This is a genomic window from Methylobacter tundripaludum SV96, assembly GCF_000190755.2.
Classification (GTDB): domain Bacteria; phylum Pseudomonadota; class Gammaproteobacteria; order Methylococcales; family Methylomonadaceae; genus Methylobacter_A; species Methylobacter_A tundripaludum.
The window spans coordinates 743,872-801,542 of the sequence record NZ_JH109153.1 but is presented as its reverse complement, the minus strand read 5'-3'; the positions used below and the strand labels follow the sequence as shown (position 1 = coordinate 801,542).

Annotated in this window: 11 protein-coding genes (1 of these 11 running past the window's edge); all 11 read right to left on the bottom strand. The window is 59.0% G+C overall.

Annotated features, from left to right (window positions below; all coding sequences use genetic code 11):
* Positions 1 to 480: the beginning of a cyclic peptide export ABC transporter gene (locus tag METTU_RS16395; RefSeq protein WP_006892918.1), read on the bottom strand. The gene continues 1,158 nt to the left of window position 1, outside the view; the window shows 480 of its 1,638 coding nt (coding positions 1-480); the start codon lies at positions 478 to 480; its stop codon lies beyond the left edge, outside the window.
* 342 nt (positions 481 to 822) lie between these two features.
* Positions 823 to 1,329 carry a YcjF family protein gene (locus METTU_RS16390; RefSeq protein ID WP_006892916.1) on the bottom strand — a complete coding sequence of 169 codons (507 nt, stop codon included), beginning with the start codon at positions 1,327 to 1,329 and terminating at the stop codon, positions 823 to 825.
* A 186-nt stretch (positions 1,330 to 1,515) separates the two neighbouring features.
* Entirely contained in the window at positions 1,516 to 2,931 is a 1,416-nt protein-coding gene (locus tag METTU_RS16385; protein WP_006892915.1) for an efflux transporter outer membrane subunit, read from the bottom strand.
* Positions 2,932 to 2,933: 2 nt separating this feature from the next.
* Positions 2,934 to 6,071, bottom strand: a complete 3,138-nt coding sequence (locus METTU_RS16380; RefSeq protein ID WP_006892914.1) for an efflux RND transporter permease subunit — start codon at positions 6,069 to 6,071, stop codon at positions 2,934 to 2,936.
* The gene (locus METTU_RS16375) at positions 6,068 to 7,219 is read right to left on the bottom strand and encodes an efflux RND transporter periplasmic adaptor subunit (RefSeq protein ID WP_006892913.1); all 1,152 of its coding nucleotides are present in this window, start codon (positions 7,217 to 7,219) and stop codon (positions 6,068 to 6,070) included. The genes METTU_RS16380 and METTU_RS16375 overlap by 4 nt, the downstream gene beginning before the upstream one ends.
* 383 nt (positions 7,220 to 7,602) lie before the next feature.
* A complete protein-coding gene (locus tag METTU_RS16370; RefSeq protein ID WP_006892910.1) occupies positions 7,603 to 12,192 on the bottom strand; it encodes a type I polyketide synthase in 4,590 nt (1,529 codons plus the stop codon).
* A 12-nt stretch (positions 12,193 to 12,204) separates the two neighbouring features.
* On the bottom strand, positions 12,205 to 21,594 hold the full coding sequence (locus METTU_RS16365) for a hybrid non-ribosomal peptide synthetase/type I polyketide synthase (RefSeq protein ID WP_006892909.1): 9,390 nt from the start codon (positions 21,592 to 21,594) through the stop codon (positions 12,205 to 12,207).
* A 6-nt stretch (positions 21,595 to 21,600) separates the two neighbouring features.
* Positions 21,601 to 26,403 carry a type I polyketide synthase gene (locus tag METTU_RS16360; RefSeq protein ID WP_006892908.1) on the bottom strand — a complete coding sequence of 1,601 codons (4,803 nt, stop codon included), beginning with the start codon at positions 26,401 to 26,403 and terminating at the stop codon, positions 21,601 to 21,603.
* Complete coding sequence (locus METTU_RS16355; RefSeq protein WP_006892905.1) at positions 26,400 to 34,109, bottom strand: type I polyketide synthase; 7,710 nt, start codon at positions 34,107 to 34,109, stop codon at positions 26,400 to 26,402. The genes METTU_RS16360 and METTU_RS16355 overlap by 4 nt, the downstream gene beginning before the upstream one ends.
* A gap of 29 nt (positions 34,110 to 34,138) precedes the next feature.
* Entirely contained in the window at positions 34,139 to 34,375 is a 237-nt protein-coding gene (locus tag METTU_RS16350) for an MbtH family protein (RefSeq protein ID WP_006892904.1), read from the bottom strand.
* A gap of 105 nt (positions 34,376 to 34,480) precedes the next feature.
* On the bottom strand, positions 34,481 to 57,671 hold a 23,191-nt coding region (locus tag METTU_RS16345; RefSeq protein ID WP_006892902.1), incomplete at its 5' end, for a non-ribosomal peptide synthase/polyketide synthase.

Sequence of the window (57,671 nt, the reverse complement as noted above, 5' to 3'; positions counted from 1 at the left end):
TAAAGCGATAAAACTTAGGCTCAGGGCAAACGCTACCTTATTGATGAGAAACACATAGACCATAGACAGTGCGATCATGATGACCGATTGAACCGCTATCACCAGTATGTTAGAGGCTTGGGATATAGTTTGCGTATCTCGGATCATCCCCGCGAGAATTTCAGAGCGCCCGACTTGCTCTAAAGACAACAGCTCTGCATGGCTGATGTTTTCTACCAATGCCATGCGTAAGTTATGGATCATTGATTCTACTTCAGTGGCGGTGATGCGCATCAAGCCGCGTTGGCTGACAATATAGATACCGATGACTAATCCGAACATGGCGATAGTGCGCAAGTCCAGCGTAGCTTGCTCAACGCCGGCGGAAGTGTTGATGAGCGTCATCACCAAGACATTGCTCACACCGGAAAGCAGGGCGAGTATAATGAATACGTGCGCCGACGTTTTTACGTGTCGGCGAATCAGTTCGATCAGGGGCATGGAAAATACGTCGGTCGGCTAGACTAAGTCCGCGATGCGGTAAGTTTTGATTTTTTTACAGAGGGCCTGGTGATGTAAAGGATCAATAGCATTACAAAGGGTGTAATCACCAGGGATAGGACAAACGTAATAAGGAATCCAGGTCTCCGACCAATGGCGCAACAACTAACCAATAGCAAAATTATTAAATAATATACGGCAAGGAGCGGTAGCGTTGTCATAGTGAAGGATGTTTAGGCAATGTTGAACCTTTGAGCGGAGTTCTTTGAGGGAACTCCTTAATTACGTCTTCAAAAGTAAGATTAGCAGAAGCATTGTCGATTAGAGTTGCTTTGCGCCTGCTTAAGCTAGTGTTTTATTCACTTTTTTGGATTTCAATGCTGCTTCGAACTCGCGCTGATAATGGGCGCGTATTTTGTCTGCATCGAAAGTGAGCAGGGTGCCGCCGGTTTGGAAATGTTCGGAAAAGACTTTGCCGACTGCATAGGTTGAAGCGAAAGCCAACGCCGGGCCAACAAGATACCAAGCCGCCATGCCTATGAATGGAATCGTTCTAACCAGGCTGGCAACGCCTCCTGCTATGCCAAGTGGGGCAATGCCGCCAACCAGTGAGCCCACTAATGCTTTGGCGCGAGATTCTTCAAAGGGAACATCGAAGGCTTTGGCCAGGTCATACACCATCTTGACCTGAACACCGCTAATTAACACGGTATCTATGAGCGGTAGTGGAATGATGCCGATACCCGCCGCAATCAGGCTATAACGTTTAATGACCGGGCTTGCTGTGGCATCGGCGTCGATGCCATTTTCTGCTAAGAAAGTAACTTCTTCGTTTACGGTAGCATTCATGAGTCTCACTCCTTAAATATATAAAGCTGGTTTTGGGATGGTTTGAACGAATCTTACACTATGCAAGCCGACTACGCTATATAAAAAAACGGCATATCGATCAAGTATATTATGGGCCTACATGTGAGCATAGGGGACCTTTGACATCCGTTTAGTAAAATTTTGCAACGGTAACGCTTCAGACTATCAGCTAGGTGGAGTCTCTTGATTTTCTGACACTTTTTCCATCCAGCTGCCGCCAAACGCTTTGTATACATTGATCACTGCTTGCAATGAGTTACTTTGAGCCGTTGCGAGGGCGAGTTCTATGTTAAACAGATTGCGTTGCGCATCCAAAACTACCAGGTAATCGGTAAGGCCGTTATTGTAACGTAGCCATGCAAGCCTGCGATATTCGCGCAGGGCAATGACTTGACGGTTTAAAGCCTGTACTTGTTCTTGGATTTTACTGTTATCTATTAGCGCATTTTCGGTTTCTTGGAAGGCTTGCAGCAGCGTTTTTTGATAGCTGAATAGCGATTCTTGTTCACGTGCTTCGGACGCTTTTACTTGGCCGGCGATTTTGCCGGCGGTGAATAACGGCATGGCCAATCCTAAACCGTAGTTCCACGCGCCTGCCGGTCCCGACAGCAACTGGCTGAAATCGGCGCTGGCGCCGCCAAATGATCCAGTTACTGTGAATTTAGGGAAGTATGCGGCTTTGGCTACGCCGATATTAGCGTTGGCGGCGATTAAATCCTGCTCCGCTTTGCGTATATCGGGACGGCGGGTTAATAACTCCGAGGGCAGACCTGCCGGTATGCTGGGCAAGTGCAGCTCGGTCAGCGCTAATCCGCGTTGTACTGCGGCGGGGTTATGACCCAGAAGCACGCTCAATTCGTGTTCTTTTTGCGCGACCAGCGATTCCAGTTGCGGCACTGATGCCGCGGTATTATGCACCTCCGATTCTGCTTGCCGTACTTCAGCACTTGAGTTGAGTTCCCCTTCGAATCGCGCTCGGGCGATACGATACGCTTCACGCCGGTCCACCAACGTGCGTTTGGCAATTTCCAAGCGCTGGTCCAGTTCGCACAATTGCACGTAGGAGCGGGCCACGCTGGTGACAAGAGTCAGCACCACCGTGCGGCGGGTTTCTTCTTGTCCATACAGGTTGGCGCGGGCGGCTTCGGTGGCGCGCCTTAATCTGCCCCATACGTCGATTTCCCAGGAAAGGTTTAGTGCAGCCTGAATATTGTCGGAGGCGGGAGTTGGCAATGCTCCCGCGGTTACGCCGGAAATTTGTTGCCTTTGGTATGACGCACTGCCACTGATTTGTGGAAACAGGTCGGCACGGGTCACGCTGTATAGGCCCAAAAACTCTTCCACAGTGGCCGTGGCGATTTGCAGGTCTTTGTTATGCAGTAGCGCCTGTTCAATGAGTTGGGTCAGACGGGGATCGCCGAATTGTTCCCACCAACGGGTATCGCTGGCCGCAACGGTTTCGGCCGGGGCAAAACGCCAAGCATCAGGTATCGGTGCAGTCGGCTTCTGGTAATCCGGGCCGATCATAAAACAGCCGGTTAGAGCTAAGGGCAGCAATAGGGGAATAGAAATATGGCGCATGATTAGATTTCCTGTTTTGCAACAATGTCGTCGGTTCGCTTCGCTGCTCGGTTCACTCGAATGCCTTCCAGCAGCACGAAAAATAACGGCACGAAAAACACCGCCAACAAGGTGGCGCTAACCATGCCGCCCATAATGCCCACACCGATGGAATGGCGACTGTTTGCGCCCGCACCCGTGCTAAGAACCAAGGGCAATACGCCAAGAATGAAGGAAAAAGATGTCATCAGAATCGGACGAAAGCGGAGTCGGCAAGCTTCCAACGCGGCATCCACCACATTCATGCCTTGCTCGTGTTTAAGCGACGCGAATTCAATAATGAGTATGGCGTTCTTGGCGCTGAGTGCGATGAGTGTGACCAGGCCGATTTGGAAGTAAACATCGTCCTGCATGTGACTGGCCCAGACGACGAGAAAGGCGCCGAACAAGCCGAAAGGGACCGACAACATGACGGCGAAAGGCAGTACCAGCCTTTCGTATTGGGCTGCGAGAATCAGAAATACCATAATGATGCCGTAGATAAACGCAGAACCGGATGAGCTGCCGGATGCTTTTTCCTGAAATGACTGCCCGCCCCAAGCGAATGACATGCTGTCCGGTAGGACTTCTTGCGCTGCCTGTTCCATGGCTAACATGGCTTGGCCGGAGCTATAGCCCGCTGCCGCGCCGCCATTGATGCGGGCTGCCGGGAAACCGTTGAAACGGCTGATGGCGTTGGGGCCGTTAGCATAATGCACGCTAATCAAGCTGCTTAGGGGGATCATCGATCCGGATTTGCTGCGTACAAAAACTTTTTCAATATCCTCGGGACGGCTGCGGTATTGCGGGTCCGCTTGTAGCAATACCCGGTAGGTGCGGCCGAATTTGTTGAAATCGTTGACATAGGTGGTATTGAACATACCTTGCAAAGTGTCGAACACATCGCCGATAGCTACGCCCATGGCCCAGGCTTTGTCTCGGTCGAGCTTGATGGATAGCTGTTGCGAGTTGGAGTTAATGGAGGATGAGACGCCTTGCAATTCGTGGCGCTGGTTAGCTTTGGCGATAACTTTCTGGGTCATGGCTTCCAATGTCGCGGTATCGCCGACACCCTGATTGAGCAACCAGAATTCGAAGCCGCCAGCCATGCCGAGGCCGGGGATGGAGGGCGGATTCATGACCATTACCAGCGCTTCTTTGATGCTGGAGGCCTGTTGCATCAAGCTGCCCAGTACGTTTTCGGCTTGCAGTTCGGGTTTGACTCTATCCTTCCACTTTTTCATGGCGAGAAATAATACCCCGGCATTGGTCGCATTACCGCCATCCATCAGATTCATGCCGGTAATAGAGGCTATATCGCGTAATGCCGGATTATTTTTTACCAAGGCTTCCACTTGCTGTACCACGGTGCCGGTGCGATCCAGGCTGGCAGCATCGGGCAGCATCACGACGGTAAACAGGGTGCCCTGGTCTTCGGGAGGAACAAAACTGGTGGGTACGATTTTAAACAGGCCGACGATGGCGAGAATCATACAAAGGTACAGCGCTATGCCAACGGCGGTATGTCGTAACAGCCAGCGGATGCCGTTGAGGTAGCGTTGGGTGGCTTTTTCCAGCGTGGCGTCGAACCATTGAAACAGGCGCGGTTTTTGGTGCTCGGTCGGCTTGATAAGGATGGCTGCCAGCGCAGGGCTCAGGGTAAGGGCAACGATAGCCGATAGGGCCACCGATATGGCGATGGTGATGGCGAATTGTTTGTAGAGTTGCCCGGTCATGCCGCCGAGGAAGGATACCGGGAGAAATACGGCAATGAGCACCAAGGTCGTGGCGATCACGGGTCCTGCAACCTCAGACAGGGCGTGAGTTGCGGCTTCGCGGCCCTTAAGTCCCAGTTCGCGCATATTTCGCTCGACGTTTTCGATCACCACGATAGCATCGTCAACCACCAGTCCGATGGCCAGCACCATGCCGAACAGGGTCAGCGTGTTAACTGAAAAGCCCAGAATGTACATACCCGCCAAGGTGCCGATAATGGATACCGGTACGGCCAAGGTCGGAATAAGAGTGGCGCGCCAATTTTGCAGGAATAAGAACACTACCGCGATAACCAAAATAATGGCTTCAAAGAGGGTGTGGATGACTTCCTCAATGGATATTTCGACAAATTCCGTCGTGTCGTAAGGAATGCCATAGCTGATACCTGCCGGAAACGTGGCGGATAGGCGATCCATGGTTGCCCTGACTTGAGCGGCTACGTCCAGCGCATTGGCGCCGGGTTGTTGATATACCGCTATCAGGGTCGCGTTGTCTCCGTTAAGCCGGGTCAGCATGTCATAGCTCTGCGCCCCCAGTTCCACCTTTGCGACATCGCGCAAACGGATGGCGGCACCGTCACTGTTGGCGCGCAGGATAATGTCTTCAAACTCTTTCGGATCGGTGAGGCGCCCTTCCGCCGCTATAGGCAAGGTGAGCGAGACGGGCTGGGACGTCGGTTTTTGCCCAATCTGGCCGACGGCGAACTGGGTGTTCTGCTGGGATATTGCGTTACGGATGTCCGATGTGGTGATACCGAGGTGCGCCATATTGTCAGGTTTTAACCAAATGCGCATGGCGTAATCGGAGGAACCCATTGGGGCAACTTGGTTGGCCCCAGGAATCTGCTTGAGTTTGTCCAGTACATGCAGACTGGCGTAGTTACTGACGTAAGTGGGGTCGTAACGGCCATCCGATTTGATCGCCACCATCAACAAAATGCTGGAAGTAGACTTTGTTACCGATACGCCGCCACGGCGTACTTCGTCCGGCAGTTGCGCTTCGGCCATTTTAACGCGATTTTGCACGTCGATCTGAGCCTTGTCGATATCGGTGCCGATGTCGAATACGATGCTCAGCCCCAGAGAACCATTGGATGAACTGGTCGAGGTCATGTAAAGCATGTTTTCGGCCCCGTTGACTTGCTGCTCAATCGGTGCGGCGATGGTTTGTGCCACGGTTTCGGCGCTGGCGCCGGGGTACATGGCGGATACTTGGATTTGCGGCGGGGAAATATCGGGAAACTGCGCTATCGGCAGCTGACGCAAGGCTAATAGACCGGCCATCACGATAACTATCGAGATGATCGCGGCGAAAATAGGCCGCGTGATAAAAAATCCAATGTTCATGGCTGACTCCCACGGGTATTGTCGGCAGGCGGCAGCGGTTTTACCGGCATATTAGGAATCACGTGGCTCATACCGTCCACGACAACCAGCTCTCCGCTGGTTAAACCGCTTTCGATAATCCAGTCATCGCCGTACCAATCGCCCATTTCGACCGGGCGTATTTCCGCTTTATTAGCAGTGCCGACCACATAAAGGTACTTACCTTGTTGGCCTTGCATGACTGCGCGTTGAGGTACCAATATGGCGTTGGGTCTAATGGCCCCTTTCAATGTAACCCGCACAAACTGACCGGGAACCAGTTTCATGTCGGGATTCGCAAATGCGGCGCGAAATTCTCTGGTGCCGGTTTCGGTAGAAAACTGTTTTTCGGAGAAATTCATTTTGCCGCTAAGGGGGTAGACCGAACCGTCCGCCATATGAAGATCCACTACAAAGTTAGCATTTTCAGGCATGATTAACTGTTTTTTCATCATGGCTTCGTTGACTTCCAGCAGACGGGTTTCCGAAGTGCTGAATTTGACCCACATCGGATCGGTCTGGGTTACGGTGGTTAGTAAGCCGTCCTGACCTGGGCTGATAAAACTGCCGTCGGCTTTCTTTGTCTTGCCGCTTAAGCCGGTTAATGGCGATTTGATAGTGGCGTAGCTTAGATTTAATTCGGCTGAAGTGACATTTGCGCGTGCCGTCAGCAAGACCGCATCGGCTTCTGCCAATTGGGACACCGCATCGTCTACGTCTTTTTGGCTGACCGCATTTTGCGCGATGAGGTTTTTAAGTCTTGCCACATTGCGTTTTGCGTTTTGCTGCTTGGCTTCCTGTTGTGCCAGTGTGCCTTTTTGCCCTTGCAAGGCGGCGGCAAACGGGCGGTCGTCCATTTGAAACAGCACTTGTCCTTTCTGCACCAGCGTGCCTTCTTCGTAGAGGCGCTTATCAAGAACGCCTTCAACGCGAGTGCGGATTTCCACAAGGCGGGAGCTTTCCGTTTGACCGACGAATTCCCATTCTATCGGGATCGTGTGAGCTTCAACACGCTGGATGGCGACTTCCGGAGCCGGAAATTCCGGTGCTGCATGTTGCTCTTGGCATGCAGTCAGGATTAGGGGCAGCAGGCAAAGAAAGGGAATGGGTAGGCGCGGATTTGGTTTCACGATGTGCCTCGAATTTATCCGGTTACAAGATTAGAGTGAACAATAAAAACAATGACCGGAGGTTACACAGCAAAAAGTATCCGTATGGAATTTTTTTGTGGCGTATGACTGGAGCGATTTGCTTTTAGATTTAGTTAAAAAAATCAATTGCTTATATTTTAATGATTTTTTGAGGTCTATTATAGGTTATTTTTATGTTAATTCGATTATACATAGTGTATTACATCATTATCGCTCTTTCATGAGACGGTTAGCGTAAGCTCAGAAACCACATTAAAAACACACGAAAAGCCGCAATCCCCTGCGGCTAAGGTTGTTGAAAGACGTGTTGTTTTTCGTATGTTTTCTGAAGTTAATTCCACGGACTGGCGGAAGGGACATGGCTAATGCCCCAGTGCATTGAGCAATTCCGCAGGCAGACTGCCGCTTTCCAGTAGGGCTTGCGCCTCATCCTCGGACATTTGTTCGAGCTTGTCGAGCCACTGGGCCAATTGGTCTTCGTCGCTTAGTTCGAGCTGTTTTTGCAGCAACGCTTCGCTTAACTCGGCAATCGTTGGCGCAGTGAAAAAGAGCACCAATTCCACGCCTACTTTGAAGGACTGCTGAAGCCGCGTTACCAATTGCGTGGCGAGTAGGGAATGACCGCCCAAGTCGAAGAAATTATCGTGAATACCGATGGGGTCGATTCCCAGAAACTCCTGCCACAATTCCGCCATAGCGGCTTCATCCTCGTTGCGGGGCGGTTCGTAGGGATTGCTCAGGTCAGGACGTTCATGACGTCTGCCGGCAGCGGGTGTTTGGGCGCCGGGTTGATCTTCCTGTAACCGGCTGAACGCCTTCCGGCGGAAACGCGGATCGCTGGTGGCAATGATGATGCATGTCGATTCGCCCAAAGCCATCAGGCGCTGGAAAGCGTTGCCGCCTTCTTCCGGAGTCATGGCGATTTCGGCCAAAGCCGAGTTGATGTCGGTTCGGTCGCCTTCTTCTTGCCATACATCCCAATGTACGACGATCCAGGGATATGCGCCGGTCTGATTGTGTTGTCGGGCAAACGCCTCCGTATAGACGCAGGCCGCGGCATGAGCCGCTTGTCCTATGCCGCCGACTTCGGCGGCCAATGAGGACATCAACAGGCAGAATTCGATATTCCGGTGTTCCAGAGACTGTTTTAGCGCGTTAAGAGTCAGTTGCTGTGCTTGCCAGTAGGCATCCTGCTCGGTCTTGTGAATATCCTGCATCAGTGCAAACGGACGGGGACTGCTCATGTCTGCGGCATGGATTATGCCGTCAATGCGCCCGAAGCGGTGTTCCGCCTGGTTCAATACCGCATTGAGGCTTGGCGTATCGTAGTCGACCAGCTGGATCGGCAGCACTTCGGAGCCCAGAGCCTCCAGCTCTTGAAGCTGTTGAGCGTTTGCGGCGGATTCCAACGAACCTGCGGTTGTCAGCACCAGCTTGGCTTGAACCATTGCCGCTACTTGGCGGGCAAACAAGAATCCGATGCCGTCGAGGCCGCCGGTAATCACGTACACCCCGCCGTTACGGAGTAAGCAGTCGGCCGTTTCTCGCGGACTGTCCGGACGGACTGCTTCCAAGCTGGGAAGCCAGCGGTAGCCGGTGCGCAGGATAACCAGCGGGTCTTGCGCCGGTATGCTCAACTCTCGTGCCAAGCGGGAGGCGAGGCTGTGCAGTTGCCGTTCCGTCGCAGGTAACGGGATGTCGATCGCGCGGCAGGATAGATTAGGGTACTCCCAGGGCAACGTGCGCAGTAGACCGAGTAACGCCGCTTTGGCCGGATCGATAGGATGGTCTGCGCCGATAGCCTGCATGTTATTGCCAACCACGGTGAGCTCGATCGGCAGGCGTACTGTCAGTCGGCCCAGCGCTTGAATCAGGGCTAGCAGGCTGTCGCAGTGTCGGTTCAAGTCTGTTGCGGCAGGGTTGCTTTGACTGAACCCCCATAAATAGACGATCTGTTGCGGCAGCGCATTTTGCTGCTGTAAAGCCTCCAGCAGCGCATCGAAGTCGGCGGGTTGAACCGGGTTTACGGTATAGGCGCGTTCATGCGGCTGCGCAAAGCCGGAGCCGGGATTTACTTTGAACACTTGGCGTCCGTTTTGCGTTTGTTCCGCGGCTAACGCGTCAGCCAGACCGAGTTCATCGGCAAACACCAGCCATTCCGGGGCGGATGTAGCCGATTGCGGCGTTGGCGCAAGGCTGGTTTTCCACGAGGGCAGGTAAAACCAGTCGGCCGGATTGGCTTGTCTGGCGCCTGCCGTCGTTTTCGCCGCTTCACCGGCGGCCGGTTTGCCCGGTTCGATCCAGTAGCGGCGACGCTGAAAAGGATAGGTGGGCAGCGGCACGCGCAAGCGTCGTTCATGCCGGTAGAAACCGTTCCAATCGATGCCGATACCGGCCAGCCATAAATCGGCCAAACTGCGTAGCAGAAAGCTTTGCGCGCCGCGTTTTTCCTGGGCTTGGGGTAGGCTGGACAGACATAAAGGCGGAGCAGGATTGACAAGCCCGGCCAGACCGCCCAAGGTGCGTCCGGGCCCGACTTCCAGCAACACTTGCGATGGCTCGGCAGTCAGCAAAGCCTTGAGCCCCTCGCCAAAGCGCACGGTATGGCGAAGGTGTTGGGTCCAATATTCCGGGTGGGTGGCTTCCGCTTCGCTGATCCAGGTTCCGGTGAGATTGGAGATATAGGGGATTTGCGGCGGCTTGAGCTCAATACGCCGGAGCAAGTCGGTAAAGGGCGCCAGCATAGGCTCCATCATGGCCGAATGGAACGCGTGCGAAGTATGCAGTAATCTGGGGGACAGGCCTTGGCCGGTGAGTTGGTTTTGCAACGCTTCAATCGCCGGGAGCGGGCCTGAGACCACGCACAGTTCGGGGCCGTTGACGGCGGCAAGGTCGAGAGGTTGCGCAAGTTCACCCAACAGCGTGAGCAGTGTCGCTTCGGCCATGGGCACGGCCAGCATCGCGCCGACCGGCATAGACTGCATCAGTCGGCTGCGGGCGGCGACCAGCGTTAGGGCGTCTTGTGGCGAAAACACTCCGGCCAGGCAAGCGGCAACGTATTCGCCGAGGCTGTGTCCAATCATGGCGCGCGGCTGCAAGCCCCAACTCAGCCATAATTGGGCCAGTGCGTATTCGATGGTAAACAGCGCCGGCTGCGCCAGCGCGGTTTGTTTTAATTGCGCTGCCGCCGCTTCACTGTCGGCTTCGGCGGGGAACAGCAGGCTGCGGATATCCAGGCCCAATTCCGGTGCCAGGATTTGCGCGCACAGATCGATTTGTTCCCTGAACACTGCTTCCTGCTGGTAAAGCTCGGCTCCCATCCCTGCATATTGGCTGCCTTGACCGGGGAACATGAACACCAGTCCGCGATCGGCTTGATTATCGGTGTGGCTGTGCGGCGAAGTCCGCAGTGTACTTGCCGCTTCCGCAGCGGTGGTGCAGGTAAAGGCCAGCCGGTGGGCAAACGCCCGGCGTCCTTTTTGCAGGGTATGGCAGGTATCGGCCAGGTTTATGTGCGGTTCCCGTTCCAGAAAGGCCGCCATATTTTCTGCCGCGGCCGACAGGGCGGCTTCGGTTTTTGCGGAAACCACCATTAATTGTACCGGGCGTGACGGCGAACCCGGCGTCGGCAGCGGAGCTTCTTCGATGATGGCGTGGGCGTTGGTGCCGCCCACCCCAAACGAGCTGATGCCTGCACGGCGCGGCGCTTGCCGATTACGCGGCCAGAGTTGCAGGCTGTCTACCACATAAAAAGGGCTGTCCGGCAGGTTCAGCTTGGGGTTAGGCTGTTTAAAATGCAGGTTGGGCGGAATCATGCCGTGATCGAGCGCCAGCGTGGTTTTGATCAGCCCCGCCAGTCCTGCCGCTTTATCGACGTGGCCTATATTGGATTTGACCGAACCGATCCCGCAGTAGCCTTTTTTGTCCGTGCCGGCGCGAAAGGCTTGGGTGAGGGCGGCCACTTCAATCGGGTCTCCCAACGGTGTTGCCGTGCCATGGGTTTCGACGTAACTGATTGTTTCGGGATTAACCCCGGCCATGGCTTGCGCCTCGACGATGACCTCGGCCTGACCGTTGACGCTGGGTGCGGAATAGCCGACCTTCGATGCGCCGTCGTTATTAATAGCGGTGCCTTTGATGACTGCATAAATACGGTCGCCATCGTCCAGCGCGTCGCTGAGCCGCTTGAGGACTACCGTAGCAACGCCATTGCCGTCGATCAAGCCGCTGGGATCGGCGTCGAAAGGGCGGCAGTGGCTGTCGGGAGAATAGGCCGTGCCTTCTTCGTACAAATGGCCCATCTTTTGCGGCAAATGGATGGTGATGCCGCCGACCAGGGTCATATCGGATTGATAGGTAATCAGGTGCTGGCAGGCAAAATGTACGCTGACCAACGACGAGGAGCAGGCGGTGCCGATGTCGACCGCAGGCCCTTTGAGATTCATGCTGTAGGCAATCCGGCTGGGGACGAAGTCTTTATCGTTATAAATGGACAGTTGAAAACCGCCGACCTGCTCCAGCAATCCGGGATTGGACAGAATATTGAAGGGCAGGTAGGTGTTCATGCCCGCGCTGGTAAACACGGCGATGCGGCCTTCGTAGGTTTCCGAATCGTAACCGGCATGTTCCAAGACTTCCCAGGCGGATTCCATCAGCAAGCGGTGCTGCGGGTCCATCAGTTCGGCTTCCCGTGGAGAAATGCCGAAGAACGACGCATCGAACATTTCCACATTGTCCAAAATCGCTTTGGCCGGGACGAACAGCGGGTGGCGGATGGTGTCCAAATCCAGGCCCGAAGCCAGCATCTCTTCTTCGGAAAACAGCGAAACCGCTTCCACGCCATCGCGCAGGTTTTGCCAAAAGGCTTCCAGGTTAGGTGCGCCCGGCATGCGCACGGCGATGCCGACAATGGCGATATTTTCTTGGTCTTCGCGTATTTCTTCGTGACTCATGGCAACTATTTCCTATACCTTTACTTGAGGGGTTCTGCGCCGACGGGCTTGGTTGCCGACGGCGGCTTTTTGCCGACTGGCGCGGTCTTTAATGCCCGCGTAATCGGGTTGAATCGGTGCCGTGTCGCTGCTGAGAAAAGCGGCCAAGGCGCTGATCGTCGGATATTTGAACAACTCGATGACCAGGCAATCGTTAGGCAACAGCGGTTGCAGTTTTTTATAGGCTTGCAGTATCAGCAGGGAGTTTCCGCCTATATCGAAAAAATTGTCGCGAATGCCCACTTTGTCCAGCAGGAGGACTTCCTGCCAGACAGCGGCGATCCGGTGTTCGATGTCGTTGCCGGGCGGCGTGTAGTGGCCGTCCTGATCGGGACGGGACTGATCGGGGACGGGCAAGGCCCCGCGGTCAATCTTGCCGTGACTGGTCAGCGGCATGTCTGTCAGCGGGACGATCACCGATGGAACCATATAGTCAGGCAGCAGCAGCTTGAGTTCCTGGCGTAAGCGGTCGGCATTCAGTGGCTGATCCTGCGCCGGGCTCACATAGGCGACCAGTCTCGGGTTGCCGGGTTGATCCTCGCGCAGCAAAACCACCGCTTCGCGCACCTCCGGACGATCGGCCAGAACGGCTTCGATTTCCCCCAATTCGATGCGATAGCCGTGCAGCTTGATTTGGTGATCGATGCGCCCGAGGAAGATCAACGTGCCGTCGGCCAAGTAGCGGGCGCGATCGCCGGTTTTGTATAAGCGGGCGCCCGGTTCGTCGACATCATGGCTAAAGGGATCGGGTACGAAGCCCGCCGCAGTCTGGCCCGGCCGGTCCAGATAACCGCGAGCCAGTCCGGCCCCGCCGATATAGAGTTCGCCGGGAACGCCCGGCGGAACCGCTTGCAGATTTGAGTCCAGCACATACAGACGGGTGCCGCGGATCGGGCGGCCAATGGGCACCGATCCGGCGATAGGACTATCGGCCTCGTAAGTGCAGCAGCCGACTACGGTTTCGGTCGGTCCGTACTCATTGACCGTCAGCGTAGCGGTGTGCTTGAACCAGGGGTCGAGTGCGGCTCCCGGCAGCGCTTCGCCGCCCAGCACCAGGTAGCGGGTCAGGTGAGCATCGGCGGATGGGTCGCCTGCACGTAGAGTATTGAGAATCTCCAGGTGAGCCGGAGTCAGCTTGATAAAACTGAATTGGTACGGCGAACGGTGCAGCGCGGCCATGGCTTCGAGTTCCTCGCCGTCCGGTAGCAAGACTACCCGGCGTCCGACCAGCAACGGCACGAACAGGCTGGTCACGGTCGCGTCGAAGCCGATGGAGCCCAATACCGGTGCGCCGTCTCCTTGTTCCACCTCGTAAGCGCGCACCGCCCATTGCAGGTAGTTCACCAGGCCCTGATGGGAAATCATCGCGCCTTTGGGTTTGCCGGTGGAACCCGAGGTATAGATGACATAGGCCAGATGATTGGGCATCACGTTGTTGACGGGATTGCGGTCGGATTCGCGATCGATGGCGTCGCTGTCCCGATCCAGGCAACAGACTTGCTGGGGAAGCTCTGTGAGCCGGTCCAACAGGTATTGCTGGGTCAGCAACACGGCCACTTGAGCATCGCTTTGCAACAACGCCAGCCGCGCGGCCGGATAGCTTGGGTCCATCGGCACGTAAGCGCCGCCGGCCTTGAGGCTCGCCAACAGTGCGACCATCAGTTGCCAGGAGCGATCCAGGCAAATGCCCACTCGCAGGTCAGGACCGACGCCCATACCGCGCAGGTAGTGAGCCAAGCGGTTGGCGCGCCGGTTGAGGTTGTCGTAAGTGAAGGTTCTGCCCTCCGGGCCATCCTCTACCAGCGCGATGCGATCCGGGTGTTTTGCGACCTGCGACTCCCACAAGGTGTGAAAGCAAGTCGGTTGGGCCGCCGTCTCGGTTTTGTTCCATTGCAGGATTTGCATCAGCCGTTCCGACTCGCTTAATAACGGCAGGCGGCTCACGCTTTGCTGCGGCTGACTGACCACCGCTTCGAGCAGGGTTTGATACTGGCCGAGCAGGCGTTGAATCGTCGCCGCCTCGAAAAGGTCGGTGTTGTAATCGCATTCCAACACGACCCGGTCGTCGCGCAGATTCGCGGTCAGGGTCAGGTCGACGCGGGTGTAAGTGACCGGTTGCGGATAAACCTGTACCTGTAAACCCGCGGCTTCGTGCATATCCGGCTGGCGTTCAAGGTTAAAAATGGTACTGAGCAACGGCGATCGGCTGTTGTCGCGCTTAAGGTTGAGTTTGTCGAGCAGACGGGCAAACGGATAGTCCTGGTGCTGGTAAGCATTCAGCAGGGTATTGCGGACGTGGTGCAGATGTTCGTCGAAACGCTCGGCTTCGCCGATCTCGCTGACGATCGGCAACAGGTGTACGCAGTAGCCGACCAGTGCGTTGCTGCCTTCCAGGCCGCGTCCGGTGTAGGGTGCGCCGATCACCAGCCGGTCTTGGCCGCTGAGCCGGTGCAGCAGCACCGAGTATACCGCCAGTAACACCATGTACAAGGTGCAGCCCTGCTTGCTGCCCAGGTTTTTCAAGGATTGCAGCAGGTCTGGATCGATTTCCGACCATGCCCTGGCGCCGTTATAGGTTTTGACCGAGGGACGCTGGTAATCGCCCGGTAAATCCAGAGCGGGCGCCGGATTGGCGAATTGTTGCAGCCAATAAGCCTCGTGAGTCGCCATCGCCGCGGTGTCCAGCTGTATTTGCTGCCAGTGGACGAAGTCGCGATATTGAATCGGCGTAGCCAGTTTGGCCGCCTCGCCGCGGCAAGCCGCTTCGTACAAGGCCATGATTTCATTCAGGACCGTACCCATGGAGGGGCCGTCGCCGATGATGTGATGCGCCGACAGCGCCAGTACATGGCGGTCGGCCTCGAGCTTGAGCAGAGTGGCGTAGAACAGCGGTCCCTGCGAGAAGTCGAATAACTGCCGGGTTTTCTCCAGCAGCCAATGTTGGAGCGCGGTTTCGGGATTTTCCTCGCCCGATAAATCGATACAGGGCAAGCTGACCGCCTGGGCCGGTTGGACCCATTGCCGCTCGCCTGCGGCGTCGAGGCGGGCGCGCAAGGATTCGTGGCGGGCAATCGTCTGTTCCAACGCGACCCGCAACGCCTCTTGATTCAGCGGTCCTTGCAGCAAAAGCGCCGCCGGGTCGTTGTAAGAGCGATTGCCGTCTTCGTCGAGCTGGGCCAGCACCCACAATTGTTTTTGCGCCTCACTCAGCGGAAACCCTGCGTCTTCGCCGGAATCGATCGCAGTGTATTTTTCCTTGAGCAGGCTGATTTGCGGCAGGTTGGCGATGACCGAGTCCGGCGCGACGCCGAAGTCGACAAAGCAGGCCAGCTCATCGACGCCGATGCCGATCAGGCGTTCCACAATCGGCGCGCAGCTTTCCGGAGAGCCGATCAATGCACTGGTTGCGACATATTTTTCATAGGCCTTGCCGACGATATAGGCTTTGTCTTCCGGGCTTAACCGCTCTAAATCCGTGGACGGCCCTACGTCTTGAGCCATCTTTTGAAACAGGTCGATGCTGGACAGCAGATAGTCGCACATCGGCTGGCGCGCCTCGCGTATGGCTTGCTCCGGGTCGGCGCACAGGTAGGTATGGATCAAGACCGTGACATTGCCTGCGTCCGGGTCATGTCCATGTTCGGCCAAGGCTTGCCGGTAGATGGCAATATTGTTTGCCAGGTCTTCCATCGACTGGCCCATCAGGTTGGTCAGCACGCCCAGTCCCATCTCTCCGGCTTTGCGATAGGTGTCGGGATTGTTGACGATGGTCAGCCAGGCGGGCAGCGCGGCTTGTTTCGGACGGGGGTAAATATTCAACTCCACGCTGCTGTCGTTACCGCCGCGCATAGTGATGCTTTCTCCGCGCCATAAATGGCGGATGGTGTCGATGCCTTCGAAGGTTAATTCGCGGTGCTTGCCGTAAGAGTCGGGCGCGAACACAAAGTCGTTGGGATGCCAGCCCGAAGCAAAGCCGATGCCGACGCGGCCGTTGGACAGGTTATCGACCAGCGCCCATTCTTCGGCGACCCGGATCGGGTTATGTAACGGCAACACCACGCTGCCCGCACGCAATTGCACATGCTGGGTTTCCCGAGCCAACGCGGCGGCCAGCACCGAAGGGTTCGGCGAAAATCCGCCGAATTCGCTGAAGTGCCGTTCGGGTATCCACACCGCGCGAAAGCCCTCGCGGTCGGCATAACGCGCGCCTTCCAGCAGCAGATCGTATTTGCCGGTGGAAAATGCGGCATCGTAATTGCCGAAATAGAACAATCCAAAGCCTAGTCCGCGTTTGCCCGCTGTTGCCTTTGCCGTGAAAGCGGTTTCCCGGTGGCTCAGCTTGGAATTGTGCCGGAACCAGCTCCGGTCTGTGGAGTCTGCCAAATTTTTTTTGTTTGAGGGAATGGCGGCGTCGCTGCTGCCTGCGGCTTGACTGCGTTCGGGCAAGAAGCCGCCTTGGCGCAATTCCTCAACGCTTTCTTTGACCGCTTTAACGATCAGGTCGATGTCTTCTTCAGTATGGGCGGTGGACAGGAAACAGGCGCGCCATTCCCAGATGTACACGCCTTTTTCCAACAAGTGGTAATAAAACATCTCCAGGTTGCCGGGGAACTTGAAGTGGAAGGTCGAGGCAAAATGGCAAATGCGGAGTGCCAATTCCTCTGCCTCGAAATAGTCGTTGAGCGTTTTGGCTAATGCGGCGGTGCGCTGGTTGAGGCGTTCTTGCAGCGCCGGTCCTTCCGCTTTCAGATGGCGGAGCGCGGCCAGACAGGCGGCCATCGAAAATGGATGCTGGCAGAAAGTGCCGCCGAAATACGTGCGCGTGGCGCTCGGATAAGATGCGTCTCCGTATTGCCACATGCCGCCGTCGATGCCGTCGAGGAAGCGCGCGTCTCCGGCAACCGCGCCGATAGGCATGCCGCCGCCGATGATTTTGCCGTAGGCGGCGAGGTCGGCCTTAATGCCGAACAGCCCCTGCACGCCGGCGGGATGGGCGCGGAAACCGCTGATCATTTCGTCGAAAATCAGCGCGGTGCCGGTTTCCTCGGTCAGGCTGCGCAATGCGCGCAGGAACTCGACCGGCTGGAAATCCAGGCGTCGGCTCTGCACCGGTTCTACCAGCACGGCGGCCAGTTCGTGGGCATGCTCGCGGATGATGTCCAGCGTTTCCTGAGTGCCGTATTCGAGCACCAGAATGTCTTTGGCCAGATTCGGCGGCACGCCGGGCGACACCGGTTCGGAGCGGAGTTCTCCGTTGACGCGGATGGTTTTGGCCAGAGTGCCGTCGGAATGGCCGTGGTAAGAGCCTTCGAAGATCACAATTTTATGCCGACCCGTGGTGGTGCGGGCCAGGCGCAATGCGATCATGATCGCTTCCGTACCGGAGTTGGTAAAGGCAACGCGCTGGTGACCGGTGATTTCGGTGAACAGCTCGGTGATTTCCTGCATATGTTCGGAGCGCGGGCCGAGCTGGAAGCCGTGTTGAATTTCCGTTTCCAGCACGCCCCGCATAAATTCGGGACGACTGCCGAACAGCAGCACGCCGAAGCCCATAGTCAGGTCGACGTAGCTGTTGCCGTCAATGTCGCGTAGCCGTGAACCCATCGACTCGGCGCCGGTGATGGGGTAGAGGATTTCTTTGGTCGAAAAGCGAAAACCGACGCTGGCCCGGCTGTCGGCCAAACCCGGACGGCAGGCTTGGGCCAGCGCTTTGGATTTCGGCGTTTTTTTCTGGTAACGCTCGATCAATGCCGCAAGATGTCGGCTTTGCTGCGGGTTCAAGCCGTTGGCACTGGGTACGATAGGATTGTTCAGCGCGCGCAGCGGCGAGGAGCGATCTTCCGAGTTCTGTTGCGGTTGCGCGGTATCGGCGTGTTGGGCAAGGGCTTGCGGTTGAAGCGGACGGGGAGCTTCCTGTTGAGCCGGGATAGCGGCGCTCGCAGCACCATAGCCGATGTCGGCTGGCGCAGGCATGCCCTGCAATAAGGCTAATTGTTGCGCCATCAGTTGGGTCTGGGCGAGGACGATCTGTTGCAACGCCGTGCCGTCGGCGATAGCGCTGACCGGCGGGCGTAGGCCGGAATAAGGCCCCCCAAGCGTAGCGCGAGGTGGCGTTTCCGGCGAATTCGGCTGGGGATTGCCGGAAACGTCAGTTCTCGCTGTCGCTCGAACCGACTCATTTCGGTCTACAGGGCTTGGCGTTGGCGCAGCCTGTACCGGTACCGATTGAGACACCGGGGTAGCGGTCGTTTCCTGCGACAAGTCGGCGGTGGTTCGATCCGCCAGGTATCCGGCAATCGCGTCTATCGTGGTGATTTCTTCGAAAAACTGGCGGATTTCGAGTTTGATCCCAAAATTGTCTTCGACGATGCGTACCCCTTCAACCAGTACCAGCGAATCGGCACCCATTTCCAGGAACTGTGCGTGGGTATCTATTTCGCTCGGTTCGGTTCGGAGCAAGCCGGAAAAAAGGCGGCACAGACGGGCCAGGATTGCTTCGCGCCGGGCGCGGTCATCTTGAACAGGCTGCGACGTAGCTTGTTGTGGATTTGTCATGATCGATTCCTTGGGGGCGAGCCAATAAGATTTTCGTTGAAAGGCATAAGTGGGGACACAAACACGGTTGCGGCCAAATGCTGCATCGAAGCCGGACCAGTCGATGTCCGCGCCCCGTGCGTAAGCCTCGGCCAAGCTTGTCGATACGACGGACCAGTCGGGCTTTGGTTGCAGTAGGGACGGCAGCCAAGCGGCCGACGGGGCCAAGCGCTTGCCGAGATTGGCTAATACTTGGCCGGGGCCGATTTCCAGAAACAGTTCGAAATTCCGGCCAAAAGCTGCTGCAACTTTGTCCCCCTCTCCCTGTGGGAGAGGGCTGGGGTGAGGGATTAAGCCGGCTAAGCCTTCGGCGAATCGGATCGGCTGGCGGCAATGCTGACGCCAATAACCGGCGTCGGGAACTTCTCCCTTGCCCAGTGCCAGTCCGGTCAGGCCGGAGATAAAAGGCAGTTCCGGTGCATGGAAACGGATCTGGCGGGCAAAGCGTTCGAAGTCTTCCAGAATGGGTTCCATCAGCGGCGAATGAAAGGCATGACTCACCTGCAATGGATAGCTTTCGATGCCTGCTTCGCGAAATTGGTCGAGTACTTGGCTTAGGGCGGAGCTGCGGCCGGAGACGACTATATGTTGGGGGCCGTTGATCGCGGCGATGCTCAGCTCATGCCGATGGGAAGCAAGGGCTTTTTCCACCAGCGCTTCATCGGCAAAAATCGCCGCCATCGCGCCGTTTTCGTTTAGCGTTTGCATCAGCCGTCCGCGTTCGGCGACCAATTTCAGGCCGTCTTCAAGGCTGAACACACCGGCAACGCAGGCCGCAGCATATTCGCCGATGCTGTGGCCTAATACGGCGGCGGGTTCCAGGCCGAAAGACCGCCATAGACAGGCTAGTGCATATTGCAGCGCAAACAGCGCGGGCTGGGCGTAACTCGCTTGCTTAAGCAAGGCTTCCCCGTCGCTACGGTGTTCCTCGGCATAAAGGACCGACAGCAGCGGTTTTTCCAGCAGCGGTTCGAGGATCGCCGCGCAGTTATCCATAGCCTGCCGAAAACCGGGATGGAGTGCGTATAACTCATGGCCCATGCCGGGATAAACGGAACCCTGTCCGCTAAACAAAAATACCGGCCGTAGCGGTTTGGCGGGTGGCGTAGCGCCGAGAAAAAGTCCTGGGATCGGCTGGTTTGCACCGAAAGCGGCAAGCCGTTCCTGCATCTGGGTCAGGTCTTCGGCACAGACGGCGATGCGCTGCTTGAAATGGTTACGGCCGGTGTTAGCGCTGAAACAGGCATCCGCCAGCGACGGCGGCGTTTGGGCAAAAAACCTTTGGTAGGATTCCGCCAGGGCTTTTAGCGCCGGTTCGGTTTTGGCCGACAGGGCCAGCACATGAACCGGACGGTCTCGTTCCGGGTAAAGCGCTTCGGCCGCCGGGGCTTCTTCGATAATGAGGTGAGCGTTGCTGCCGCTTGCGCCGAATGCGCTGAGCCCCGCCAAACGGCGTTTCTCGCCTCTGGGCCATGGCGTCAATTCGGTTATCGGGCGGATATTCAGCTCGTCCCAGGCAATGCGTGAATTAGGCTGCTTAATGTGCAGGGTCGGCGGCAGTTCCCCGTGGCGCAAGGCCTGAACCAGCTTGATCAGGCCGATGATACCGGCTGCCGATTCCAAATGGCCGATATTGGATTTTACCGAGCCTACCAGCAGCGGGCGCTCCCGGCCTTGCGCTTGGCCCAGTACGGTGCCCAGGGCCTGCGCTTCGATAGGATCGCCGAGTGAAGTGCCGGTTCCGTGCGCTTCGATATAGTCGATTTCGTGCGGCGCTATCCGCGCTTTGGCCAAGGTTTGGCGGATCAGTTTTTGCTGCGCCACACCGTTGGGTACGGTGAATCCGCTGCTGGCTCCGTCCTGATTTACCCCGGAGCCGCGAATCAGGGCGAGGATCTGATCGCCTGCGGCCACCGCATCGGCGTAGCGCTTGAGTACGACGATGCCGCAGCCTTCGCCCCGGACGTAGCCATTGGCGGAATCGTCGAAGGTTTTGCAGCGTCCGTCCGCCGACATCATTCCGGCGGCGGATAAGGTGACATTCAACAACGGCGAAAGCGTCAGGTTGACGCCGCCGCTCAGCGCCAGATCGCAGTCTTTGGCGCGTAGCGCGGTACATGCCAAGTGGATGGCGGACAGCGACGAAGAACAGGCGGTGTCGACCGCCATGCAGGGGCCTTGCAGGCCCAGCACGTAAGACAGTCTCCCGGCGCAGGCATTTAACGGCGTACCGGTATTGAAATAAGGGTTTACCTCGCCTTGATCCGCACGTTCCGCCTGGAGCAGGCCGTAATCGCTGGCAGTGACGCCGACAAATACCCCCGTAGGGCTGCCGGCCAGATTGGAAGCAGGCAAGCCTGCGTGTTCCAGCGCTTCCCAGGCGACTTCCAGCAACAGGCGTTGTTGTGGGTCCATGCTTTCGGCTTCCCGCGCGGAAATACCGAAAAAGGCTGCGTCAAAGCGGTCGGCCTGTTCAACAAATCCGCCGTAGCGCGTGTAGGCCTTGCCGGGTCGGCCCGGTTCCGGATCGTAATAGGCGGCGGCATCCCAGCGTTCCGGCGGAATTTCCCGGATTGCGTCCCGGCCGTTGCGGACCAGCTCCCAGAAAGATTCGGGATCGTTAGCGCCGGGGGTACGGCAGCCCATGCCGATAATGGCGATAGCCTCGCTTCCGGCTTGTTCGAGGCGCTCGACTTTGCCGCGCAGTTGCTGGATAGCCGCATAGGCTTTCTGCAAGGGGGTTAGTTCATCGGGGTGTTCCTGAGCCATCTCTGTTTATCCTTGGTTCGTTAGAGAGGTGAATTCATCGTCGATAAGCGCCGCGAGTTCGGCATCGGAAAGCTGTTGGATTTCGGCCCGGCTGTGACTGGGCGATTCCTCGATTGCTGCGAATGCGGGTGCGTCCGGCTGTGCGCCGGGGAATAGCAGGCCGAGCAGATGCGCGGCCAAGGCTTCGGCATTGGGGTAGTCGAATACCACTGAAGGGGGGAGCGGGCGATGCAGTTGGGCCTCGATGCGTCCCTTTAATTCTACGGCGGTCAGTGAGTCCATCCCCATGTCGAAGAAGCCGCGTTTCGGGTCGGGCAGAGTGTTGCTGTCGAAACGTAGCGCCGCGCCTACTTGTTCTTGCAGTCGGTTGAGCAGATAGTCGAATCGGTCCCGAATCGCGAGTTCGCGTAGCGCGTCCAAAACGGCGGAGCTTCCTGTGACGCTTGCTGTCGATGCGCTTTGACCCAGCAGCGTCAGCACAGGTTGGCGGCCGCGGACTTCGTAAAGGCTTTTGAGGCGCGGCCAATCCGCATCCAGAACCGCGACGCGGGTTTGCCCGGCGGCCAGCAAGCGGCCAAACAGGGCGAGCGCTGCGGGGGCGGATAACGCGTTAAAGCCGCTGTCGGCAATATGCCGGGCCGTTTCGCCGTCTATCATGCCGCCGCTTTGCCACGGTCCCCAGTTGATGCTGAGAGCGGGCAATCCCAAGCCGCGGCGGTATTCGGCCAAGCCGTCCAAAAAGCCGTTAGCCGCCGTGTAATGGGCTTGCTGAGCCGTACCTAACACCGATGAAATCGATGAGTACAGGGCAAAAAAATCGAGATCGAGATCCAGGGTTAAGCGGTGCAGCGTCCAGGCTCCGCGTACTTTGGGCGCAAGCACTTGGTGCAGGCAATCCCGGTCGAGTTCGTTCAGGGAGCGGGCGGTTAGTAACCCGGCCGCGTGGATCAGCCCTTTGAGGCGGAAATTGTCGGCGGCAAGCTGTTTGAAGAGTTCGGACATCGCGGCTTCATCGCCGCTGTCCGCCTGTACTACGCGAACCTGGGTGCCCAACTGTTCGATAAAGTCCAGGCTTTCCCGTGCGTTTTCATCGGCGCCTTTGCGTCCCAGCAGGATCAGTTGTCCCGCGCCGTTTTCGGCCAAAAAGCGCGCGGTTTTCAAGCCTAGAGCGCCCAGTCCTCCGGTAATCAGGTAGGCGCCGTCCGCTTTAAACCGGGACGGTGCGGCGACGATAGGCTGGAAGGCTTCAAGTCTGGCGACATAGCGTTTTCCCGCGCGAAGACTGATCGCGTCTTCGCCTTCCGAATCCAGCAGTTCGCGTAGCAATGCCTGTATTTCGTTGCCTTCCAGGTCGATTACGCCGCCTTTCAGATTGGGATATTCCAGGAACAAGGAACGAGCCATGCCCGACAACAGCGAGGGAAAGGGCGATGAGGGCGCGCGATCTCCGGCATTGCTTGCATCGCGGGTGATCAGCCACAGCTTGATGGGGGCTTGCAAACCGGCGGCGGCACGCGCCAACAGGATAACCTGCATCAATTCATCTTCACCGTAGTGTGCGGTCAGCCCGGACGGCCAGACACAGACGATGGTTTGCGGCTGGGTTGCTTCGAGCAGGCGACAGTAATCGTCTGCGTTATCGGCAGCAACCGTCCAGGCATCGGCCGTCGTTTGTGCGTAGGCGTTGCCCGCAGTGACACGGATACAAGGCTGTCCGAGATTTTGCAAGCTTTGGGCCAGCTCGGATTCGTCGCCGGCGCTGAAAATCAGCCACGGCCGGTTTTGCGCTCCGGCAGGCGGCATAGCCGGTTCGGCGTTACGCGCTTGTTCTTGCCAGATCGGCCGGTAGCACAAACCGTCGGTATTGGCGTTGGCATCCCGGTGCTGACGGATCAATAAGTTGCTAAGTTTCGGTAACAGCTTCAGCTCGTCCGCTGACAGCTCTCCTTGCGCTTGCAGGTGTTGGGCCAAGGCATCGGCATTCCCCGCTTGCAGCAGTGTAATCAGTTGCGAGGTTGGCGCGTGGCGCTGCCGTGCCGTAATCCCGCTGTCGTTATACCAATAGCGTTTACGCTGGAACGGGTAGGTTGGCAGGGCGGTACGACGCCGGTGGTAAGGGCGGTCGAAACCGGCCCAGTCAATCGGCACTCCGCCGAGATAAAGTTCGCTTAAGCTTTGGGCCAGCTGTTCCCAGTCAGGTTGATCCTTGCGCAAGCTGGGCAGATACAACTCGGTGTTCTGTTCCGGGGCGTCCGCACGCACCATGCCTGAAAGTACCGGATGCGGCCCTATTTCCACGAACGCCGTTATGCCTTGTCGGCGTAGCGTGGCGATGCCGTCTGCAAATAGCACCGGCATGCGGATATGGCGGCACCAATAGGCGGGGTCGGTGACTTCGGTCGATGCGAAATGCCCGGTTAAATTCGAGATGAGACGGATGCGCGGCGGCAACAGGGTAACGCTGCGGACTATTTGTTCGTACTCGGCCAGCATCGGTTCCATCAAGGCGGAATGGAAGGCATGGGAAACGGTCAGTTCGCGGCTGCGAATGCCCGATTCGGTTAAGTGGTTGAGCAGCGTTCGGATAGCTTGGCGTTCGCCGGAAATAACGGTTTCGCTGCGGCTGTTGATTGCGGCTATCGTGATTAGCGGATTGTTGCCCAACGTAGCGATGGCCTGCTCCACGCGGCCTGCGTCGGCAAATACCGCAGCCATAGCGCCGTTGCGGGGCAGGGCCTGCATCAGGCGCGCGCGAGCGGCGATCAGTTTCAGGCCGTCTTCGAGACTGAACACTCCGGCAATACAGGCAGCAACGTACTCGCCGACGCTGTGTCCGGTGACCGCATCGGGTTGCAAGCCCCAGGACAGCCACATCTGCGCCAACGCATATTCGAGAGCGAACAGGGCAGGCTGGGTGTAGGCCGTTTCGTGCAGATCGGCGGAATCCGCAGCGCATAGTAATGTGGTGAGCGATCGGCCGAGTAAGGGATCGAGATGCAGGGCGCAGTCGTCAATGGCCTGGCGAAAAACCGGTTGGGTCCGGTATAAATCAGCGCCCATGCCGGGGTATTGGGCGCCTTGTCCGGTAAACAGCCAAGCCACGCGCGGCGGTTCGGCTGTATTTGCACCGGTTTCGACCGGCTGCCGCTGGTCATGGCTTTTGCAAAAGCGCTGAAGTTTGCCGCGCATCTCGACCGCATCGGCGGCGGCAAGGACCATCCGATGTTCAAACACGGAACGGGTGGTATTGGCGGAATAACACACATCGGCCAGCGCGGTTTGATTTACGCCATCCAGATGGGCGGCATAGCGAGCGGCTTGGGCCGTCAGTCCCCCGGCGGAACGGGCGCTGAGGCAGAGAAGGTGCAACGGCCGTTCCGGCGCGGGTTCGGTCTGCGGTGTCGGTTCCGGCGTCAACGGAGCTTCTTCCATGACAATATGCACATTGGTGCCGCTGAAGCCGAACGAACTGACACCGGCCAGCCGTGACTTTTCCGACGCCGGCCAAGCGATGGCTTGTGTGGCTACCGTGATCGGTATTTCCTCCCAGGGGATGAACGGCGTAGGTTGGTCGCAATGCAGGTGCCGGGGGATTTGTTCGTGTTTCAGCGCCAAGACCACTTTCATCAGTGCGCTGATACCGGAGGCGGCTTCCAGATGGCCCAGGTTGGTTTTTACCGATCCCACGATTAGCGGCTGTTGCGGGCTGCGGGTTTGGCCGAAAACGGCGTTGAGCGCGCCTATTTCGATGGGATCGCCGAGCTTGGTGCCGGTGCCGTGGGCTTCGATGTAGCCGATTTGTTCCGCCGCGACCCCTGCATTGTGCAGGGCCTCGCGAATCACCGTTTGCTGCGCCGGTCCATTGGGCACCGTCAAGCCGCTGGTCGCCCCATCCTGGTTGGTTGCCGAACCCCGGATCAGCGCGAGCACCTGGTCCTGGCCGGGCACCACATCGGATAGCCGTTTGAGCACGATAAGACCGCAACCTTCGCCACGGCCGAAGCCGTTGGCTGAGGCATCGAAGCTCTTGCAACGGCCGTCGGGCGACAGCATGTGATTGCGGGAAAAGTTGATGCTGGTTTCCGGACACAGGATCAGGTTGACGCCGCCGGTAACGGCCAAATCGCATTCGCGGTTACGCAGGCTTTGGCAGGCCAAGTGAACGGCGACGAGCGACGACGAACACGCGGTATCTACGGCAAGGCACGGCCCCTGAAATCCCATGCTGTAGGCCAAGCGCCCGGCAGCGACGCTGTGCGCCATGCCGGTGGTCATGTAGGCGTCAATCTCGATGTCTTCCCGCGACATCAGCAAAACGCTGTAATCCTGGTTGCAAATGCCGATGAACACCCCGGTGCGGCTGCCTTCCAAGTCGGCGGGGACTAAGCCTGCATGCTCCAACGCTTCCCAGCACACTTCCAGCAGCAGATGCTGCTGGGGGTCCATGCTGATGGCTTCGCGCGGGGAAATGCCGAAAAACTGCGGGTCCGACTCTTGTATCTGCGGAAGAAAGCTGCCGAAGCGCGTGACGATCTTTCCCGCTGCGTCGTAGTCGGGATCGTAATAATGGTTGCTGTCCCAGCGCGACGCGGGCACCTCGGCAATGGTGTCCTTGCCGTCGCGCAGCAGTTCCCAGAAAGCCTCGGGCGTTTCGATATTGCCCGGCAAGCGACAGCCCATGCCGATAATGGCGATAGGTTCTTTTTGCGCCTGTTCCAACGCTTCGAGCTTGGCGCGGGTGGTCTGTAACGCCAGCAAAGCGCGTTTGACGGGGGACAGTTCCGTTTCCGGGGCGGATGCATGATTCATAAAGAAAAACCCATATCTTCCAGTTCCTTAAGGAGGCTAGCTTCCGCTTCCTCTTCTGTTAGTTGTTCCAGCGCTTTGCGTTCTGCATTTTCGCCGGTTTCGGTCTGCGGTGATGGATCTATCGGCTCCCGGCCTAGCAGGTCTTCCGCTAAATAATCGACCAGTGCCGTAACGCTGGGGAAATCGAAGGCCAGCGTCGACGGCAACGCACAGCCCAGGCTGGTACGTAAACGGTTTCTTAATTCTACCGAGGTGAGGGAGTCCATGCCCATATCGAAAAAGCCTTGTTTTCTATCGACCGTCATCGACGCTGGGAACCCCAAAACGGTTGCCACCTGCGAAGCAACGTGGCGGGTTAAGAGAGCGAGTCGTTCGTCAACGGGCGCGGATTCGAGAAGTCGGCGGAATTCGGCCGGTTGCTCGGACGGGGCTGACTGCGCCGATGAGAATTCGCGGCGAAAATCAGCTAAATAACCGGAAGACGCAATGCGTTGCAGATAGGTTGGCCAGTCGATCGGGACAACTCCGACTTGGGCCTTGTCGCAGTGAAAAATCCGTTCCAATGCCGCCAATCCTGCACGCGGGTCGATAGTCCCCATGCCTTGAGCCTTGAGGAAATCCCCGGCTTGAACGCGCGCAGCATAACCGATTTCGGACCACGCCCCCCAATTGATGCTCAGGGCAGGTAAGCCATGAGCCAGCCGATCACCGGCCAGCGCGTCGAGAAACGCGTTGGCGCTGACGTGGTTCGACTGCCCGACCGAGCCGAGCAGGGAGGTGGCCGAAGAGAACATGATAAAAAACTCCAAAGGCAGCGCCTGGGTCTGGATATGGAGCTGCCATGCGCCGTCCAGCTTGGGCTCCAGTACTTTGGTGTAGCGTTCCGGTGTTTGTTCGATAAGCACGCCGTCGTCGAGTACGCCCGCCGCATGCATGATGCCGCATAGCGGAGGCAGCGTCTGTTCGATTTCGGCCAGCATTCGGGCGGTTTGTTCCGGTTTGCTGATGTCGACCTGAAATATGCTGACTTCAGCGCCTGCCTGGGTAATTGCGCGAATTTTTGCTTCGGTTGCGGGCGTAACGCCGCGCCGTCCCGCCAGTACCAGGTGGCCGGCACCGTGTTCGGCCATCCAGGCTGCGACCAGCAAGCCCAAGTCGCCCAAGCCGCCGCTGATCAGGTAGCTTGCGTCTTTACGGAAAGGCAGGGCTGCGGTGTCGAACGATAAAACCAGCTTGCCGGTGTGATTGGCCTGCTGCATATTGCGGAACGCCGTCTGTGCGTCGTTGGCGGCAAATACTGTGCGAGGCAATGGCTTCAGTTGCCCGTTACGGAACTCTCCCATTAGCCGTTGCAGCAGTGCTTGCAGCAGCGTGGGTTTTTCCTGGTACAAATGCATTAAATCGATTGCATGGTAGGCGATGCCCGGAGCCAGTTCGGCTATTTCCTCAGGGGTTCGCAGGTCGGTGATGCCGATTTCCAAAAACCGCCCGCCGCTACGCAGTAGCGCCAAGCTTTGGCTGGTGAACTCGCCGCTCAGGGTGTTGAGCACCACGTCGACGCCTTCGCCATCGGTCAAGCGGCGGATTTCATCGGCAAAGTCCAGCGTGCGGGAGTTCATGATGTGTTTGACTCCCAAGGCGCGGAGCACATCCCACTTGCTTTCGCTGGCGGTGGCGAACACTTCGGCCCCGGCCCGCTGAGCCAGTTGGATGGCGGCTTGACCGACGCCGCCTGCTGCGGCATGGATCAGCACCCGTTCGCCCGCTTGCAACTTGGCGAGATCCTCCAGCGCGTAGGCGGCGGTCAAAAACGCGATGGGCAGGGTGGCTGCTTCCTCGAAGCTTAAGTTCTCCGGCAGGGCGACCACCGTGCAGGCAGAAGCGTTGACGTAGCGGCTAAAGCTGCCCGGCGCCATGGCCAGCACCTTATCGCCGACGGAAAGATGGCTCACGCCGGAACCGACGCGAGCCACTACGCCGGCGCATTCAATGCCTAATACCGGCCCGGCTGCGGGGACTCTGTGCAGCGCCAACAGCACGTCTTTGAAGTTAAGCCCGGCGGCATGCACCCGGATTTCCACTTCGCCTGCCCTAGGCGCATGGCGTTCGGTCGGGTTCCAGGCCATTTCGTCCAAACTGCCTGATGCGGGTACGCCCAGTTGGTAAGATTCGGTCTGCGGCAGACTTTGTTTGCCGCCGCGCCGCACCAGTCGTGGAACCAGGCGCCGTTCATCGCGAAACGCGATCTGATCCTCAACCTGCGCTCGGGCATCCGCAGTCATTTCGGCGACGATGGCCGGGATTTCATCGGGCCGGGCACCGGCGGCCAGATCGATACGAATGCAACGCAGCTCAGGGTGTTCCAATGCGATACTTTTGCCCAGTCCCCAGAGCGGCGATGCCGCCAAGCCGGTCAAGGCTTCGCCGGTTACGGAGACCGCTCCCCGCGTCAGCAAAGCCAAACGCGGCGGATTGCTTGGCCGGGCTTTGCCGAGGGCTTGCACCAGATGCAGCACCGTTTCCCAGCCCAAACGGGCGTTTTCGGTTAGCGAAAGCGCGCCATCGCTTGGTGTAGGGGTATCAAGGCTCCACAAATGTGCGCAGTAAGCCACGCCCGCATCGCCGAGTTCGCTGAATAAGCGCTGATAATGCGACGCTTGGTAAGGATCGATGGTGAAGCTGTCCTGTTGCGTGCGCCGGTATTGGCTGCCGGGATAAACCAAAGTACAGGCCGATCCGGCGGCGCGCAGGTATTCGCCTAAGCGCTGGCCGGTTCCATCGGCATCGGCGAAAATCAGCCAAGGTTGGGTTGGGCTTGCATCAACCGGCAGCGCATCGGCCTGGGCCATGATGATGGACTGGTGAATCGGCGCGCAATCGATACAGCCGGTTTGTTGAAAGCCGGATGCGTGCAAAGCATCGCACCAGGATTGCCCGGACAGTAACGGATGGGACGGACGCAGGTGTTTGTCGCTAAAGCGCCACCAGCCGCTGGTCATGCCGAATATGATGTCTATCCAGTTTTGCGGCGCGGTGCCTTCGAGCAACAACAGCAGGCCGCCGGGCGCCAATAAGCTGCGCGTATGCTTCAGCGTTTGCGCCAAATCCTCGGTGGCGTGCAGTACATTGGAGGCCACGATAATGTCGTAATCGTGGCGTTTGAAACCTTGCGCCTGCGGGTCTTTTTCGATGTCCAGCGTTTTGTATTCGATGAATGGATAAGCGGCAAAAGTCGTCTGTGCTTGTAGCGTGAAAGCGGGCGAAATATCGGTAAAGACATATTCGGTACGATTTGTCGGCAAGTGAGGCAACAAAAACGAACTGGCTCCGCCGGTACCGGCGCCGATCTCCAGAATCCTGATTCCGCTACGTTGCGGCAGAGACTCAAGCGCGGACAACAAGGCCTGCTTGAACACAGCGCCCACGGCTTGCGCGCCGGGCGGATCGCGATATAGCGCGGCCAGCGCCGACCCGTCTCCGCCGGGAAATAACAGCTCCTGCAGGGGATCGCACCGGCCTTGCAGCACCCGCGCCAGCGCGGAGCCGCAACGTTCTACCAAGTCGAGTTCCAGGCCGATTTGCGGATAACGTGCGCGCAAGAGCTGCGCGGTTTGTTGCGGATGCGGTATAGCCGGTGCGCGCAGCACTTCCCAGCCGGTGCCGGTGCGCTGGAGAAACCCGGCTTCTGCCAGCATTTCCAGCGTGCGTTCGAGCAGGTGCCGATGGGCAGGCATGATGCCGAGGTTATCGGCTATCTCCAAGGTCGAGAAGCCATCTTCGGGTTGAAACGTTTTACCCATATCCCGAAATGCGGCCAGGGCATAGTCCACACACAGCTGGTCCAGTTCATCCAGGGCTATGCCGCATTCCTCCAGCCGCGATTGCCGGACCCATGCCGCCATCGACGCATTCAATGTATCGCTCATAGACGTCGGCGATGCCAGTAAAGCCGCGTTGGCATGAGGCGAGCATAAGCCCTGAGCACGCCAGTCGACCCCGTAAAGCCAGGTTTCCAGGTCGGATTTGGCGGAGAGCAAATTGTCAGGAGCCGCTTGCTTGGCCTTGAATCCTTCGATGATGCCGATGATTTCGCCACGGTCATCGAACAGCGAAAGGTCGGCTTTGAGCAATGGCTGTTCGGTTGCTTTATGGACTTGCACCCGGCACCATAATCGGTTACCCGGCGCACGATACAGTTGCAAACGGTCTAGCCCTATCGGTAGCCAGGTTTCGTTTGCGCTGCTGTCGGATAAGGTGGCGATCAGCACCTGGAAGCAGGCATCCAACAGCACCGGATGAATATGATAATGGGCGGTCTCGGCAACCAGCCGTTCGGGCAGTCGGATCGAGCCTAGCGCCCGTCCTTCGCTACGCCGCAAGCTTTGCAACGCCTGGAAGTCGGGGCCGTAGTCAATGCCGCGTTGTTCGCATTGCCGGTAAAAAGCCTCAATGGCAATTTCTTCTTCGAATTCGGCCTCGATAGTTTTCATATCGACGGCTGGGGGGGCGACGATTGGAGCGATGGCGGCGATATTTCCGGCTACATGGAAAATCCATTGTTCCGGCTCGTTATCGCTCAGGCTGTAAATTTCAAAACGGGCCGGTTGCTCCGTCGCCTGCGTCAGCACTAGCTGAACGGTTTTGTCCCGGTTCTCGGAAAAAACCAGGGCTTGTTGAATGGTTATGTCCTCCAGGCCTGGAAGGGCTGTATCGCTATCCTTGCTTGCGGCGGCCAAGCCCATTTCAATATAAGCGGCGGCTGGAAGCACCGACTGATGGAAAACCCGGTGGTCTTGAATATAGCCTTTGTCGTTTAGCGTCTGCTCATAACGTATTTCCCCTTTGGGCATGGCGGGCAAACGCAGACGTTGGCCGAGCAGCGGATGTTTTGTGTCGGCGCGGGCAGTTCTTCCTATTTCGTTAGCGGAGGATGAGGCTCTGTCTACCCAAAACCGCTGGCGCTGGAACGGATAAGTAGGCAGATGCAGCGGCCGGTAGGTTTGTTTCGGATAGACGGCGTTCCAGTCGATGGCGACGCCCTGCACGAACAAGTCGCCGAGGCTACGCAGGAACTGTTCATCGTCGGCGGTCTGTTGCCGCAAGCTGGGGATCAGTATCGCGTCGGGGGAGATGTGACGGGCCATGCCCAGCAGCACCGGATGGGGGCCAAGTTCAAGGAACAGTCGGCAGTGCCGGTCGTGCAGGGTGTCGATGCTGTCGGCAAAGCGCACCGGTCTGCGGATATGCTCGACCCAATAGGCGGGCGTGGCGATGTCCTCGCCGATCAGGCGGCCGGTGACGTTGGAAATTAACGGGAGGCTAGGGGCGTGATAATGTATTTCGGCAGCAATCTTGGCGAATTCCGCCAGCATCGGTTCCATCAACGGCGAATGGAAGGCGTGCGACACGCTCAGCCTGCGATGGCCGATGTTTTCCGCTTGCAGTTCATCCAGGACGTGATTGAGCGCGGTCTCATCGCCCGAGATCACCACGTTTTCGGCGCCGTTGACCGCGGCGATGGCTAATCGGTCGTGCCCGGCCAGGGCTTGGGCAACCCGCGCTTCACCGGCAAAAACCGCGGCCATTGCGCCGCCGGTGGGCAAGGCCTGCATCAGGCGGGCGCGGGCGGCCAGCAGTTTGAGCGCATCGTCCAGGTTGAATACCCCGGCCACACAGGCGGCCACGTATTCGCCGACGCTGTGGCCCACGACCGCATCGGGCCGGACGCCCTGGGCTTGCCACAGTTCGGACAATGCATATTCAAGGCAGAACAGCGCCGGTTGGGTGTAACCAGTTTGGTCGAGACGATCCGCCGCCGTGTCAAACAGCAGTTCGCACAGCGGCACATCGCACCAAGGCTGGAGCAGCTCGGCGCAGCGGTCGATGGCCCGGCGGAACACCGGCTGGGTTTGGTACAGCCGTTGACCCATGCCGGGATATTGCGCGCCTTGCCCGGTAAACAGGAAGGCCAGGGCAGGGGCGGCCGCGCCGGGGATCTTATGGCTAACCCGGCTGGCGGCCGCGTTACCGTCGATAAACGCCTCCAGGCCTTCGGCAAACCCTGCGGCCGAGGCGGCGCTCAGCGCCAAGCGATGGAGGAAATGGCTGCGGCCGGTGGCGGCGCTGCCGCACAGATCGGCCGGAGCAGTGTCCGGGTGAGCCCGAAGATAGTCCCGGTAACGCTGCGCCAAAGCCAGCAGCGCTACGTCGGAGCGGGCGCTCAATACCAACAGCTGCTGCGCACTAGCGGCAATGGCAGCGGAACCGGAACGCGTTGCGCTCTCGTCGGCCTGAGTGCGCAGCGGTTGCGGCGCTTCTTCAATAACGATATGGGCATTGGTGCCGCTGAAGCCGAAACTGCTGATGCCGGCGATACGCGGCCGTTCGCCGCGCGGCCAGGCTTGCGGCTCGTGCAGGACACGCAACGGCTTGTCGGCCCAGGCAAAGCGCGCGGTCGGATTGTCGCAATGCAGATGGCGCGGCAGGCTGTCATGCCGGAGCGCCAACACCAGCTTGATGATTCCGGCCACCCCGGCGGCGGCTTCCAAATGCCCGACATTGGTCTTGACCGAGCCCAAATACAACGGATTCGCCGCCGAATGTGAAGCGCTGAAGACCGCATCCAAAGCGCCCAATTCAATCGGATCGCCCAGCGCCGTGCCGGTGCCGTGGGCCTCAACATAACTGACCGCATCCGGCGTAATGCCCGCATTACTCAAGGCCTGCCGGACCACCTGTTCCTGCGACGGGCCGCTGGGCACCGTCAGGCCGCCGCTCGGGCCGTCCTGGTTAACCGCCGAACCGCGCACCACGGCCAGCACCTGATCGCCCGCGGCCAGCGCATCGGATAAGCGTTTCAGCACCAGCATGCCGCAGCCTTCGCCGCGCACATAGCCGTCCGCAGCGCTGTCGAAAGACTTGCAGCGGCCATCGGGCGCCATCATCCGCGCTTTCGAGAAATTAACATTGAGCCCCGGCTCCAGGATCAGGTTCACCCCGCCGGACAAGGCCAGATCGCATTCCTTACGGCGCAGACTCTCGCAGGCCAAATGCAAGGTCACCAACGACGAAGAGCAGGCCGTATCGACACTGAAACTCGGCCCGGTCAGGCCCAGCGCATAGGACAAACGCCCGGCCGCGACCCCCTGCGACGCGCCGGTCCCGACATAGGCATCGATCTTGTCAAGATAGCCGGGTGCGAACAGCCGTTGCGCATAATCCTGGCCGATAATGCCGACAAACACCCCGGTGGCGCTGCCGTAGACACTGTCGGGCGGGATATTGGCATATTCCAGCGCTTCCCAGGCGACCTCGAGCAGCAGGCGTTGTTGCGGATCCATCGACACCGCCTCGCGCGGCGAAATGGCGAAAAAGCGCGCATCGAATTGATCGACGCGCTCGATAAAGCCGCCAAAGCGGGTATTCATCTTGCCCGGCGCATCGGGGTCGGCATCGTAATAGGCATCGATGTCCCAGCGCTCCGGCGGCACCTCGGTGATCGCATCGCGACCGTCGTTCAGCAACTGCCAAAAAGCCTCGGGACTGTCCACCCCGCCCGGAAACCGGCAGCCCATGCCGACAATGGCAATGGCTTCGTTTTTTTCCGCATTGCAGGCCTTGAGCCTGGCTTGCAACTCATCGATTTTCAGCAGGGCGCTTTTAATCAAGTTCCGTTGCGCTTGGCCGGTTTCGCTGTTAGTTGTCATAGGTTAAAGCCGCCACATTCCGTCATCGATTACTCGGCCTGAACTTTTGCATCAGGCAAGCCGTTCATCTTTTCAATTAAGCTTTTCGGACGCATATCGGTCCAATGGGTCTCGACCCAGTCGAGGCAATCCTGGCGTTTGCCTTGCGGACCTATAGCCGTCCAGCCATCGGGAATGCCGCGAAAGGCCGGCCAGAGCGAATGCTGCCCTTCATCATTGATTAGAACAAGGTAGTCGGCTTCGTTATCTTCAAAGGGGTTAGTCATGGTCGTTTCCTTTATCTATTGTTTGTGATTGCCACAAACTCACCGATTTAACTTATGAAATAAGAGCTATTTTATAAGCTGTGAGGCTGTGGCGTTTTGTTTTTCTCAGTCGCTAGACTTAATTGTTGGCCGCTGTGGCGGCGGAAAGTGTCCCTCATCGATCAAGTAAGCGAAATAAGCGCGCAATTCCGCGTGCCTGATTTCAGGGCAGACGATTCCGCTGTCCGCAAGCCCGGCTGTGGTATTGACGTAGTGGATATGACGCGACACGCTTGGCGCGGGATTCTCGGTATCATAAGCGGTCAACATCGGCAGTAGCGGAATCAGGCCGAGATCGGGCCTGGTTTTGGCCGCTTCGACCAATTGCGCCAGCCACTGGCCGAAAGGCAACAGCGTGATGGAATAACCTCGTTCGCGTAAAACATCCTGGTAAATAGACCTTGGCGTATAGCTGGGATTCGACAGGTGGAAAACCTTGCCCAACGAGGCTTGTTGCAGCGAAAGATGAACGATCGCCCGACTGACAAAACCGACCGGCACCAGGTTATCGTCGGCATTGTCGTCGCCGGTGGCGGTGCCAAGCTGGATGTCGTTAAGGAGTCGGCGGTACCACGCGTCATCAATATGGGTATAGCCCCTGTCAGAGACGCCGAGTATGTGGGTCGGCCGATGAATCGTGACCGGCATGCCCCGCTCGGCGGCGCGTTGCACCAATTGCTCAGCCACCCATTTGGTGTCGACATAGCCCATACCGGCTTGCTCGGGGTATGCCAAGGGGTCGGTTTCCCTGACCTGTTCGACCATTGGCGAAACCACGGACAGGGTGGAGACAAAATGCAACGGCTTGGTACGGACCAGAGCGGCCAGACGCAGCAACTCGTGGGTGCCGTCAACGTTGGCGGCTTTCAGCATGGCGTAGGGATAAAGAAAATTATCGTGCGCGCCGCTGTGATAGATCGCGTCTATCCGTTCCGCCAAGCTATCGAATTCATCTTCGGCGAGGCCCAAGCGCGGTTGTTCCAGGTCGCCGACCACAGGATGCAGGCGTAACGCCAGCTCGTCCCGCCACAGGCCGTGCCGTTCAAGGTTAAGCCGCAAGCGTTGGACGCCGTGTTCTGCGTTATCGGCGCGCACCAGGCAATAAAGTTCAGCCGAGGTTTGCCGCGCCAGTTCGTCGAGCAGGTAAGCGCCCAGAAAGCCGGATGCGCCGGTGATAAGCACCGCATGCAGATCCTCTGCGGTGCGGGCAAAATCGGCGGTTGGCGGCCAAATCGCCGGATCGAGTTGACTCTCGGCGGCAAAATCCACCGATTGTATCGGCTCACCATCCTGTCCTTGCGCCTGCATACAGGCATCGAGGTGCGCAGCCTGGGCACTGAGCGTGGGGAAGCTGAACAGGTCGCGCATGGAGGGCAGTACGCCCAGCGCGGCTTCGATGTGATAAATCAATTGGGTCAGCAATAACGAATGCCCGCCCAGTTCGAAGAAGTTGTCTTGCCTGCCGACGCGCTCTACGTTCAGCACTTTCCGCCACACCTCGGCCAGCGCCGACTCGGTGAGTGTTAGCGGCGCGAGGTATTCGCTATCGTTGGCTTGCATGTCCGGTTCCGGCAAGCCTTGGCGATCGAGCTTGCCGTTGGGGGTCAACGGCCATGTTTCCAGCCGCACAAAGGCCGCAGGCACCATATAATCGGGCAGCTTGCCCTGTAACCACTCGCGTAAAGCGCCGGTCGGCGATTCTTGGCCGTCAGTCAGCAGATAAGCGACCAGGCGCGGCTTGCCGAATTGATCCGAGCGCGCCAGCACCACCGCTTCGCGCACCGCCGGGTGCTGCGTCAGGACGGATTCGATTTCCCCCGGTTCGATACGGAAACCGCGGATTTTCACCTGCTGGTCGATGCGTCCCAAATACTCGATATTGCCGTCGGGCAGCCAGCGGGTCAAATCGCCGGTTTTATACAAACGTCCTGCGCCGAACGGGTTGGCGATAAACTTTTCCTCGGTCAGTTCCGGGCGGTTCAAATAGCCGCGCGCCACGCCGACGCCGCCGATGTACAGTTCCCCGGCCACGCCGATCGGCGCCGGTTGTTGCAGGGCATCGAGAATATAGACCAGCACATTGGCAAGCGGGCGTCCGATGGACGGGGCATTGGCGGTAATCGTCTCGCAACGCCAAGCCGTAGCGCAAATGCTGGCTTCGGTCGGGCCGTACAGATTGAAGAAACGGCGATTTTTCGCCCACTGTCCGAACAGTTCGGCGGAGCAGGCTTCCCCGGCCACGCCCAAGGTGCGCAAGGCCGGTAGCGAATCTTCCGGCAATGCGGCCAGCGTCGAGGGCGTTACAGTCGCCAGCGAAATGGCGTTATCGGTCAGAAAACGCCGCAAAGGTTCGCCCGGCGCCAGGGTTTCGCGTGTGCCCAGATACAAAGCCGCACCGCTGCCCAGCGCCATCATGATCTCGGATGCGGCTGCGTCGAAACTTAACGAGGCGAATTGTAAAATCCGATCATGAGTGCCGATTTCCAACAGCGCGATTTGCGCCTGTATTATGCTGCACACGCCGCGATGCTCTACCAACACGCCCTTGGGATTACCGGTGGAGCCGGAGGTGTAGATTATATAAGCCAAGTTGTCGGCGGTTACGGTGTTGCTCGGTTGATCCGTCGGCAATGCGTCGATGACCGGCCAGTCGCTATCCAAATAAACCGGTTTGGCGTTATGGGCCGGTAAGCGGTCCAACAGCGCGGCCTGGGTCAACAGCACCGGCGCCGCCGCGTCTTCCAGCATGTACGCCAGCCGCTCTTGCGGATAAGCCGGGTCAAGCGGCAGGTAAGCGCCACCGGCTTTGTGTATCGCCAAGATGCCCACCACCATGTCCGCCGAGCGTTCCACGCAGATACCGACCAGGCTGTCCGGCACTACGCCCAGGCTTTGTAAATGATGCGCCAATTGGTTGGCGCGTTGGTCGAGTTGGCGGTAGCTCAAGCTTTGTCCGGCAAAGACTATGGCCGCCTGATCCGGTGTGCGCGCGGCTTGCTGTTCGAACAATTGGTGCAGGCAAAGATTCTTGGGCAAGTCGGCAGCGGTGCGGTTCCAATCGACCAGGATTTGCCGGGATTCGCTTTCACCCAACAAGGCTAAGCCGTGAATAGGCCGTTCCGGGTCGGCGATAATGCCGTCCAGCAAGGTGTAAAAGTGCGCCATCAGGCGGGCGATGGTGGTTTCATCGAACAGGTCGGCGGCATAAGAACAGCCTCCGATAATGTCTTCCGCCTGTTCCCACAGGTGCAATTCCAAGTCCATGCGCACGCTGGGCTCGGCGAACTCGAAACTGCTGACCTCAAGGCCCGGCAGCGCAAAGCCGGTCGTTTTCGCGGCTTGCAAAGCGAACACGATTTGCACAACGGGGTTATAGCTCAGGTTCCGCTCAACCTGGAGTTCTTCGACTAATCGTTCGAACGGCAGGTCTTGATGGTCCTGCGCCAGCAGCGTGGTGTGTTTAACCTGCGCCAGCACTCGGCTGAAACTCGGGTTGCCCGAAAGGTCGGCCCGTAACGCCAGCGTGTTGACGAAAAAGCCGATCAGAGGTTCGGTTTCCAGGCAATTGCGGTTGGCGATCGGCGAGCCGACCACGATATCGTCCTGTCCGCTGTAACGAGCCAGCAGCACCTGGAACGCCGCCAGCAACGTAGTGAACAAGGTGGTGTCGGCGTCGCGGCTGAGCTTTCTCAGGCCCGCGGTTCGCTTTGCATCCAACTGTACCGGATAGACGCCGCCCCGGAAACTTTCGACCGGAGGACGCGGCCGGTCGGTCGGCAGCACCAATAGCGCGGGCGCGCCTTGCAATTGTTTTTTCCAGAACGCCGCTTGCTGTTGCAGGACCTCGCCTTGCAGCCATTGCCGCTGCCAGACCGCAAAATCGGCGTATTGCACCGGCAGTTCAGTCAGCGCCGACGGCTTGTCTGTAGCGAACGCTTCGTACAGTTCCGCCAATTCCCGCATCAACACGTCGTTGGACCAGCCGTCGGCGGCGATATGGTGCAGGCTGAGCAACAGTACGTGCTCGTCTTCGTCCAAGCGCAGCAGGCGTGTCCGCAACATCAAGTCGCGGCTTAAATCGAACAGCTTTTGCGCTTCTTGCTGGGCTTCACGGCGGGTTTCTTGACGACGTAATGCGTCAGGCAGGTGACTCAAATCGGTCACCGGCAATGCCACCGGTTGAGGCGCGCGGATATGTTGGTAGGGTTGCTCGGCGCTATTGTCAAAGGTGGTGCGCAGGCTTTCATGGCGGCGCACCACTTCGGACAGGGACTGTTCCAGTGCCGACACGTTCAGTTGGCCGCGCAAGCGCAAGGCCGACGACATGTTGTAAGCCGCACCGCTGCCGATTTGGTCGATAAACCACAAACGCTGTTGGGCGAAGGACAGCGGTAAAGGCTGATCGCGGGAAACCGGCAGGATCGGCGGTGCAACGCCGAGCGGCATGCTGTCGTTGGTTTCGGTTTGGCATTGACGGTCGAGATAGCCGGCCAGCGCGCCGAGACTTGGGTTTTCGAACAGCGCGCGGAACGGCATCACGATACCGAGGTTTCGTTGGATGCGCGAAACGACTTGGGTCGCCAGCAGCGAGTGTCCGCCCAGTTCGAAGAAATTGTCCCGCCGGTCTATCTGTTGCAAGTGCAGCACTTCGCTCCAGATTTCGGCCAAGGCCGATTCGGTCGGCGTCTGCGACGGGATGAAATCGTTTTTCGGCTCGGCCGCTTCGATGGGCATGAAGCCGGGAGATTTTACCGGCTTGTCGGCATGGCCGATAAATTCCAGATTGCCGTCTTTGCACCAACGAACCAAATCGCCGGTACGGTACATGCGCAGACCGGGAACCGCTGAGAACGGATCGGCGACATAGCGCTCGGCGCATAAAACCGGGTTGGTGAGATAAGCACGGGCATAGCCGATGTCGCTGGTATATAACTCGCCGACTACACCCACCGGCACCGGTTGCAATGCGTTGTCCAGCACATAGGTCTGATTGTTCAGCAGCATGCAGCGCTCTTCCGGCAACAAAATATCGCATTGATGCAGCGGCGCATCCGGTTGGGCGACGGCCTGCTCGATCAGGCTTAACCAGCGGCGGCTTAAGCGCTCGACGGTTTCGGCATCGAACAGGTCGCTGCTGAATTCCAGTTCGCCGGATACGCCCAACGGTTCGCCGTTGTCTCCGTAAAGCTCTGCCAAATTGGCCGACAGGTCGAACTTGGCGCTGGTGCGTACCAAAGGTTCTACGGCGGCGTTTATTCCGGGCAAGTCCAGACGGGCATTAACGGTGTTTTGCAACACTAACATGACCTGGAACAACGGATGGCGGGCCATCGACCGGGTCGGCTGCAAGGCATCGACCAACAGTTCGAACGGCAAATCCTGATGCCCATAGGCATCCAGGTCGAACGTCCGCACCCGTTGCAAGACCGTGCGTAATGAAGGCCGTCCCGACAGGTCGGTGCGCAACACCAGCGTATTGACGAAAAAGCCGATCAAACCCTCAATGGCCTTATCGGTACGGCCGGCGATCGGCGCGCCGATCGGAATATCCTCACCGGCACCCAGGCGCGACAACAGCGCCGCCAAGGTCGCCTGCAACAGCATGAACAGCGAAGCCTGCTCGGCTTGGGCCAGAGCCAGTAAATCGCGGTGCAGCTCGGCGGACAGATGAATCGGCAGCGCGCCGCCGCAATAAGAACTGACCAGCGGACGAGGCCGATCGGTCGGCAAGCTCAATTCATCGGGAAGGCCGCGCAAGGCCCGCTTCCAGAACGCCAACTGTTGCGCCATGGAACTCAGGGGATCGTTCACCGAACCCAAAGCCTGACGTTGCCAGAGCGCATAATCGGCGTACTGGAGTGGCAAGTTAGGCCAGGCGGGTGCCTGGTTCAGGCAGCGCGCGTTATAAGCCAGGGTTAAATCGTCGGATAACGCCGCCATCGACGAGCCGTCGGCGGCAATGTGATGGACCAGTATCAGTAATACCTGTTCCTCGTTACCTAAGCAGAACAGCCACGCCCGGAACGGCAATTCCACGCTAATGTCCAGTGCGGTATCGGCCGCTTGTTGTAAGCGAGCGCTTAATTCCGCTTCGCTTAGTTCACAGCGCGTCAGAAGTGAATCGATGTCGGCAACCGGCACAATCTGCTGCGCGGCAACGCCCTCGAATTCCGGGAAACGGGTACGCAATGCTTCATGACGCGTCAGCAGGTCGAGCAACGCCCGCTCAAGCGCGTCGGCATTCAGGGGGCCGGTTAATCGTAAAGCGATAGGAATGTTATAAGTCGCACTGGGGCCTTCCATGCGATGGATAAACCACAAGCGCTGCTGCGCATAAGACAACGGCAAACGCTCGGGGCGCGGCAATGCTTTCAGCGGCAGTCTGGCACTTCGCAAATCGCGCAAGCGCCGCGCCAATTGCGCGACTGTCGGGGCTTCAAACAAGGCCCGGATCGGCAGTTCCACTTTCATGACCTCACGCACCCGGCTGACCAGGCGGGTTGCCAGTAGCGAATGTCCGCCCAGTGCAAAGAACGAATCGGCAACACTGACCTGATCCAGTCCCAACACTTCGCCGAATAACGCGGCCAACGGCGCTTCTTCCGGCGATGAAGGCGATACAAACGCATATCCGCCGCGTTCGGGCGCAGGCAAGGCGCGACGGTCCAGTTTACCGTTGGCCGTTAGCGGTAAAGCAGCCAAGGCCACAAAGGCCGAAGGCAACATATAGTCGGGCAATTGCTCGGACAAAGCCAGGCGCAAAGCCTCGGCAGACGTATCGCTGCCCTCAGAAGGCACCCAGTAAGCTACCAACTGCAAACCGAGACCGTCGTCACGCGCCACTACGGCGGTTTGCATGACCTGGGGTAGCCCGAGTAACGCCGATTCAATTTCGCCCGGTTCAATACGGAAGCCGCGGATTTTCACTTGTCCGTCAGCACGACCGATAAATTCCAAATTGCCGTCTTCGCGCCAGCGCGCCAGATCGCCGGTACGGTACATCCTTGATCCGGGAGCCTCAGAGAACGGGTCGGCGACAAAGCGCTCGGCGGTTAAAGCCGGGCGGTTCAGGTAAGCGCGGGCAAGACCGAGACCGCCGGTGTATAACTCGCCGGTCACTCCCACCGGCACCGGTTGCAAGGCTTCGTCCAGAATATAAGTCCGGGTGTTGGCGATCGGTTTGCCGATCGGTACCGATGTAGTAATGGCATCGGCGGCCGGTACCGGGTAGCAGCTTGTAAAGGTGGTGTTCTCGGTTGGCCCATAGCCGTTGATGATACGGTTGGCGCCTAGGGCTGCTGCGGCTTTTTGTACGTGCGGTACAGACAAGGCCTCGCCACCGGCAAACAATCGGCGTACACCGGTTAAATCCTCCAGCCGTTCATCGACCATCAAATGGAACAGGCCTGCGGTCAACCACAGCGTTGTTACGCGATGGCGGGTGAGGTGGCGGCCAATATCTTCCAGGGTGGATTGACCGGGCGGCATCAGCACCAGGCGGCCGCCGTTCAGCAGCGCTGCCCACAGTTCCAGCGTCGAGGCATCGAAAGCCAGCGGAGCCAGTTGCAGAAACACTTCGTCGCTATCGAAACTCAAGCTGTCGTCCGAGCGAACCAAGCGCACCACGTTACGGTGGGTCACGGCGACGCCTTTGGGCTGACCGGTGGAGCCTGAGGTGTAGATCAGATAAGCCAGATCGTCGGCTTGCGCCCGGCTGGGTGGAGTGCTGCGGTTACCATCGGCAAACAGCGGCAAGTCCCGATCCAGGCATAGCACATACGCATTATTGGACGGCAATGCCGCCAGCAGCCGTTGCTGCGTCAACAGCACCGATACCGCCGCGTCATCAAGCATAAAGTGCAAGCGTTCCTGCGGGTATTCGGGATCCAGCGGCATATAAGCGCCACCGGCTTTGAGAATAGCCAGCACGCCGACCAACATCTCAAACGAACGTTCTACGCAGATGCCGACCAGGGTATTCGGACCGACGCCCAGCGTTTGCAGGTGGTGCGCCAGTCGGTTGGCTTGTGCGTTCAGTTCGCCATAGCTCAGTTCCCGATCGGCAAAGACCAGCGCGGTCGCGGCAGGATCGCGCGCCGCCTGGGCTTCGAACAATGCCGGCAAGGTGGCGTCGGGGATAGGCCGGGTGGTGGCGTTGAAGCCTTCCAGCAGCGCATGGCGTTCTTCCGGCGTCACCAGCGCGCACCGATACAGCGGCGCATCCGGTTCGGCTACGGCCTGTTCGATCAGGCGCAACCAGCGTTGGATTAAGAGCTCAATAGTTGAGGTATCGAACAAATCACTGCTGAATTCCAGTTCGCCCCACAAGCCCAACGGTTCGCCGTCGGCATCGTACTGCTCGGCCAAACTGACCAACAGGTCGAACTTGGCGCCGGTGCGCGCCAACGGTTCCATCGCAACGCTCAAGCCCGGCAAGTCCATGCGCGGCCGGGCGGTGTTCTGCAAGGCCAGCATGACCTGGAATAACGGATGGCGGGCCATTGAGCGGGTCGGTTGCAAGGCATCGACCAACAGCTCGAACGGCAGATCCTGGTGCGCATAAGCGTCCAAATCGAAAGCGCGCACCCGTTGCAAGACCGTCCGCAGCGAAGGCCGTCCCGACAGGTCGGTGCGCAACACCAAGGCATTGACGAAAAAGCCGATCAAGCCCTCAATGGCCTGATCGGTACGACCGGCAATCGGCGCACCGATAGCAATGTCCTCACCGGCGCCCAGTCGCGACAACAGCGCGGCCAAGGTCGCCTGCAACAGCATGAACAGCGAAGCCTGCTCGGTTTGAGCCAAGGCCAGCAAATTCCGGTGCAGTTCGGCGGACAGATGAATCGGCAGCGCGCCGCCGCGATAGGAACCGACCAGAGGGCGGGGCCGGTCGGCCGGCAAATTCAACTCATCGGGAAGGCCGCGCAGGGCCTGCTGCCAGAATGCCAGCTGTTGTGCCATCGGACTCTTGGGGTCATGCACCGCGCCCAAGCTTTGGCGCTGCCAGAGCGCATAATCGGCGTACTGGATTGGCAAGTCCGTCCAGCGCGGAGTCTGCTGCATACAGCGGGAACTATAAGCCAGGGTTAAATCGTCGGCCAACACCGCCATCGAAGCGCCGTCGGCGGCGATGTGATGCACCAGCATCAGCAGCACCTGCGCCTCGTTAGCTAAGGAGAACAGCCAGGCCCGGAACGGCAAGTCCACGGTAATATCCAGCGCGGTATCGGCCGCCTGCTGTAACTGAACGGCTAATTCCGCTTCGGTTACTTGGCAGCGGGTCAGCAGCGAACCGAACTCGGCAACCGGCACAATCTCCTGTGCGGCAACGCCGTCGAACTCCGGGAAACGGGTACGCAAGGCTTCATGACGCGCCAGCAGGTCAAGCAAAGCCGAATCAAACGCATCGGCATCCAAATGCCCGCTCAAGCGTAAAGCAATCGGAATATTGTAATTGGAACCCGGCCCCTCCAGGCGATGGATAAACCACAGGCGCTGCTGCGCATAAGACAGCGGCAAACGCTCGGGACGCGGCAAGGCCTGCAAAGGCAGCCGGGCGCCACGCAAATCGCGCAGACGTCCGGCCAATTGTTCGACCGTCGGCGCTTCGAATAAGGCCCGGATCGGCAATTCCAAGGCAAACGCCTCGCGCACCCGGCTGACCAAACGGGTCGCCAGCAGCGAATGCCCGCCCAGCGCAAAGAACGAATCGGCGATACTGACGCGCTCCAGTCCAAGCACCTCGCCGAACAGCGCCGCCAGCAGCGCCTCTTCCGGCGAAGACGGCGGAACAAACACCGCACCGCCGCGTTCCGGCGCAGGCAAGGCGCGCCGATCCAGCTTGCCGTTGGGTGTCAGCGGCAGAGCGTCCAAGGCCACAAAGGCCGAAGGCAGCATGTAATCCGGCAATTGCGCGGCCAACGCCGGGCGCAAGGTTTCGGCGGACGCATCGGACGAAACAGATGGCACCCAATAAGCCACCAGCTGCAAACCGAGGCCGTCGTCGCGCGCCACTACCGCGGCCTGAGCCACGCCCGGCAAGGCCAGTAACAGCGCTTCGATTTCGCCCGGCTCAATGCGGAAGCCGCGAATCTTGACCTGACTGTCGGCCCGGCCCAAAAACTCCAGGTTGCCGTCATCGCGCCAGCGCGCCAGATCGCCGGAGCGATACATGCGTGCGCCCACCACCGGCGAGAACGGATCGGCGACAAAGCGCTCGGCGGTCAGGGCCGGGCGGTTCAGGTAACCGCGGGCCAGGCCGGCCCCGGCGATGTACAGTTCTCCGGCAACGCCGACCGGCACCGGTTCCAGGGTCTGATCCAACAGGTAGATACGGGTGTTCCTGATCGGCGCACCGATAGAGGGCATTTCCTGCCAATGTCGGCTGTCTTGGTCAAGAGGAAAGGCCGTAACCACATGGCTTTCACTCGGGCCGTAGTGGTTATGCAATTGGCTGTGGTCGATCCGGTCAAAAAACCGCCTCAGCGCCGGAGTGACTTTTAATTGTTCTCCTGCGCAAATGACTTCCTTTAATTGCAGTGGCGATAAGGTGCGATTGGCGTAAAGCTCGGCGATATTATTGAGTGCGGCTATCGGGATAAAGAGCCGTTCAATCGCATGGCTTCTCAGTAAATCCACCAATTGTTCCGGTTCGCGGCGAACTTCATCAGGCACCAATACCAGCGTGCTGCCGGTTTTCCACGCGCCGAAAATTTCCTGGAACGACACATCGAAATTGGCCGAGGTAAATTGAAGGGTGCGCAGCTTGCTGCCTAAAACGCTGCTTTCCGTTTGCCATTCGAGCAGATTGACTAAGGCCTGTTGGCTCATTATCACGCCCTTCGGCCTCCCGGTAGACCCGGAAGTAAAAATCACATAAGCCGGATGCAGCGGGCTTAGCGGCGTCAATCGGTCCGCATTCGAGGGGTTGCTTTCGGGATTTATTGCCAAGCCGGTTTGTACGGACGGATCGTCCAGCAGCAGGCGCGCACAGCTTTCCGGCAAAATCGCTGCCATTTCCGTTGAGGTGATCACCAGTAAAGGCGCAGCATCCTCCAGCATGGCTTGTAGACGCGCTTTCGGGTATTCAGGGTCCAGCGGCACATAAGCCGCACCGCTTTTCAGTACCGCCAGCAGCGAGATCACCAGCTCGAACGAGCGTTCCAGGCACAGGCCGATCAAGGCCTCAGGCCCCGCTCCTTGCGCAATCAGCGCATGAGCCAGACGATTGGCGCGGCTATTGAGTTCGCCATAGCTGAGTTCCTGACCGGCAAAGATCAACGCGGTTGCGGCAGGATCACGCGCCGCCTGCATTTCGAATAACTCGGGAAGTGTGGCGGCAGGAATCGGCTGCGCCGTGGCATTGAAACCTTCCAGCAGCGTGTGGCGCTCCTCGGGCGTCAGCATATCGTAGCGATACAGCGGCGCATCCGGTTGTGCGACGGCCTGCTCGATCAGGCGCACCAGGCGTTGGCCTAGTTGTTGGCCTTTTTCGTCATCAAATAGTGCCGGGTCGAATTCCAGACGCAGCTCAAGTTGCTCGCCGGGAGCGACCATCAGTGAGAGCGGGTAATGGGTGGCGTCGTGACCGGCGATATGGGTCACTTTAAGGTCGCTAATGCCTTGCTTGATAGCGGCACGATCAATCGGGTAGTTCTCAAACACCAGCAAGGTATCGAACAGCGGGTTAAAGCCCCCGGCGATACGCTGGATTTCCGTGAGGCCGAGATAGCCGTAGTCCAACAAACCGGCCTGGCGTGCTTGCAATGCGCCAAGCCAGGCGGCCAGCGGCTGATCCGAAGGCAAGCTTATCCGTAGCGGCAGGGTGTTGATTAACAGGCCGACCATGTGTTCGACGCCCGGCAGTTCGGCCGGACGTCCCGAAACCGTGATGCCGAAAGTAACATCCCGTTGCCCGGTCAGGCGGCTCAACAGCAAAGCCCACGCCCCCTGGAATAAGGTATTCAGGGTAATGCCGTGGTTGCGGGCAAAATCGTTCATACCCTGACTGAGCGCTTCCGGGAAACTGTACCGCCAATGATGGGGAGCCTGGATTGTCGCTTGGCTGGATCGATCAGGCGCGATCAGGCTGGGTGCGTCAAGGCCTGCGAGGTAAGCTTGCCAAGCCGCGTGAGCCTGGGGTTTGTGTTGCGCTTGCAGCCAAGCGAGATAGTCGCCATAGCCGGATACCGGCGCCAGCGTATTTTTGCTGCCGAAGTCGTTATAAAGGGTGAAGAGTTCGCGCAGCAGGATAGGCATCGACCAACCGTCCAGCACCAAGTGGTGATTGGTGACCAGCAGGCGATGCTGTTGCTGTCCGAGCTTGAGCACAGTGAAACGAATCAACGGCGGCTCGTCAATAGCAAACCGGGTAGTCCGCAACTCGGCGGCAACGGCCTGGGCGCGTTGCGATTGTTGCACCGCTTCAAGATCGCTTAAATCCAGCCATTGCCAGGGCAAAGGAGGCTGAGGTACGACCACTTGCAAAGGCGTTTGGCCTTGGTGGACAAAGCCGGTACGCAGCACGGCATGGCGTTTTAACAAGGCGGTGCAGGCGTTGCGCAGGCGTTCCGGTTCCAGGTTGCCGCTCAGGTCAATCGCGGTTTGGACGGTGTAGAGATCCGGCGAGGCATCATCGAACAGGGCGTGGAACAGCAAGCCTTCTTGCAGCGGCGATAACGGCCATAGCGTTTCCAAGTTCGGGTAACGCCGCTCAAGTTCATCCACCTGTTTTTGGGAAAGTGTAAGTAACGGAAAATCAGCGGGCGAATGGCCGCCGGCTCCGGCTTGCATACTATGCGCAACCAGGGCGCTCAGCGCCTGTTGCCAATGTTCGGCCAGTGTTGCGACTGCCGATTCGTCCAGGTGGCGAGTCGCCCAGCTCCAGTGCGCTGAAAGCGTCGGTCCTTCGGGGCCGTCCACGGTGACCGCGTTGACCGTCAAGGCATGAGTGATCGGCATATCGGCATCGGCACCGCCGCTCAGGCCATTTCCGTCTGCGGCGATGGCCCAGTCTTGGCTATCCCCCGCAGCAAAGCGGCCCAGATAGTTAAAGGCCAGCTGTGGCGACGGCTGACTTGCCAAGCGCTGTCCGGCGCTCGGTTCCAGATAGCGTAGCAAGCCGAAACCCAGCCCGCGACCCGGTATGGCACGCAACTGCTCCTTGACCAGTTTGAGCGCCAGTCCCATGTCTGCTTCGCCTCGAAGCGCGGCATCGACATCGATGCCTTCAAGGGATAAGGCGACCGGATAGAGGGTAGTGAACCAGCCGACGGTACGCGAAAGATCGAGATCGTCAGCGAAAGGCTCGCGGCCATGGCCTTCCAGATCGATCAATATGCCCGGTTTCGTTGCGGGCTGCCAAGCGGCAATGGCTACAGCCAACGCGGTGAGCAGCACATCGTTGATTTGGGCATGGAAGGCTGCGGGTATTTCGGTCAGCAGCGCCAAGGTGAGCGCAGGCTTTAGCGAAACCAATAAGGTTTGAGTGGTCGCAGTTGTATCCCGCTGCGAATCCATGATGATGCCCGGTAATAACGGAACGCCCCGCGCAAGGATAGATTCCCAAGCCGGTAATTCGGCGGCGACAGTTGGGGACAGGGCCTGTTCATGCAGCCGTTGCGCCCAGATTCTAAAGGGGGTGGCAACCGCTTCCAGCGCGATGGCTTGCTGAGCTGCGACCGCTTGCCATGCTGCGGCGAGATCGGACAGCAGAATGCGCCAGGAAACGCCGTCGACGGCCAAGTGATGAATGATCCATAGCAAGCGTTCGCCTTCGGGAAGCGAAAACCACAATGCCTCGAACAGATAACCGTCGGCCGGATCGAGTCGTTCAGCAGCTTGCGTAACCGTCTCATGCAGACGCAGTTCGCGCTGGGCGGAATCCATTGCCCGCAGGTCGATGCGCTGTACGCGCGTACAGGCGTTGACGGTTCCCGGCGGCGGTACGATGCCTTGCCATAGGCCGTCCTCATTGCGGATAAAGGTAGCGCGCAACAAGGCGTGGTGATCGATTGTCGACTGTAGGATGGCGTTGAGCTGGTCGGCTTCGATCTGTGCCGGCAATTGGATCATCATGGCCTGGTAGAAGCCCTTAGTCGGTCCTTCTACCGCCAGAAAGCGGGCCATGATCGGGGTTGGGGTAAACGGCCCGCTGGCTTCGAATAACGCCAACGGTTTGTTGTTTGCCACTGGCCGAGCGATGCTCGCGAGTCCGGCGACAGTGGGTCGCTCGAAAATGTCGCGTGGACGAATTTCCAAACCGGCGCGCCGTGCGCGGCTAACCAATTGAATGGAAAGGATGCTGTCGCCGCCCAGCGCAAAGAACGAATCGTCAACACTGACGCGCTCCAGTCCAAGAACCTCGCCGAACAGCGCTGCCAGCAGTGTTTCTTCTTGCGATGACGGCGGAACAAACAGTACACCGCCGCGTTCCGGCGCAGGCAAGGCGCGCCGATCCAGCTTGCCGTTGGGTGTCAGCGGCAGAGCGTCCAAGGCCACAAAGGCCGAAGGCAGCATGTAATCCGGCAATTGCGCGGCCAACGCCGGGCGCAAGGTTTCGGCAGACGCATTGGACAAAGCAGACGGCACCCAATACGCCACCAACTGCAAACCCAGGCCGTCGTCGCGCGCGATGACAGCCGCCTGGGCCACGCCCGGCAGCGCCAGCAACAGGGCTTCGATCTCGCCCGGCTCGATCCGGAAACCGCGAATCTTGACCTGGCTGTCGGCCCGGCCCAAAAACTCCAGATTGCCGTCATCGCGCCAGCGCGCCAAATCGCCGGAGCGATACATGCGTGCGCCCACCAGTGGCGAGAACGGATCGGCGACAAAGCGCTCGGCGGTCAGGGCCGGGCGGTTCAGGTAGCCGCGGGCCAGACCGGCTCCGGCGATGTACAGTTCACCGGCAACGCCGACCGGAACCGGTTCCAGGGCTTGATCCAGCAGATAAATGCGGGTGTTCCAGATCGGCGCGCCGATCGGCGTCGTCGACCCGTTTAAAGCGTTGTCCTGTGCCGCATAATGCGTGACCTGGATCGTCGTTTCGGTCGGCCCGTATAAATTGATTACCTCAACCTGCCACTGCTCGGTCAAACGCCGGGTCAGCTCGGTCGATAGCGCTTCGCCGCCGGAAAACACCTGGCGCAGCGCTTGCGGCTTTAGGTCATATTCGGAGAGGAACGAAGCCAGTAGCGAGGGCACGAACTGGGCGACATGAACCTGCTGCCGGTCAAGCTGTTCAAACAGCAACTGGGCATCGTGGAGTTGCTGAGTCGAGATCAGCACCTGCGTCGCCCCGGACAGTAACGGCAGCCAAAGCTCCCAGACCGACGCATCGAAAGTGGGGGCGGTTCGGCCGAGAACCCGGTCTTGCGGGACCACAGGGTAGGCATGTTGCATCCAGCGCATGTGGTTGACCAGCGCGTGATGGGCAATCAGCACCCCTTTCGGCTTTCCGGTCGAGCCGGAGGTAAAGATCACATAAGCCGGATGCAGCGGCGTTAGCGGAGCGAGTCGATCCGCATCGCTTGGATTATTTTCTTGTCTTTGCGCCAAGTCGGTTAGCTTGTCGAGCACTATGCGCGGACAATCCGCAGGTAGGTTGTCGGCCAGCGCTGCCGTCGTGATCACCCGTAACGGCGTTGCATCTTCCAGCATCGCCTCAATGCGCGCGGTCGGATGTTCGGGGTCGAGCGGCAGATAAGCCGCACCGCTTTTCAGAACCGCCAACAGCGAGATCACCAGCTCGAACGAACGGTCCAGGTACAGGCCGATTAACGATTCCGGGCCTGCCCCTTGCGCAATCAGCGCGTGAGCGAGGCGGTTGGCGCGGGTGTTCAGTTCGCCATAGCTCAGTTCCTGATCGCCAAAGACCAGCGCGGTCGCGGCAGGATTGCTTGCCGCCTGGGCTTCGAACAATGCGGGCAGGGTGGCGTCGGGGATAGGCCGTGCCGTGGCGTTGAAGCCCTCCAGCAGCGCATGGCGTTCTTCCGGGGTCAGCAGCGCGCACTGGTACAGCGGCGCATCCGGTTCGGCCACGGCCTGCTCGATCAGGCTTAACCAGCGGCGGCTTAAATGCTCGACGGTGTCGGTATCGAACAGGTCGCTGCTGAACTCCAGTTCGCCCCACAAGCCCAACGGCTCGCCGTCGGCATCGTATTGCTCGGCCAAACTGACCAACAGGTCGAACTTGGCGCCGGTGCGCGCCAACGGTTCCATCGCAACGTTCAAGCCCGGCAAGTCCATGCGCGGCCGGGCGGTGTTCTGCAAAGCCAGCATGACCTGGAATAACGGATGGCGGGCCATTGAGCGGGTCGGTTGCAAGGCATCGACCAACAGCTCGAACGGCAGATCCTGGTGCGCATAAGCGTCCAAATCGAACGCGCGCACCCGTTGCAAGACCGTCCGCAGCGAAGGCCGTCCCGACAGGTCGGTGCGCAACACCAAGGCATTGACGAAAAAGCCGATCAAGCCCTCAATGGCCTGATCGGTACGACCGGCAATCGGCGCACCGATAGCAATGTCCTCACCGGCGCCCAGTCGCGACAACAGCGCCGCCAAGGTCGCCTGCAACAGCATGAACAGCGAAGCTTGCTCGGTTTGAGCCAAGGCCAGCAAATTCCGGTGCAGTTCGGCGGACAGGTGAATCGGCAGCGCACCGCCGCGATAAGAACTGACCAATGGCCGGGGCCTATCGGTCGGCAGGTTCAACTCATCGGGCAGGCCGCGCAAGGCTTGTTGCCAGAACGCCAGCTGCTGCGCCATCGGACTGCTCGGATCATCCACAGCGCCCAAGCTTTGGCGCTGCCAGAGCGCATAATCGGCGTACTGGATCGTTAAATCCGGCCAAGCGGGAGCCTGCTGCATACAGCGGGAACTATAAGCCAGGGTTAAATCGTCGGCCAACACCGCCATCGACGCGCCGTCGGCGGCGATATGATGCACCAGCATCAGCAACACTTGCTCCTCGTTAGCTAAAGAGCCCGTGCTGAGCGGAGTCGAAGAAAACAGCCAGGCCCGGAACGGCAAGTCCACGGTAATATCGAGTGCGGTATCGGCCGCCTGCTGTAACTGAACGGCTAATTCCGCTTCGGTTACAGGGCAGCGGGTCAGCAGCGAAGTGAGCTCGGAAACCGGCACAATCTCCTGAGCGGCAATACCGTCGAACTCCGGGAAACGGGTACGCAACGCTTCATGACGCGCCAGCAGGTCAAGCAAAGCCGAATCAAACGCATCGGCATCCAAATGCCCGCTCAAGCGTAAAGCGATAGGAATATTGTAATTGGAACCCGGCCCCTCCAGGCGATGGATAAACCACAGGCGCTGCTGCGCATAAGACAGCGGCAAACGCTCGGGGCGCGGTAAGGCCTGCAAAGGCAGCCGGGCGCTACGCAAATCGCGCAGGCGTCCGGCCAATTGCGCGACCGTCGGCGCTTCGAATAAGGCCCGGATCGGCAATTCCAAGGCAAAGGCCTCGCGCACCCGGCTGACCAAACGGGTCGCCAGCAGCGAATGCCCGCCCAGCGCAAAGAACGAATCGGCAACACTGACGCGATCCAATCCCAATACCTCGCCGAACAGCGCCGCCAGCAGCGTTTCTTCTTGCGAAGACGGCGGAACAAACACCGCACCGCCGCGTTCCGGCGCAGGCAAGGCGCGCCGATCCAGCTTGCCGTTGGGGGTCAGCGGCAGAGCGTCCAAGACTACAAACGCCGAAGGCAGCATGTAATCCGGCAATTGCGCGGCCAACGCCGGACGCAAGGTTTCGGCGGACGCATCGGACGCATCGGACGAAGCAGACGGCACCCAATACGCCACCAGCTGCAAACCCAGGCCGTCGTCGCGCGCCACCACCGCGGCTTGGGCCACGCCCGGCAAGGCCAGCAACACCGCTTCGATCTCGCCCGGCTCAATGCGGAAGCCGCGAATCTTGACCTGGCTGTCGGCCCGGCCCAAAAACTCCAGATTGCCGTCATCGCGCCAGCGCGCCAGATCGCCGGAGCGGTACATGCGTGCGCCAGACATAGGCGAGAACGGATCGGCGACAAAGCGCTCGGCGGTCAGGGCCGGGCGGTTCAGGTAACCGCGGGCCAGGCCGGCCCCGGCGATATACAGTTCGCCGGCAACGCCGACCGGCACCGGTTCCAAGGTGGCATCCAACAGGTAGATGCGATAACGGTCAAGTGGCGTACCGATGTCCACCAACGGAGTGCGTTGCAGCGCAAGCGTACTCTCGGTTATGGCCTGTTGGGTCGCCCAAACCGTCGCTTCGGTCGGGCCGTAGAGATTGACCAATGAACGGGTTTTTGCCAATAGCGCCTGCGCCAGATCCAGCGGTAGCGGCTCGCCGCCGCAAATGGCCTGGAGTTGCGGCTCAATGTCGGGCAGAGCCTCGAGCAACGCCCGCCAATGGCTGGGCGTTGCTTGCATCAGCGTGGGCCGATGGCGAGCAAAAAACTGCGCAAATGCAGGAATATCCTTGCTTTCCGAACGAGCGGTCAGCAGTACGCAGGCTCCCTGCGAGAGCGGCAGGAACAGTTCCAGAACGGCGATATCGAACGCAATCGTGGTTACCGATAAGAACCGGTCAGCCGCATCGCAATGAACGGCTGATTTGATCGAAGCAAGGAATGCGCTAAGCGCGCTGTGGCAAATCGCGATGCCCTTCGGTCTTCCGGTCGAGCCGGAGGTAAAAATCACATAAGCCGGGTGACGAGGATCAAGCGGCATCAGCCGGTCTGTATCTGTTGGATTGGTTCGCGGCTTCATCGCCAAGTCGACTAGCGTGGCCGGATCGTCCAGTAATAATCGCGCACAGCTTTCCGGCAAAATATCAGCCATCTTCGTTGCGGTAATCACCAGTAAAGGCGCGGCATCTTTCAGCATGGCTTCAATGCGTGCCATCGGATATTCAGGATCCAGCGGCAAGTAAGCCGCGCCGCTTTTCAGCACGGCCAACAGCGAGATAATCAGTTCAAATGAGCGATCCAGGCACAGGCCGATCAACGACTCAGGGCCTGCCCCTTGCTCAATCAGCGCGTGAGCGAGGCGGTTGGCACGGGCGTTGAGTTCGGCATAACTCAGTTCGTAATCGGCGAAGACCAACGCGGTCGCGGCAGGATTGCTCGACGCCTGCGCCTCGAACAATTCGGGCAGCGTTGCGGCGGGAGTCGGCAGCGCAATGGGGTTGAATGCCTCCAGCAGCGTATGGCGTTCGTCCGGCGTCAGTATATCGCAGCGATACAGCGGCGCATCCGGTTCGGCCACGGCCTGCTCGATCAGGCGCAACCAGCGCTGGATTAAGAGTTCAATAGTCGAGGCATCGAACAAATCGCTGCTGAATTCCAGCTCGCCGGATAAGCCCAACGGCTCGCCGTTTTCGCCGAACTGCTCAGTCAAATCGACGGTTAGATCGAACTTGGCGCCGGTATGCGCCAAAGGTTCCAGGCTGACAGTAAGCCCCGGCAAGTCCATTCGAGGTTTGGCGGTGTTCTGCAATATCAGCATCACCTGGAACAGCGGATGGCGGGCCATCGAACGGGTTGGTTGCAACGCATCGACCAACAGCTCGAACGGTAAATCCTGGTGTGCATAAGCGTCCAAATCGAAAGCCCGCACGCGTTGCAGCAGTGTGCGCAGGGAAGGCCGTCTCGACAGGTCGGTGCGCAATACCAGTGTATTGATAAAAAAGCCGATCAAACCCTCAATCGCCTGATCGGTGCGACCGGCGATCGGCGCACCGATAGCAATATCTTCACCGGCGCCCAGGCGCGACAACAGCGCCGCCAAGGTCGCCTGCAACAGCATGAATAGCGAAGCCTGCTCGGCTTGAGCCAAGGCCAGCAAATCCCGATGCAGCTCGGCGGACAAGTGAATCGGCAGCGCGCCGCCGCGATAGGAACTGACCAGCGGCCGGGGGCGGTCGGTCGGCAGGTTCAACTCATCGGGAAGGCCGCGCAACGCCTGCTGCCAGAACGCCAACTGCTGCGCCATCGGACTGGTCGGATCGTCCACCGCGCCCAAGACTTGGCGCTGCCAGAGCGCATAATCGGCGTACTGGATCGGCAAGTCCGGCCATTGCGGGGCTTGTTGCAAACAGCGGGCGGCATAAGCCGAAGATAAATCGTTGGATAAAACCGCCATCGAAGCGCCGTCGGCGGCGATGTGATGAACCAGCAACAACAACACCTGCTCCCCGGCAGCCGAACTGAACAGCCAGGCCCGGAACGGCAAGTCCACGGTAATGTCCAGCGCCGTTTCTGCCGCCTGTTGCAAGCTGGCGGCTAATTCCGCCTTCGTCACCTGACAGCGGGTCAGCCGCGCAGCGATGTCTGCAACCGGCACAATTTCCTGCGCGGCAATGCCGTCGAACTCCGGGAAACGGGTACGCAACGCCTCGTGACGCGCCAGCAGGTCGAGCAAAGCCGAATCAAGCGCATCGGCATCCAGATGCCCAGTCAAGCGTAAAGCGATAGGAATGTTATAAGTCGACCCCGGCCCTTCCAGTCGATGGATAAACCATAGCCGCTGCTGCGCATAAGACAGCGGCAGGCGCTCGGGGCGCGGGAGCGCCGTCAGTGGTGCCCTGGCGCCGCGCAAATCGCGCAAACACATCAGCAACTGCGCTACGGTAGGGGCATCAAATAGCATTTTGGTCGGCAGCTCCAGCGCGAATGCTTCACGCACCCGGCTGACTAACTGCGTAGCTAACAAGGAGTCGCCGCCCAGCGCAAAGAACGAATCGTCAACACTGACGCTATCCAACCCCAGCACTTCGCCAAACAAGGCAGCCAGCAGTTCTTCCTCTGAAAGGTGCTCTTTTCCAATACGTTGCGCGCTTCGATCCTGCAGCCCGTTCAGTACGGTGGCAGTTCCCGTGGTATTTTGACCCAGCAGCGCCAGCAAAGGTTGGCGGCCGCGGACTTCGTAAAGGCTTTTGAGGCGCGGCCAATCCGCATCCAGAACCGCGACGCGGGTTTGCCCGGCGGCCAGCAAGCGGCCAAACAGGTCAAGCGCTATCGGAGCCGACAGGGTATGAAAGCCGCTGTCGGCAATACGCCGGGCGGTCTCGCCGTCTATCATGCCGCCGCTTTGCCAAGGCCCCCAGTTGATGCTGAGCGCGGGCAAGCCCAAGCCGCGGCGGTATTCGGCCAAGCCGTCCAAAAAGCCGTTAGCTGCCGTGTAATGGGCGAGTTGAGCCGTACCCAAAATTGATGAAATCGATGAGTACAGGACAAAAAAATCGAGTTCGAGGTCCAGGCTTAAGCGGTGCAATGTCCAGGCACCGCGTACTTTAGGCGCAAGCACTTGGTGCAGGCATGCCCGGTCGAGTTCGCTCAGGGCGCAGGAGCCCAGCACTCCGGCCGCGTGGATGATGCCTTTGAGGCGGAAATTACCGGCGGCAAGCTGTTTGAAGAGTTCGGACATCGCGGTCTCATCGCCGCTGTCCGCCTGCACTACGCGAACCTGGGTGCCCAAGTGTTCGATAAAGTCCAGGGTTTCGCGGGTGTTTTCATTGGCGCCCTTGCGTCCGAGCAGGATCAGTTGGCCCGCGCCGTTTTCGGCCAAAAAGCGCGCGGTTTTCAAGCCGAGCGCGCCCAGTCCTCCGGTAATCAGGTAGGCCGCGTCCGCTTTAAACCGGGACGGTGCTGCGACTGTTGGCTGGAAGGCTTCAAGTCTGGCGACATAGCGTTTTCCCACCCGAAGACTGATCGCGTCTTCGTCTTCCGAATCCAGCAGTTCGCGCAGCAATGCCGGAGTTTCGTCGGCTTCCAGGTCGATCATGCCGCCTTTCAGATTGGGATATTCCAGGAACAAGGAACGGCCCAGGCCCGACAACAGCGAAGGAAAGGGCGATGAGGGCGCGCGATCTCCGGCATTGGTTGCGTCGCGGGTGATCAGCCACAGCTTGGTGAGTGATTGCAAACCGGCTGCGGCACGGGCCAACAGGATAGTCTGCATCAACGCATCTTCACCGTAGTGTGCGGTCAGCTCGGACGGCCAGACATAGGCGATGGTTTGCGGCTGGGTAGCTTCGAGCAGGCGACAATAATCGTCCGCGCTATCGGCGGCAACCGTCCAGGCATCGGATGCAGTTTGTGCGTAGGCGTTGCCCGCAGTGGCACGGATACAAGGTTGCCCGAGATTCTGCAAGCTTTGGGCCAGCTCGGATTCGTCGCCGGAACTGAAAATCAGCCATGGCCGGTTTTGCGCTCCGGCAGGCGGCATAGCCGGTTCGGCGTTACGCGCTTGTTCTTGCCAGATGGGCCGGTAGCACAAACCGTCGGTATTAACGGTGGCATCCCGGTGCTGACGGATCAATAAGCCGCTAAGTTTCGGCAACAGCTTCAGTTCGTCCGCTGACAGTGCCTGTTGCGTTTGCAGATATTGGGTCAGGGCATCGGCATTCCCGGATTGCAGTAGCGTAACCAATCGCGAGCTTGGTGCTGAGGGCAGTTCCCTGTTGCTGTCTACCCAAAACCGCTGGCGCTGGAACGGATAAGTAGGCAGATGCAGCGGCTGGTAGGTTTGTTTCGGGTAAACGGCGTTCCAATCGATGGCGACGCCCTGCACGAACAAGTCGCCGAGGCTACGCAGGAACTGTTCATCGTCGGCGGTTTGTTGCCGCAAGCTGGGGATCAGTATCGCGTCGGGGCAGCTGTGACGGGTCATGCCCAGCAGCACCGGATGGGGGCCGAGTTCAAGGAACAGTTGGCAGTGCCGGTCGTGCAGGGTGTCGATGCTGTCGGCAAAGCGCACCGGTCTGCGGATATGCTCGACCCAATAGGCGGGCGTGGCGATGTCCTCGCCGATCAGGCGGCCGGTGACGTTGGAAATTAACGGGAGGCTAGGGGCGTGATAATGTATTTCGGCAGCAATCTTGGCGAATTCCGCCAGCATCGGTTCCATCAACGGCGAATGGAAGGCGTGCGACACGCTCAGCCTGCGATGGCCGATGTTTTCCGCTTGCAGTTCATCCAGGACGTGATTGAGCGCGGTCTCATCGCCCGAGATCACCACGTTTTCGGCGCCGTTGACCGCGGCGATGGCTAATCGGTCGTGCCCGGCCAGGGCTTGGGCAACCCGCGCTTCACCGGCAAAAACCGCGGCCATTGCGCCGCCGGTGGGCAAGGCCTGCATCAGGCGGGCGCGGGCGGCCAGCAGTTTGAGCGCATCGTCCAGGTTGAATACCCCGGCCACACAGGCGGCCACGTATTCGCCGACGCTGTGGCCCACGACCGCATCGGGCCGGACGCCC

What these genes read in the sequence shown, in the direction of transcription:
- METTU_RS16350 (WP_006892904.1), bottom strand. Translation starts at nt 34,375, where the DNA reads ATGACTAACCCCTTTGAAGATAACGAAGCCGACTACCTTGTTCTAATC.
- METTU_RS16380 (WP_006892914.1), bottom strand. Translation starts at nt 6,071, where the DNA reads ATGAACATTGGATTTTTTATCACGCGGCCTATTTTCGCCGCGATCATC.
- METTU_RS16390 (WP_006892916.1), bottom strand. Translation starts at nt 1,329, where the DNA reads ATGAATGCTACCGTAAACGAAGAAGTTACTTTCTTAGCAGAAAATGGC.
- METTU_RS16365 (WP_006892909.1), bottom strand. Translation starts at nt 21,594, where the DNA reads ATGGCTCAGGAACACCCCGATGAACTAACCCCCTTGCAGAAAGCCTAT.
- METTU_RS16355 (WP_006892905.1), bottom strand. Translation starts at nt 34,109, where the DNA reads ATGACAACTAACAGCGAAACCGGCCAAGCGCAACGGAACTTGATTAAA.
- METTU_RS16360 (WP_006892908.1), bottom strand. Translation starts at nt 26,403, where the DNA reads ATGAATCATGCATCCGCCCCGGAAACGGAACTGTCCCCCGTCAAACGC.
- METTU_RS16370 (WP_006892910.1), bottom strand. Translation starts at nt 12,192, where the DNA reads ATGAGTCACGAAGAAATACGCGAAGACCAAGAAAATATCGCCATTGTC.
- METTU_RS16385 (WP_006892915.1), bottom strand. Translation starts at nt 2,931, where the DNA reads ATGCGCCATATTTCTATTCCCCTATTGCTGCCCTTAGCTCTAACCGGC.